Source organism: Agrobacterium sp. ST15.13.015 (genome assembly GCF_027871645.1).
Taxonomy (GTDB): Bacteria; Pseudomonadota; Alphaproteobacteria; order Rhizobiales; family Rhizobiaceae; genus Agrobacterium; species Agrobacterium leguminum.
Map to the genome: position 1 here is coordinate 53,392 of NZ_JAQAHF010000012.1, position 54,486 is coordinate 107,877.

Genomic DNA, 54,486 nt, shown 5'->3' on the forward strand with positions numbered 1-54,486 from the left:
GCTAAAACACCGCGTTTCGCAATCGCTTGCGAATCCAGCGGTGAGTGTGAGTGCGCGTTTACGCGCTTTCACCGAATTTTTCAAGCACTAAAAATGCAACGCCGCCAGGCTTTTTACCAAAAGTCCGGCGGCGGTGTTGTTCACACCGCCGCCAGTCAGAATTTCAAAGGTCGAAATTACTCGACGATCGAAGCGACGATGCCTGCGCCGACGGTACGGCCGCCTTCGCGGATAGCGAAGCGCAGCTTTTCTTCCATCGCGATCGGAACGATCAGCTCGACGTCAACGGTCACGTTGTCGCCAGGCATAACCATTTCCGTGCCTTCCGGAAGCGTAACGATGCCCGTTACGTCCGTCGTGCGGAAGTAGAACTGCGGACGGTAGTTCGTGAAGAACGGCGTATGACGGCCGCCTTCTTCCTTCGTCAGGATGTAGGCTTCAGCCTTGAACTTCTTGTGCGGCTTGACAGAACCCGGCTTGCACAGGATCTGACCACGCTCGACGCCGTCACGGTTAACACCGCGAACCAGTGCACCGATGTTGTCGCCGGCCTGGCCCTGGTCGAGCAGCTTGCGGAACATTTCAACGCCGGTAACCGTCGTCTTCGAGGTCGGACGAATGCCGACGATTTCGACTTCTTCGCCAACCTTGACGATACCGCGCTCAACGCGACCCGTCACAACCGTACCACGGCCGGAGATCGAGAACACGTCTTCGATCGGCATCAGGAACGGCTGGTCGATCGGACGCTCAGGCGTCGGGATGTAGGCGTCAACCGCAGCCATCAGCTCGCGGATCGCGTCTTCGCCGATCTTCTTGTCAGAATCTTCAAGAGCAGCAAGGGCCGAACCCTTGATGATCGGGATATCGTCGCCCGGGAAGTCGTAGGACGACAGAAGTTCGCGAACTTCAAGCTCAACGAGCTCGAGAAGCTCGGCGTCGTCAACCTGGTCGACCTTGTTGAGGAACACGACGATCGCCGGAACGCCAACCTGACGGGCAAGCAGGATGTGCTCGCGGGTCTGCGGCATCGGGCCGTCAGCGGCCGAGCAAACCAGGATCGCGCCGTCCATCTGGGCAGCACCGGTGATCATGTTCTTCACGTAGTCGGCGTGGCCGGGGCAGTCGACGTGCGCGTAGTGACGGGCAGGCGTTTCGTATTCAACGTGCGCCGTCGAAATCGTGATACCACGGGCCTTTTCTTCAGGCGCGGCGTCGATCTGGTCATACGCCTTGAATTCGCCGAAGAACTTCGTGATCGCTGCCGTCAGCGACGTCTTGCCATGGTCAACGTGACCGATCGTGCCAATGTTGACGTGCGGCTTATTGCGCTCAAACTTGCTCTTTGCCATTAGTGGCTCTCCATTCTTGTCCCTTGACGGGAATAATCTTCAAAATTCGGTGGGGCGTACCCCGATCACTTCTGACCGGAGTACTTAGCCTGGATTTCCTGCGCCACGTTCGACGGAACCGGCGAATAGTGGTCGAACGTCATCGAGTACTGTGCACGGCCCTGCGACATGGAGCGCAGGTTGTCGACGTACTTGAACATGTTCGCGAGCGGAACATGCGCGTTGATGACGACCGCGATACCACGGCTTTCCTGGCCCTGGATCTGACCACGACGGGAGTTCAGGTCGCCGATAACGTCACCGACATAGTCTTCCGGCGTTACGACTTCGACCTTCATCATCGGCTCGAGAAGCTGTGCGCCAGCCTTCTTGGCTGCTTCACGGAAGCAGGCACGCGATGCGATTTCGAAGGCGAGAACCGACGAGTCAACATCGTGGAATGCACCATCGACCAGCGTCGCCTTGACGCCGAGCATCGGGAAGCCAGCCAGCGGACCGGAAGACAGAACGCTTTCGATACCCTTCTGAACGCCCGGGATGTATTCCTTCGGAACTGCACCGCCGACGATCTTCGACTCGAACTTGAAGTCTTCGCCTTCGGGGTTCGGTTCGAAGATGATCTTCACGCGAGCGAACTGACCGGTACCACCGGACTGCTTCTTGTGCGTGTAGTCTTCTTCGTGCTGACGCGTGATGGTTTCGCGGTAGGCAACCTGCGGAGCGCCAACGGTTGCTTCAACCTTGAATTCGCGACGCATACGGTCAACGAGAATGTCGAGGTGAAGTTCGCCCATGCCCGCGATGATCGTCTGACCGGATTCTTCATCCGTCTTGACGCGGAACGAAGGATCTTCAGCAGCCAGACGGTTGAGCGCGAGGCCCATCTTTTCCTGGTCGCCCTTGGTCTTCGGCTCGATCGCGATCTGGATGACCGGCTCGGGGAATTCCATGCGCTCGAGGATAACCGGCTTCAGCGGATCGCAGAGCGTATCGCCAGTGGTGGTTTCCTTGAGGCCGGCCAGAGCAACGATGTCGCCGGCAAAGGCTTCTTCGATGTCTTCACGGCTGTTGGAGTGCATCTGCAGCATACGGCCGACGCGCTCGCGCTTGTCCTTGACCGTGTTGATGACGGACGTACCCTTTTCGAGCTTGCCCGAGTAGATGCGTGCGAAGGTCAGCGAACCGACGAAGGGGTCGTTCATGATCTTGAACGCGAGCATGGAAAGCGGCTCGCTGTCGTCGGCATGACGCTCGATTTCGGCTTCGGTCTTGAAGTCGATACCCTTGATCGCCGGAATGTCCAGCGGAGAAGGCAGGTAGTCGACAACGGCGTCGAGAAGCGGCTGAACGCCCTTGTTCTTGAACGCGGTACCGCAGAACATCGGGTGGAACTTCACGTCGATGGTGCCGCGGCGAACGAGCGCACGGATCTTGTCGTTGTCGGGCATGATGCCGTTCAGGTAGTCTTCCATCGCTTCTTCGTCGATCTCGACAACGGTCTCGATCAGCTTTTCGCGATATTCGTCAGCCTTGGCCTTCATGTCTTCCGGGATTTCGACGACGTCCCACTGAGCGCCGAGCGATTCGTCGCGCCAGATGAGTGCGTTCATCTCGATCAGGTCGATAACGCCCTTGAACTCGGCCTCAGCGCCGATCGGCAGCTGCATGACAACGGCGATGGCGCCGAGACGGGTCTTGATCATTTCTACCGAGCGGTAGAAGTCAGCACCGGTCTTGTCCATCTTGTTGCAGAAGATCATGCGCGGAACATGATACTTCTCAGCCTGGCGCCAGACGGTTTCCGTCTGCGGCTCAACACCGGCGTTGGCGTCGAGCAGCGCGATGGCGCCGTCGAGAACGCGCAGCGAACGCTCGACTTCAATGGTGAAGTCAACGTGGCCGGGGGTGTCGATGATGTTGAAGCGGCGCATCTTGCCGTCGCGACCCTTCCAGAAGGTCGTGGTGGCAGCGGAGGTGATGGTGATACCACGCTCCTGCTCCTGCTCCATCCAGTCCATCGTGGCAGCGCCATCGTGAACTTCGCCGATCTTGTGCGACTTACCGGTGTAATAAAGGATACGCTCGGTGGTCGTCGTCTTGCCGGCGTCGATATGCGCCATGATACCGAAATTGCGGTAGTCTTCGATTTTATATTCGCGAGCCATAATGGACTGCCTTTCGATATGCGACCGGTTAAGATTACCAGCGGTAATGCGAGAATGCGCGGTTGGCGTCGGCCATCTTGTGCGTGTCTTCGCGCTTCTTGACAGCGGAACCGCGGTTGTTCGCAGCGTCCATGAGTTCGCCGGAAAGGCGATCGACCATGGTCGTTTCGTTGCGCTTGCGGGCAGCCGTGATCAGCCAGCGGATAGCGAGGGCCTGACGGCGCTCGGGGCGAACGTCGACGGGAACCTGATACGTGGCACCACCAACGCGGCGCGAACGTACTTCAACGTGCGGAGCAACGTTGTCGAGGGCGGAGTGGAACACGCCGAGCGGCTCCTGCTTCGTCTTGCCCTGAACGACGTCGAACGCGCCGTAAACGATGCTTTCTGCGACCGACTTCTTGCCGTGAAGCATGATGGCGTTCATGAACTTGGTGACGACCAGATCGCCGAACTTCGGGTCCGGGTTGATCTCACGCTTTTCTGCACTATGGCGACGGGACATATTCTTTGTCTCTCAATGTTATTGACGCTAAACCACGCGGAGAACCTCGCGCAGCGCCGGAATTTGTTTAAACCCGAATTACTTCGGACGCTTCGCACCGTACTTGGAGCGGCGCTGCTTGCGGTTCTTGACGCCCTGGGTATCGAGAACACCGCGGATGATGTGGTAACGCACACCCGGCAAGTCCTTTACGCGGCCGCCGCGGATCATGACCACGGAGTGTTCCTGAAGGTTGTGACCTTCGCCCGGAATGTAGCCGATGACTTCGAAGCCGTTGGTGAGGCGGATCTTGGCAACCTTACGCAGAGCCGAGTTCGGCTTCTTCGGGGTCGTCGTGTAAACGCGGGTGCAAACACCACGCTTCTGCGGGTTTTCCTGAAGAGCAGGAACCTTGTTGCGCTTTACCTGTGCCTGGCGAGGCTTGCGGATCAGCTGGTTTACGGTAGGCATATAACCATCCCTTGCAAAAACTACTTTAGCCACCCTCACGGGTGGCGGCTATGCCGTTGCCGGCGACGATGCACGCATATATCCTCATGCGCAAAACGTGGCCCGATCCGTTTTCACGGATGGACCACCAAGAGCAGAGGACACCGGATGAGGCGTCTTGCGTGCAACATTCGTGTCTTCTACGTGCAATGGAGACCCGTTTGAGATGATGTTCGGGAAAAAGGTTACCGAACGGCCAGCACCCACAGAGGCTCCGATGGCGGGCGTACTACTGTTTTAGCCAGCTTTCGTCAAGGGTGAATCCACATTTTGCGCCGCCACCCATGGCCGCAAAGCCCACGTCCGGGCCATTTCCAACCCGCTTTAACATAAGTCGGCGCAGAAGGCAGCGATTTTGACCTCCGCGCTTTGGCTTTTCATAAAATCCGTCTATTGATTCCCCATGGCGGGTCGGAGCGGCTCCGCCATGGGTGGGACCGATTCCCTCGGCCCGCATCACAGCAACGACAGATCAAGGAACCGCGTCATGAGCACCCTCCCCGACAACGACAACGGACGCGACGAGCCGATGGTCTTCATCGTCATCGGCAAGGCCTATGAGACCGACAATTCCGACGGCATCGACATCCACGTCATCCTGCGGGCGCCGGACGACGATACCGCCGTACGCGAAACGCTGAACGCGCTTTCCGAGGAAGGCTTCATCGAAGCCGATCTCGACCAGATCGGCATGCTGACCGACATCCCGGACGAAGAGCCGCACGCCTCCGCCTATCAGGGCGCACTCGAAGGCGAAGTCGCCATCATCCGCTTCGCCTGAGGTTCAAGCCATGGCGGTCAGACGTGTCGTCGCCAATATAGCAACGCCGGAACCCGCGCGGGCTCAGGCGTTCTACGGTGACATTCTCGGCATGCCCGCCGCCATGGATCATGGCTGGATCGTCACCCATGCCAGCCCGCTCGAAGCGCGGGCTCAGGTGAGTTTTGCGCGCGAAGGTGGCTCCGGCACGGATGTGCCCGACCTCTCCATCGAGGTCGATGATTTCGACGAGGTCCACGCCCGAATCCTGACGGCCGAGCTGCCGATCGAATACGGCCCCGTAGTCGAGGCGTGGGGTGTACGACGCCTGTTCGTGCGCGACCCCTTCGGCAAACTCATCAATATATTAAGTCACTCATAGATTATATACTTTAAATACAGTAGTATTAATTCTTTATACATTGAATATCTAGCCGACATCAGCTTAAAATAGTTCCGACGCAAATTTTCGGTGGCGGGTTGGATACTATATCGTCGGCAGACATTATCGATGACATCTATGAAGCGGCGCTTTTTCCCGACCGCTGGATGCAGGTTCTGGTAGCTATCTGCCGTCATCTCAATTTCTGGGGCGGCGCGATTACCTGGGGCAAGGGAGAAGACCAAGTGTGGCTTCACACGCCGAGCTTTCAGGAGCTGATGAAGGACTTCGCGGCGGGCGGCTGGAACCACCGCAATGATCGCCTCAGCCGCATCGCCCGGGAAGGCCAATTCTCCTTCGCGCAGGATTTGGACGTCTTCAATCATGAGGAATGGGCCGAACTGCCGATCGTTCGTGACTTTCTTATGCCCCGCGGTTTGGGATACGGCGCGGCGACACAGGTTGCTCCACCCGGCCATCCGGAGATGACAGTGCTGTTTGAACGCAGGCTCGACGCCGGCACTATCACGCCCGAGACCATGGCAGCACTCGGCGGACTGAGGCCGCATATCGCCCGCAGCCTCACCCTCGCAACACAGCTGCAGCGTCAGAAGGCCGATGCGATGACACTTGGTCTCAACGCCATTGGCGCGCCGGCCGCAGTGCTGCAGACGAGCGGCCACATCATTTCGGCCAACGATCTGTTCCTGTCATTACAGAAATGCTTCTCCGCCCGCACGCGCGACAGAATCGCCATTGCCGATGAGAGAGTGAACCGGCTGCTTTACAAGGCACTCTCTGGGCAAGACGCCGGTTCCTTCCCTCTTCCCGCCAGCGAAGACGGCGCCTGCATTCTCCACCTCATACCGCTGCGCAAGAGCGCACTGGATTTCTCACCAAACGGTAACGCCATCGCGCTCGTATCGCAACCGACGGGCATAATTGCCGACGCAAACACATTGCTCAAGGGTCTCTACGATCTGACGAGGGGCGAAGCGCGGGTAGCGCTGGAAATCATGAAGGGGCTTTCGCTTCCGGCGGTGGCGAAGCAACTGAAAGTCTCGCACGAAACCGTGCGCAGCAACGCCAAGTCTATCTACGCGAAGACCGGCAGCACCGGCAAGGCCGACCTCGTTCGCCGGCTTTCCGTTCTCACTCGCTATAACATCCGCGGACAGGCCTAACCCATTTGCACGGATGGATTTCCGGGTTGACCGGCAAAGGGCAAGAAGCTTCCAAATTCCGCTCAAACAAAAAAACGCCCGGATTGCTCCGGGCGTTTTGTTCTGAACTTTGGCGAGGCTTCGCAAAGCCCCTGCCCTTCCCGCCTTATTCGGCGGCCGGAGCCTGGTCCGTCATGTCCTGCAGCATCTGGTTCGCAGAACCTGCACCGGTGCCCTTGCGGCGTTCCTCGAGAATGAGGTCGTCGCGCGAGGTGGCGATGCGGCGGATCTGCGTCATGGTGCCGCCGGTACCGGCCGGGATGAGGCGGCCGACGATGACGTTTTCCTTGAGGCCCTGCAGCGTGTCCGTCTTGCCGGCAATCGCAGCTTCCGTGAGAACCTTGGTGGTTTCCTGGAAGGATGCGGCCGAAATGAAGGACGGCGTCTGCAGCGAAGCCTTGGTGATGCCGAGCAGAACCGGCTCGCCATAGGCAGGCTTCTTGCCTTCTTCGATCAGGCGGTCGTTGTTGTCGTCAAGCTCGATGCGATCGACGTTGTCACCAACGATGTACTGGCTGTCGCCGGCATCGGTGATTTCAACCTTCTGCAGCATCTGGCGAACGATCACCTCGATGTGCTTGTCGTTGATCACAACGCCCTGCAGACGGTAGACTTCCTGGATTTCGTTCACGAGGTAGGAAGCCAGAGCCTCCACGCCCTTGATCGCCAGAATGTCGTGTGGTGCCGGGTTACCGTCGAGGATGTATTCACCCTTTTCGATATAGTCGCCTTCCTGAAGGTGGAAGGGCTTGCCCTTCGGGATCAGGTATTCGACCGGCTCGACGCCGTCTTCCGCAGGCTCGATCATCACGCGACGCTTGTTCTTGTAGTCGCGGCCGAGACGGATCGTACCATCGATCTCTGCGATGATGGCGTGGTCCTTCGGACGACGGGCTTCGAACAGTTCGGCAACGCGCGGCAGACCGCCGGTGATGTCCTTCGTCTTGGCGCTTTCCAGCGGCGAACGTGCAAGCACGTCACCCTGGGAGACCTTCGCACCCGGCTCGACCGACAGGATGGCGTCGACCGAGAGCTGGAAGCGGGCTTCGCCACCACGGGCAAGCTTCGCAACCGCACCGGAAGCGTCCTTGATGACGATCGCAGGCTTGAGGTCCGAACCGCGCGGCGTCGAACGCCAGTCGATAACCTGACGCTTGGTGATGCCGGTGGATTCGTCGGTGGCTTCCAGAACGGAGAGGCCGTCGACGAGGTCCTCGAAGTGAACGGTACCTTCCACTTCCGTCATCATCGGACGGGTGTAGGGGTCCCACTCTGCAAGACGCTGACCGCGCTTAACCTTGTCGCCGTCGTCAACGAAGATCTTCGAACCATAGGCAACGCGCTGCGAAGACCGCTCCTGGCCACGCTCATCGAGAATGGTGACGGCCATGTTACGGCCCATCGCGATGAGTGCGCCTTCGGAGTTGCGCAGGATGTTGCGGTTCTTGATCGCAATCGTGCCCTCGTAAGAGGCTTCCAGGAACGACTGGTCGACCACGTTCGCCGTACCGCCAAGGTGGAAGGTACGCATGGTAAGCTGCGTGCCCGGTTCACCGATGGACTGTGCGGCGATGACGCCGACGGCTTCGCCCATGTTGACAGGCGTACCGCGTGCAAGGTCACGACCGTAGCACACGCCGCAGACGCCGATCTGCACTTCGCAGGTCAGAGCCGAACGGATGCGGACGGACTGGATACCGGCCTTCTCGATGGCAGCCACGTCGGCTTCGTCGATCAACGTGCCGGCCTTGACGATGTTTTCGCCGGAAACCGGATGATCGATGTCGTCCAGAGCCGTACGGCCGAGGATACGTGCGCCGAGCGAGGCAACGACCTGACCGGCATCGACGATGGCGGTCATGGTGAGGCCCTTGTCGGTGCCGCAATCCTTGGAGTTGACGATGCAATCCTGCGCGACGTCGACGAGACGACGGGTCAGGTAACCCGAGTTCGCCGTCTTCAGGGCGGTGTCTGCGAGACCCTTACGGGCACCGTGGGTCGAGTTGAAGTACTCGTTAACGGTCAGGCCTTCCTTGAAGTTCGAGATGATCGGCGTCTCGATGATTTCACCCGACGGCTTCGCCATCAGGCCGCGCATGCCGCCCAGCTGACGCATCTGGTTCGGAGAACCACGAGCACCCGAATGCGACATCATGTAGATGGAGTTCATCGGCTTCTGGCGGCCCGTTTCCGGATCGAACTCGACAGCCTTGATGCGTGCCATCATTTCTTCGGCGACCTTTTCGGTAGCCTTGCCCCAGGCGTCGACAACCTTGTTGTACTTTTCGCCCTGGGTGATGAGACCATCATTATACTGCTGTTCGTATTCCTTCACGAGAGCTTCGGTGTCGCCGACGATCTTCACCTTGCTGTCCGGAATGACCATGTCGTCCTTGCCGAACGAAATGCCGGCGCGGCAGGCATGGGCAAAGCCGAGCTGCATGATGCGGTCGCAGAAGATGACCGTGTCTTTCTGGCCGCAATGACGGTAGACCGTGTCGATCATCTTGGAGATGTTCTTCTTGGTCATTTCCTGGTTGCAGACGTCGAAAGGCACGTTGACGTTCTTCGGCAGAAGTTCGCCAATCAGCATACGACCGGGGGTCGTCTCATGAATCTTCGAAACCGGCTTGCCATCGGCATCCACGGTCTTGAAGCGGCCGCGGATCTTGGCATGCAGCGTCACGACCTTGTTTTCAAGCGCGTGATGCAGCTCACCGATATCCGAGAAGGCCATGCCTTCGCCCGGCTCGTTCTGGTTCATGATCGACAGGTAATACAGGCCGAGAACCATGTCCTGCGAAGGAACGATGATCGGGTGGCCGTTTGCCGGATGCAGGATGTTGTTGGTCGACATCATCAGCACGCGCGCTTCCAGCTGGGCTTCCAGCGAGAGCGGAACGTGAACAGCCATCTGGTCACCGTCGAAGTCGGCGTTGAAGGCCGTGCAGACGAGCGGGTGCAGCTGGATGGCCTTGCCTTCGACCAGCATGGGTTCGAAAGCCTGGATACCCAGACGGTGCAGCGTCGGTGCGCGGTTCAGGAGAACCGGATGCTCGCGGATGACCTCGTCGAGGATATCCCAGACTTCCGGCTTTTCCTTTTCAACCAGCTTCTTGGCCTGCTTGACGGTCGAGGAGTAACCCTTGGCGTCGAGGCGGGCATAGATGAACGGCTTGAACAGTTCGAGCGCCATCTTCTTCGGCAGGCCGCACTGGTGCAGCTTGAGCTCCGGACCGGTCACAATAACCGAACGACCGGAATAGTCGACGCGCTTGCCGAGAAGGTTCTGGCGGAAGCGGCCCTGCTTGCCCTTGAGCATGTCGGAGAGCGACTTCAGCGGGCGCTTGTTGGCACCCGTGATGACACGGCCGCGACGGCCGTTGTCGAACAGCGCATCGACGGATTCCTGCAACATGCGCTTTTCGTTGCGGATGATGATACCCGGCGCACGAAGCTCGATCAGGCGCTTCAGACGGTTGTTACGGTTGATGACGCGGCGATAGAGATCGTTGAGGTCGGACGTCGCGAAACGGCCGCCATCCAGCGGAACCAGCGGGCGCAGGTCCGGCGGAATGACCGGAACGACCTTCATGATCATCCATTCCGGACGATTGCCGCTTTCCATGAAGTTCTCTACGATCTTCAGGCGCTTCATCAGCTTCTTCTGCTTCAGATCAGAAGTCGTTTCAGCAAGCTCGACGCGCAGGTCGCCGGCGATCTTTTCTAGGTTCATCGAAGCCAGCATCTCATAGATGGCTTCAGCGCCGATCATGGCGGTGAACTGGTCTTCGCCGAACTCGTCGACGGCGATCATGTACTCTTCTTCGGACAGAAGCTGGTTCTGCTTCAGCGAAGTGAGGCCCGGTTCGGTGACGATGTAGTTCTCGAAATAGAGAACGCGTTCGACATCCTTCAGCGTCATGTCGAGCAGGGTCGAGATACGCGAGGGAAGCGACTTCAGGAACCAGATATGGGCAACCGGCGCTGCGAGCTCGATATGGCCCATGCGCTCACGGCGAACGCGCGACAGCGTGACTTCGACGCCGCACTTTTCGCAGATGATGCCCTTGTACTTCATGCGCTTGTATTTGCCGCACAGGCACTCATAGTCCTTGATCGGTCCGAAGATGCGCGCGCAGAAGAGACCGTCGCGTTCCGGCTTGAACGTACGGTAGTTGATGGTTTCCGGCTTCTTGATCTCGCCGTAGGACCACGACAGGATTTTTTCCGGCGAAGCGATCGAAATCCGGATGGAATCGAAATGCTGCGCAGGCACCTGAGGATTGAAAAGATTCATGACCTCTTGGTTCATGCCTTGTCTCCTTGAGAGGCTAGCTGCTGCCCCTGTTTGCATCTGGACCGGCTTCTTCCCGGGTCACCGTCCAGAGCTCTAAATACGGATTAACCGCATAATGCGGCGAAAGTGTCCCGAACCGGCCAATACCGTTCGGGAAACCGGCAGGCGCCCTTGAAGGCGCCCGCCTCTATCGTCTTATTCCGCCGCGTCGGGCAGCTGGTCTTCGGGCTGGTTCTCGATCTTCGAGTTTTCCAGTTCGACCGAAAGACCGAGCGACCGCATTTCCTTGACGAGAACGTTGAAGCTCTCCGGAATACCGGCTTCGAAGGTGTCGTCGCCACGGACGATCGCTTCGTAAACCTTGGTGCGGCCCGCCACGTCGTCCGACTTGACGGTGAGCATTTCCTGCAGCGTGTAAGCCGCGCCGTATGCTTCCAGAGCCCAGACTTCCATTTCCCCGAAGCGCTGTCCGCCGAACTGCGCCTTGCCGCCCAGCGGCTGCTGGGTAACGAGCGAGTAAGGACCGATCGAGCGAGCGTGGATCTTGTCGTCGACAAGGTGGTTCAGCTTGATCATGTACATGTAGCCGACGGTGACCTTGCGGTCGAACGGCTCACCGGTACGACCGTCGTAAAGGACGGACTGACCGGATTCATGCAGACCTGCCTTCTTCAGCATCGCGGCAACGTCAGGCTCATGCGCACCGTCGAAAACCGGGGTCGCGATGGAAACACCGCGCTTGGCTTCTTCGGCAAGCTTGACCAGCGAGTCGTCATCGAAACGCTGAACCTCGTCATTGGCTTCAGACGCGTAGATTTCCGTCAACTCGCTGCGAAGCTCGCTGATGTCCATCGTCTTGCGATACTCTTCGAGCATCTCGCCGATCTTCTTGCCCATGCCTGCGCATGCCCATGCGAGGTGGGTTTCGAGGATCTGGCCGACGTTCATGCGCGAAGGCACGCCGAGCGGGTTCAAGCAGATGTCGACATGCGTGCCGTCTTCGAGGAACGGCATGTCCTCGACCGGAACGATACGCGAGACGACGCCCTTGTTACCGTGACGGCCGGCCATCTTGTCGCCCGGCTGGATCTTGCGCTTAACGGCAACGAAGACCTTGACCATCTTCATGACGCCCGGAGGCATTTCATCGCCGCGCTGGACCTTTTCGACCTTGTCCATGAAGCGCTGTTCAAGGCGCGACTTGGATTCGTCGTACTGGCCACGAAGCGCTTCCAGCTCGGACTGAGCCTTTTCGTCTTCGACTGCGAACATCCACCACTGCGAGCGGGGATATTCGGAAACGACGGCGTTGGAAAGCTCGACGCCCTTCTTGAAGCCCTTCGGACCGGCGATGGAAACGTGGCCACGCAGCATGTCGATCAGACGGCCGTAGACGTTACGGTCGAGGATCGCCTGCTCGTCGTCGCGGTCCTTCGCCAGACGCTCGATCTCTTCGCGCTCGATAGCCATCGCGCGCTCGTCCTTCTCCACACCGTGACGGTTGAAGACGCGGACTTCGACGACCGTACCGAACGTGCCCGGAGGCATGCGCATGGAGGTGTCGCGAACGTCGGAAGCCTTTTCACCGAAGATGGCGCGCAGAAGCTTTTCTTCCGGCGTCATCGGGCTTTCGCCCTTCGGCGTGATCTTGCCGACGAGGATGTCGCCCGGCTGAACTTCCGCACCGATGTAAACGATACCGGCTTCGTCGAGGTTCTTCAGCGCTTCTTCCGAAACGTTCGGAATGTCGCGCGTGATTTCTTCCGGACCGAGCTTCGTGTCGCGCGCCATCACTTCGAATTCTTCGATGTGGATGGAGGTGAACACGTCGTCGGAAACGATACGCTCCGACATCAGGATCGAGTCTTCGTAGTTGTAGCCGTTCCAAGGCATGAACGCGACGAGCGCGTTGCGGCCGAGAGCCAGATCGCCGAGGTCGGTCGACGGACCGTCCGCGATGATATCGCCCTTGGAGATGTTGTCGCCGACGGAAACCAGCGGGCGCTGGTTGACGCAGGTGTTCTGGTTCGAACGCTGGAACTTCTGCAGACGGTAGATGTCAACACCGGACTTGCCGGCATCGAGGTCTTCCGTGGCGCGGATAACGATACGGGTCGCATCCACCTGATCGACCACACCGCCACGACGGGCTGCAATGGCAGCGCCGGAGTCACGGGCGACGATCGGCTCCATGCCGGTACCGACGAACGGTGCCTCGGCGCGCAGAAGCGGAACGGCCTGACGCTGCATGTTCGAGCCCATGAGAGCGCGGTTGGCGTCGTCGTTTTCCAGGAACGGAATGAGAGCCGCTGCGACCGAAACGAGCTGCTTCGGCGAAACGTCCATCAGGTTGATGTTGTCACGCGGTGCGAGCATAACTTCGCCCGAGTGACGGCAGACGACGAACTCTTCCGAGAACGAACCGTCTTCATTGAGCGGCGCGTTGGCCTGCGCGACGTAATACTTGGCCTCTTCCATGGCGGAGAGGTAGATCACGTCGTTGGTCACCTTGCCGTCGACGATCTTGCGGTACGGGCTTTCGATGAAGCCGTACTTGTTGACGCGGGCGAAGGTTGCAAGCGAGTTGATCAGACCGATGTTCGGGCCTTCCGGCGTTTCGATCGGGCAAATACGGCCGTAATGGGTCGGGTGAACGTCGCGGACTTCGAAGCCGGCGCGCTCGCGGGTCAGACCACCCGGTCCAAGAGCCGAAAGACGGCGCTTGTGGGTGATTTCCGAAAGCGGGTTCACCTGGTCCATGAACTGCGACAGCTGCGAGGAACCGAAGAATTCGCGAACGGCGGCGGCTGCCGGCTTCGCGTTGATCAGGTCCTGCGGCATCACGGTGTCGATTTCGATCGAGGACATACGTTCCTTGATCGCACGTTCCATGCGCAGAAGGCCCAGACGATACTGGTTTTCCATCAGTTCGCCGACAGAACGGACACGGCGGTTGCCGAGGTTGTCGATGTCGTCGATTTCGCCCTTGCCGTCGCGCAGTTCGACCAGCATCTTGACGACGGCGAGGATGTCTTCCTTGCGCAGGGTGCGCACGGTGTCTTCCGCATCGAGGTCGAGGCGCATGTTCATCTTGACGCGACCAACGGCCGACAGATCGTAACGCTCTGCATCGAAGAACAGCGAGTTGAACATCGCTTCCGCCGATTCCATGGTCGGCGGCTCACCCGGACGCATGACGCGGTAGATGTCGAACAGGGCTTCCTGACGGTTCTCGTTCTTGTCGGCAGACAGCGTGTTGCGGATATAGGCGCCAACATTGACGTGGTCGATGTTGAGGACCGGAATCTCGTCGAAGCCGGACTGCAGGATGAGGCCGAGGGTCTTCTCGTCGATTTCGTCGCCGGCTTCGAGATAGATTTCACCCGTCTCGTAGTTGACGATGTCTTCGGCCAGATAGTTGCCGTAGAGGTCTTCGTCGGTCGCCTTCAGCGCCTTCAGGCCCTTCTCCGTCAGCTGACGGATCAGGCGCGGGGTCAGCTTCTTGCCACCTTCAACCACGACTTCGCCGGTATCGGCGTCGATCATGTCGGTGATGACCTTGGCGTTCTTCAGCGTCTCGGGCTGGAACGGAATGCGCCAGCCGTCGCCGTCGCGCTCATAGGAAGCCTTGGTGTAGAAGGTCGACAGAATGTCTTCGCCATCCATGCCAAGCGCCATCAGCAGCGAGGTCACGGGGATCTTGCGGCGACGGTCGATACGCGCATAGACGATGTCCTTGGCGTCAAACTCGATGTCGAGCCAGGAACCGCGATACGGGATGACGCGGGCAGCGAAGAGCAGCTTGCCGGAAGAATGGCTCTTGCCCTTGTCGTGATCGAAGAACACGCCCGGCGAACGGTGCATCTGCGAAACGATGACGCGCTCGGTGCCGTTGACGATGAACGTACCGTTATTGGTCATGAGCGGCATGTCGCCCATGTAGACGGACTGTTCCTTGATGTCCTTGATGGACTTCGCGCCCGTATCTTCATCGATATCGAACACGATGAGGCGCAGCGTCACTTTCAGCGGCGCAGCATAGGTCAGATCGCGCTGACGGCATTCCTCGACGTCGAACTTCGGCGCTTCGAATTCGTAGGACACGAATTCAAGCATGGAGGCGCCGGAAAAATCGGTGATCGGGAATACGGACTTGAATACCGCATTCAATCCCTCGTCGGGACGGCCACCCTTGGGCTCGTCAACCATGAGAAACTGGTCGTACGAAGCCTTCTGAACCTCGATGAGGTTCGGCATTTCCGCTACTTCTGGAATTTTGCCGAAAAACTTGCGTACGCGCCTGCGACCGTTAAACGAAAGGGTCTGAGCCATCGTCGCTCCTTTAAAATTGCATCCGGGCCTGCAACGGACGGGAACCGATGGCCAGTCGATCCCGTCAAGCAATGGGTATCATCAATCTCGTTCCACATCCCGGATCGATCAGGCCGGATTGCCTAGATGAGCCGGTTCGGAACCATTCTCTTGAAGAACCCATTACCCAAAAGCCATTTTCACGCGGCTTTTGGGTAATGAGTTTTAAAAACGATGACGACGGAAAGGGGCATGAAGCCCCTTCCCGCCAGCAATCGCAAGATTACTTAACGTCAACCTTGGCGCCTGCGTCCTCAAGCTTCTTCTTGAGATCAGCAGCTTCAGCCTTGGAAACGGCTTCCTTGACCGGCTTCGGAGCGCCTTCAACGAGGTCCTTGGCTTCCTTGAGGCCGAGGCCGGTGATGCCGCGAACTTCCTTGATGACGTTGATCTTGTTGGCGCCAGCGTCAACCAGGATAACGTCGAACTCGGTCTTTTCTTCTTCCGGAGCAGCAGCAGCAGCAGCGCCGCCAGCAGCAGCAACGGCTACCGGAGCAGCAGCGGAAACGCCCCATTTTTCTTCGAGAAGCTTGGACAGTTCTGCAGCTTCCAGAACGGTCAGCGAGGAGAGGTCTTCTACGATCTTTGCGAGATCAGCCATTTTGATAGTTCCTTTTGTTCAGTTCGAACCAGTTTGAATATTTACAGCGAAAAACCGCCTTAAGCGGCTTCGTCCTTCTTGGCGTAAGCCGAGAACACCCGTGCCAGCTGGCTTGCAGGTGCGGCGACAACCGTAGCGACGCGAGTTGCCGGGGCATTGAGAAGGCCCAGCAGCTTTGCGCGCAGCTCGTCCAGCGAAGGCAGGGTCGCAAGCGACTTGACTGCTTCGGCGTTGAGCGTGGTTGCACCCATGGCGCCACCGAGAACAACGACCTTGTCGTTGGTCTTGGCGAAATCCATGACGACTTTCGGAGCGATCATCGGGTCGACGCTGTATGCAATCAGCGTCTGGCCCTTGAAGAGATCTGTCATCCCTTCCGACTCCGTGCCCTGAAGAGCGATCTTGGCCAGGCGGTTCTTCGCGACCTTGACGGTGCCTCCGGCAGCGCGCATCTTCGAACGGAAGTCGTTCATCTGCGCAACGGTGACACCAGCATAGTGGGCCACGACAACCGAACCGGAAGCCTTGAAGACTTCGTTCAGCTCCGTGACGAATTCGCGTTTTTCCGCTCTTTCCACTGTCTGTCTCCAGTAGACGGGAACACAACATGTGAACCCGTCGGGTTTGCCTTTGCCCCAAGGGACCTTTTTACAAAGATCCCGAGCGACGCTCGAGGATCCTGTCCCCCGCTCTGTCGCCGCAAACGGCTTCAGGCACAGGCACACCAGGTTCGAACCGGACAGTCAGGCATCGTTTCGATGCCTCAAATCCAGCCTCACCCGTCTCATGCAGGTTGAATGATTAAGGCCAGGTCCCGAAAGACATGGCCACCCGCAATCTCGGACAGGAGTTCCGGGTTTCCCCGGAAATCTCCGGCTCCTGGGAGCCGGAAATTCTTTTATTCACACTTCCCTCGGGAAGCGCGAGAATTGATTAAGCCGTAACCGACGAAGGGTCGATCTTGACGCCCGGACCCATGGTCGAGGAAATCGCGACGCGCTTGACGTAGTTGCCCTTGGCACCGGTCGGCTTTGCCTTGATGACGGCATCGGCGAAAGCCTTGATGTTTTCTTCAAGAGCCTTGGCGTCGAACGAAGCCTTGCCAACGCCAGCGTGTACGATACCGGCCTTTTCGACGCGGAACTCGACAGCGCCGCCCTTGGACGCCTTGACGGCGCCGGCAACATCCATCGTCACCGTACCGACCTTCGGGTTCGGCATCATGCCACGCGGGCCGAGTACCTTGCCGAGACGGCCGACGAGCGGCATCATGTCCGGGGTCGCGATGCAACGATCGAAGTCGATCTTGCCGCCCTGAACGATTTCAACCAGTTCTTCTGCACCAACAACGTCAGCACCGGCAGCCGTGGCTTCATCAGCCTTGGCGCCACGGGCGAAGACGGCGACGCGAACGTCACGGCCGGTGCCGTTCGGCAGGTTGACAACGCCACGAACCATCTGGTCCGCATGGCGCGGGTCAACGCCGAGGTTCATCGAAACTTCAACGGTTTCGTCGAACTTGGCAACTGCACGTTCCTTGACCATCGAAATGGCGTCGGTGAGGACGTAGAGCTTGTTCGGATCCACGCCTTCGCGGATCTTCTGAATGCGCTTTGCTACCTTGGCCATGATCAACCTACCACTTCCAGGCCCATGGCGCGGGCGGAGCCCTCAACCATTGCCATTGCGCCTTCGATGTCGGCTGCGTTCAGATCCTTCATCTTGGCTTCAGCGATCGTCTTGACCTGAGCCTTGGTGATGGAGCCGACCTTGGCGCCCTTGCCAGGCGTCTTGGAACCGGAGGTAATCTTCGCTTCCTTCTTCAGCCAGTAGGTCATCGGCGGCTGCTTCATGACGAAAGTGAAGGACTTGTCCTGGTAATAGGTGATGACGACCGGGATCGGCATACCCTTTTCCATTTCCTGCGTGGCGGCATTGAACGCCTTGCAGAATTCCATGATGTTAATGCCACGCTGACCAAGTGCCGGACCGATCGGCGGGGACGGATTGGCCGCCCCGGCCTTTACCTGCAACTTGAGCTGGCCTGCAACTTTCTTAGCCATATCTCTCTGCCTTTCAATTCAAACCGGTTACCCGGCTTCTCTTAAGCCGGATTGCTCCGGCGGCTGCGGTTGCGTGGTGCGGCGCCCTGCCCCGGCTTAAAGAGCCAGTTAGCCTTCCACGCGCTTGGGGCTTCGCCCCGCCAATCAGACCTTCTCGACCTGATTGTATTCCAGCTCGACCGGCGTAGCGCGGCCGAAAATCGACACTTCCACCTTCAGGCGCGAACGCTCTTCGTCGACATCCTGAACCACGCCGTTAAACGACGCGAACGGACCGTCGGAAACGCGAACCTGCTCGCCGATCTCGAACGAAACCGAAGACTTCGGACGCTCGACACCTTCCTGAACCTGACCGAGGATACGCTCGGCTTCATAATCGGGAATCGGAACAGGCTTGCTGTCCGAACCGAGGAAACCGGTAACCTTCGGCGTGTTCTTGATGAGGTGATAGGCCTCATCCGTCAGGTTGGCGCGCACCAGCACGTAACCTGGAAAAAACTTGCGCTCGCTGTCGACCTTGCGGCCACGACGCACCTCAACCACCTTTTCGGTCGGCACGAGGATTTTCTCGAAAAGATGATCCAGACCCTTCTGACGGGCCTTTTCCTCGATCGACTCGGCGACCTTCTTTTCAAAATTCGAATATGCGTGAACGATATACCAGCGCGCTGCCATTTTTATTCTCCGTTCGATCCTTCCACCGGGCCTTTGACCGCGCCGTTACCGGCCTACGTTCAGCACCAGGCTGAGCAGCCAGCCGATGAGCTGATCCGCAGCAAAGAAGAACAGAGCCGCAAAAATGACCATCACCAGCACCATAGCCGTCGAAATCATGGTCTCGCGGCGCGACGGCCAAGTGATTTTTGACGCTTCGGCGCGAACCTGCTGCAGAAACGTAAACGGATTGGTTTTGGATGCCATTGACTGCCCACGCAATTACGGCGCGTAAAGCCGATACTGATCAGCCCCACGCACCGCGTGTCTGTTTTGACCCTACATAAACACCGATTCCCTTTTTAACAAGAGGAAATCGACATTCCGCGAAATTCGCCGGAAATCCGGCACCCATCTGCCATGCAGCGAGGACCCGCGCTTGCGAATGGAAAGTGGCAGGGGCAGAGGGGCTCGAACCCCCGACCTGCGGTTTTGGAGACCGCCGCTCTACCAACTGAGCTATACCCCTTGATCACCTGAACCAGCCGCGAAATCGCTTGGCCAATTCGGTATGCGCTCCTTTAAGGTGCAGGGAAAAGAATGGCAAGTGTGTTTTTTGTTTTTTCACATTGTCTGGCAAAATACCCCGGCATGCCCCTCCCACGGGGTACATCGTTCAATTCGCTGATCTTCCCCGCATTTCACAGGAACGCCCATGAGCATCTATCTCGTCCGTCACAGCCAGACCGAATTCAACGCCGTTCGCCGCTGGCAGGGTCAGGTCGATTCGCCTTTGACGGAACTGGGGCGGCAACAGGCGATGCGCATGGGCCGCAGGCTCGCCGCGCTGATCGAAACCGATGAAGTCCATATTTTCTCCAGCCCGCTCGGCAGGGCGAGGCAGACCTGCGAAATCGTCGCAGGCGAAATCGGCATGATCGACGGCATCACCCTCGATCCTGGCCTGATGGAGATCGGCTTGGGGGTATGGGACGGCATGACGGATTACGAGATCGATTATGAATATCCCGGCATGCGCGATGGGCTGGATCGATACGAGTGGTTCTTCCACGCGCCCGGCGGTGAGACATTCGAAAGAATGACAAGCCGGGTGGCCCGCAGCCTGGAGACCATTCAGCAGAGACAGGCGCGCGATGCGATCGTCATCTGCCACGGCATCACCAGCCGCCTGTTGCGCGGCGTCTATGCGAACCTTCCAAAGGAGGAAGCATTGCGCCTCGATGTGCCACAGGACGCATTCTTCCACCTCAAGGATGGCGACATCGTCCGCATCGACTGCTGAGCCCTTTCAGGCAATAAAAAACCCCGCCGTTTCCAGCGGGGTTTTCTTCAATCCCTTGCGGGTTTGAAATTACTCGACGATCGAAGCGACGATGCCTGCGCCGACGGTACGGCCGCCTTCGCGGATAGCGAAGCGCAGCTTTTCTTCCATCGCGATCGGAACGATCAGCTCGACGTCAACGGTGACGTTGTCGCCAGGCATAACCATTTCCGTGCCTTCCGGAAGCGTAACGATGCCCGTTACGTCCGTCGTGCGGAAGTAGAACTGCGGACGGTAGTTCGTGAAGAACGGCGTATGACGGCCGCCTTCTTCCTTCGTCAGGATGTAGGCTTCAGCCTTGAACTTCTTGTGCGGCTTGACAGAACCCGGCTTGCACAGGATCTGACCACGCTCGACGCCGTCACGGTTAACACCGCGAACCAGTGCACCGATGTTGTCGCCGGCCTGGCCCTGGTCGAGCAGCTTGCGGAACATTTCAACGCCGGTAACCGTCGTCTTCGAGGTCGGACGAATGCCGACGATTTCGACTTCTTCGCCAACCTTGACGATACCGCGCTCAACGCGACCCGTCACAACCGTACCACGGCCGGAGATCGAGAACACGTCTTCGATCGGCATCAGGAACGGCTGGTCGATCGGACGCTCAGGCGTCGGGATGTAGGCGTCAACCGCAGCCATCAGCTCGCGGATCGCGTCTTCGCCGATCTTCTTGTCCGAGTCTTCAAGAGCAGCAAGGGCCGAACCCTTGATGATCGGGATATCGTCGCCCGGGAAGTCGTAGGACGACAGAAGTTCGCGAACTTCAAGCTCAACGAGCTCGAGAAGCTCGGCGTCGTCAACCTGGTCGACCTTGTTGAGGAACACGACGATCGCCGGAACGCCAACCTGACGGGCAAGCAGGATGTGCTCGCGGGTCTGCGGCATCGGGCCGTCAGCGGCCGAGCAAACCAGGATCGCGCCGTCCATCTGGGCAGCACCGGTGATCATGTTCTTCACGTAGTCGGCGTGGCCGGGGCAGTCGACGTGCGCGTAGTGACGGGCAGGCGTTTCGTATTCAACGTGCGCCGTCGAAATCGTGATACCACGGGCCTTTTCTTCAGGCGCGGCGTCGATCTGGTCATACGCCTTGAATTCGCCGAAGAACTTCGTGATCGCTGCCGTCAGCGACGTCTTGCCATGGTCAACGTGACCGATCGTGCCAATGTTGACGTGCGGCTTATTGCGCTCAAACTTGCTCTTTGCCATGTGAATTGCTTCCTGTGAACGTGAAGTAGTTTCCCCGGCGTACCGGTTTGGTGTCGCCGTTTAAGGCTTTGTAAGCGAATGCGCAAGACTTAATTGTGAAAGCGCCTTCGCGCGCGCCCTAAGCGTGCCTTGAGGCCCGTATATGGTATCTGATTTGCGACATTCAAACCCTCGCAAAGGCGAAGCGGACATCGGCCCGACGAGCCCGTCCTCCCGACTGGCCGATCACTAAATAAGATATTTCTATCACAACTTCTTTACCTGCACCGGCATGATGGCTTAAGGACATGTCATCGCCGGGGGGAGACGGGCGACTGGAATCCGGCGCGAGCGCGCCATCCCAAGCCATATTTCGATCCGTCGCTTCCCTCGCGACCTCTCTATCCGTTTCAGGACCATCCCATGGAAATCTTCACAGCCGCCGGTTTCACGGCATTCTTACAGGTCATCGCAATCGACCTCGTGCTGGCGGGCGACAACGCCATCGTCATCGGCCTTGCCGCCGCCGGTCTGCCCGCTCACCTCCGCCGCAAGGCGATCCTGGTCGGCATCATCGCCGCCACGGTTCTGCGCATCGGCTTTGCCGCCGTCACCGTGCAGCTTCTCGCCATTGTCGGCCTGCAATTGTTCGGCGGCCTGCTGCTCGCCTGGGTGTGCTGGAAGATGTGGACGGAACTGCGTGAGGCCGCAGGCTCCATCGAAGACGAGGTGACGGACGAAGAGGCCGACCTGACGAAGGGTCACAAGACCTTCTTCCAGGCCGCAACCCAGATCGTCATCGCCGATGTTTCCATGTCGCTGGATAACGTCCTTGCCGTCGCCGGCGCCGCGCAGGAACATGTGACGGTGCTCATCATCGGCCTCGTCGTTTCGATTGCACTCATGGGTCTTGCCGCCAACTTCGTCGCCAAGCTGCTGCACCGCTATCGCTGGATTTCCTATCTCGGCCTGATGGTCATCATCTATGTCGCCCTCAACATGCTGTATCACGGCACGCTCGAGGTTCTGCCCTATCTCCAGCCCTATCTGAGCTGAAACGACCAGCAGACACGCTTCTCCACGAGGCCCGGAAACGCCAGTTTCCGGGCTTTTTTCATGGCCTGCGCCCATCAGGCCCCCTCACCCTCCTTGCCGTCGCAGGACAGGAAGAATCAATCGCCGCGCTTGCTGCAACATCGGGAGGAGGCAGGGAAATCGTGAATTTTCGCCGATGGATTCTGGCAATTGAGGTCAGCCACGGGCAAGCCTACGGAGCTAATCAATAAGTCATAATAATAAAAAGAAAGGTAAAGCTGCCAATGGCTTATGACTGGAGCGGCGGTCGTACCCGCCGCCTTCGCAGGGTGAGGCTCGGTGTTGTCGCCAGCTCTCTTATCCTGCTGGCGCTTATTGCGTCGCTCGTTCTTGGCTGAACGCGCCGCGCGCGCACTCCCACGCTGACCGGCGGCATGGCAAGGTTTTCAAAAAACCGCCCTGCCGCCGCTCCTTTGCGGGAACGAGCAGATGCTCAGGATTTCCTGGCCTCGACGCAATGAACCGGCTTTTTCATCTCCGGATCCGCCATCAGATCGTAAAGATCCGCCTCCTCGCCCTTCGACCACCAGACATAAATGCCGCCCTGATATTTGGCGCCTGACCCGGCAATGACATTTGCGGCAACGGTAACGCCGTCCTTCAGCCCCAGTCGCACGAGGCTGATCTCACCGGCATTGAAATAGACGGCCTCCACCTTGTCGGCGGCGCATTGGTAGACGGTCTCCACCTTTTCAACCGTCGTGTCATTCGGGAGCGGAATCACCAACTCTTCAGCCATGGCGCCGGTAGCGACCGACATGGAGAAAGCTGCAAGGCACGTCGCGGCAACGGATTTTTTCATGATGACCCTTTCCTGATCTCACCGAACTATAAGGTCACGCCAGCAGAGCCGAAATGGGGCGGCCGCCTCTTACCATATCAAATTTTCGGGAATATCGGCTTTGCAGGCATAAGGCGGCTTTATCGCCGCACAGGCCTCCGGCACTTTCATTCAGGCTGGCAAGCTGCGGCAAAACCTATCGAAACAGCCAATAAACGACGCCAAGGATCACCGTCCACATCAGCAGCGATATGGCCAGCACGGTGAGATAGTTTCGAAATCGTCTGGTCATCCGCCCACATTGCCGGCGAGCCGTCGTCGGACAGCCGCAGCCGTTGAATTGCTGGATGCGGATCAAGCCGCAGGGTCAAGTCTTTCTATCAAGAGACTGAATCGCAAGCCATTCGCAGATTTTACCCGCCCGAAAACGGGGTTGCCCCATGCGACACGTTTCCACCCTCCAAGGAATGGACTCATCCGCGATCAGGTCCTGATCGCGGACAGGAAGGGATATCCGCATCTGCCGGCGAATGACGGCAAGGAGAAAAGGGGCGAGGAGAAACGGTCGCGACCGAATCGACTCGCGCGTTATCCGAAACCGTGCCGGATAACGCGCTAACGCCAGAGGTAATCGGCCCCCGCCTGTCTCAGCTTTTCAGGGCCGTGTTGCACAGGCTCCAGTAGCCGCCGCCCTTCTGGATCCATTTCAGATCGCCGAGCGTGCCGTCATTCTTGTTCTTGTGATAGGAGTCGACACAGGTTTTCAGGCGCGCCTTTGCGGGCGTCTCGCTTGAGTATTTCTTATCGACAGCACTCGGGAAAGCGACGCCCTTCGGGGCCTTTGTCGTCGCTTTTTCGGGTTCTTTTTCGGTGGTGGCCGCGACCTGCTTGTCGTCGGCCGCATCCTCGGCTGCCGCCTCGCTGCCGCAGAACTTGGCGCGATAGTCGTTCCACTTGACGTCCTTGGCCGACCCATCGGCTTTCGCCGCCTGATATTTCACGCTGCACTCCTTCATGGTGAGTGCGGCTGCGGGGGAGACAAACGCCGCCGATGCCAGCAGCGCAAAGGATGAGAGAATGACAACCCTGTTAAACATTGAAGACTCCCGTTTGCATGATTGCCGGCCGACTATCTGACCGGATTTTCCGCTTGTCAACGAGCAGTGCGAAAGGACGGAGAAGCGAAGCAGGCGGGAATGGAACTTGCTCACCGGACACATCATTTTCCCGTTGAAGGCAGCATCGCACCGTCATCATGAAAGCCGCCGCAGGACCGAAAGCATCCCAATATTGCCGCTTCAACCGCCTCCCGCGCCCAGCCTGGAGAATCACGTGTTCGTGTGGCGTCAATCCTTCGCCGGAACGAATTTCCTAAGTTTTCGTTAGCATACCGAACGAATAACGAGGATTTATCGATGTTGAGGATGCCGAAGACCATCTCCGCGCTCGCTCTTGGCGTCGCGATATCTGCCGCTGCTGTCGTGCCCGCCCATGCGTTGAGCCTCATACAGCCGGCCTACGAAACACAGGCGCAGGCGCAGAATTCAAATCAGCGAGGCTACCCGGCGTCTGCCTTTGCGGCAGGGAAAGGCGAAGAAGCCACACCAAACGGCTACGCCCTGTCTCAAGCCGAGATCGACCATATAAAATGGTGTGCGGCGCGTTACACATCCTACCACCCCACCGACAACAGCTATATGGCGCCTGCCGGCACGCGGACGCAGTGCCGCTCACCCTATTGATTCGGTGAGGCCCGGGGGAACATCTCCAGCCCGGGCCGTTGCCGAAAAGATAAAATTTACCTTAAATTCGACTGATCTGAACCTTTTGCCCGGCGAACCGTTTGAACGCGTACCAACGGGGAAAACGCGATGTTCTGGAATCTGGAAAAGCTTGAGCAGGAGCGACTTGATCTGATCGAGGTCATCACGGCCCTGCGTCGCGTGGAGCGCCTGTCGAAAACGGATCGCACCTCGATCTTTGAGGAAATCACGGCGCATATGGGAAGGCTGAGCGAACTGGACGCGGAAAAACTGCGGATCCAGTCGGCGCTGGAGCCATTCTGAAGACGCGTTCTGCATGGCCGGAGCCCACAGACGCAGTCAGTCCTCATAACAGGGCGCTCAGGAAGAACGCTTCCTACAGCTGGAAAATGCCAGAAGACGGCCGCATGTTTCCGCCGAGGCTAAAGGCGCCAACCCGCTTGTGGCTGAGCTTGCGACAACCCACAGTCAGGTCAATCTCCTTGCGTCCTACGATGCGGAATCGGGCCGGATGCGTATCGTACCGGTCGCAACCGGCAAGACGGACGAAAAATCTTTAGAATTGTGGCTCGTCATGGATGGGGGGCAAGACCCGCTCGCTTGGCGTTTTCCAGCCGGGCACGAACGGCGACCTTATCATTCCCGCCGACATGCACGGCACCATAACGGATGGCACGACCTTCGCAATCAGCGTGGAGCCTTTCGGAGGCTCTCCGACCGGTCAGGCAACCGGCCCGTTCATCGCTATCGGCACGGCGCGGCATCTGTGAGTTTTCAAACCGGTTTAGCACCGCCAGAGAGAAGCTTCTGCGCCGCTCTCATTATTGGCGGTGGTAAAAGCGGAAAATCAATCCTGCCGCTTCTCATGCCATGTCATCGTAAAACGCGTTCCCTGCCTCAGTTCGGGATGCGTATGGGTCTGTTCGACACGTGCACCGATATTCTGCGCCATCGCCATGATCAGCTTGGTACCGAGGCCTGTGCCACGCGGAGTCGAATTTGACGGCACGCCGACGCCGTCATCCTCCACCAGCAGAACAAACTGTCCATTATCTTCGGAGAGTTTGACGCGAACCGTACCGGTCTGGTCAGGATAAGCATATTTCAGCGCATTGGTCAGAAGCTCGGTTATGATGACACCAAGCGCCACGGCATGATCCGCCTTGAGATCGATTTCGCAAAGCGAAGTCTCGACCGTGACGGAAGAAGAGCCGGGCACCGCCTGGAACAGGTCGCCGATGATGGAGGTTAGATAGGAACTCAAGGAGACCAGCCCGACATTGGCGGTATTGTAGAGGCTGCGGTGCACGCCGGCGATGGCCGAAATCCTGCTTTGCGTTTCCAGCAACGCGGTTTCCGCTTCCTGCGATTTCAGGGTGTTTATTTGCAAGCGGATCATGGCCGACACCAGCGATAGGCTGTTCGCGACACGATGGTTCATCTCCTTCACCATCATTTCCGCGTGTTCTTTGGCCTTTACCAGCAAACGATCGGCCTCTTCCTTGGTCTGGCGCAGGCGATGGTTTTCCAATGCCTGCTCGATTGCCGTGAGCAGAAGCGGAAAGAAGTCGTCCCCGACATTCTTGATGACGTAGTCGGCAGCACCCGCCTTGAGCGCGTCTATGGCGATCTGGGCCTCGTTGGACCCCGTCACATAGAGAACAGGAGCCCTTGCCGGTATCGTCTGGATCGCGGCAAGAAATTCCATGCCAGTTGCCGTCTGGAAATAGTGGTCGAGAACGACGACATCGAACTGCCCGTTTTGAAAAAGCTCGAGACCGGAAGCGACCGAGGTGGCGTGAACCACCTCCATACCGTGACGACCAAGAACGCGGCTCGAAAGCCGAGCCAAAGCCGGGTCGTCATCGACGTACAAAACGCGCAAAGCCATCATGCCTTCAAGGTATCTGAATTACGGAAAAGAACAGGCCGAGATTTTTGATGGCGTTGGCAAAGCCCTCATAGTCGACCGGCTTGGTTATATAAACATTCGCGCCAAGATCATAGCATTTCTGAATTTCAGTCTCATCGTCGGTCGTTGTCAAAACCACCACAGGCAAGCGGCGGGTATATTCATTGCTCTTGATCTGCTCGAGAATGTTAAGGCCCGACATATCCGGAAGATTGAGATCGAGCAGGACGAGAAGATAGCGGTCCTTGCTGACAAGCCCATCCCGACTTTCGCCTAATATGAAATCCAGCGCCTTGGCGCCAAGCGTAAAAGGCACGATCTCGTTGTTCACGCCGGCACGCCGCACATTCTTCTCGATCAGCCGGGCATGGCCTTCGTCATCTTCGATCATCACGATCGTTACTTCCTGACCGGTCGCTTTCATTTTTCGCCTTCCTTGGTGACTCGTCTGAGATCGCTCGGCATCAGCAGGATGAATGTACTGCCCTCACCGAGTTTAGACTCGACTTTAATGTCACCTCCTAAATTTCTGATTAGCGAACGAACATGCGCGAGACCAATGCCCTCTCCCGGCTGGTCCTGACTGCCCGCCCGGCGAAAGAGCTCGAAAATCCGTTCAAGATCCTGTTCGCCGATACCGCGCCCGTTGTCGGCGACCTCGATACAAATCGCCCCCCGCCCGGCTGGATAGGCTCGTGCCGTCAGCCTCAGCGGACGGCCAGGCATCTGGTATTTCACCGCATTGTCGAAAAGATTTCCAAGAATCTGATCAAGGGATATTCGATCGGTCACGATCGTCAGCTTCGGCGTATCGACCTCAATCTCACCGCCATTGGCGTTGATCTGGTGACGCACCGTCTCAGACAGCGACGAAAGCAACATTTCGATATCAACCTTTTCCGGCTGTAGCTTTCGCTGGCCGTCGCGGGATATTTTAAGGATGGCGTTGATCAGCTGATCCATTTTGCGGGTAGACGAGCGAATGAAGCCGATAGCCTCTGGAATATCCTCTTCAACAGCCAGCCGCGCCTCACGGATAACATCTTCCGGCAGCGACTCGCCATCTGCGAGAACATAACGGCTCACCGGCTTCAGCGATGTATCGAATTCGGAGAGGAAGCCCATGATATTGACGAGCGGCGCGCGCAGGTCATGCGTTACGATATAGGCGAAGCGCTGAATTTCCTGATTGGCTCGCCGGAGATCGCGCGTTCTTTCCTCTACACGTTCTTCAAGATGACGATTGAGTTCATCGACATCCTCCCGCGACCTTGTCAGGGCGCGGATATAGGTGAAGACAAGGAAGATCGAACCACCCACCACAATGAGGATGGCGAGCGCACCGCCGACCGTCACCCACCGCAGCGTATTGGCAGCCCCCAGCTGATCCGCAACGATGATGCGCAAGCGATCATCTGTGTCCGATTGCAGGTCAGACAGAATACTCCTGATCTCGTTCATGAAGCGTTTGCCGTCATTATTGCGAACGACCTCAACCGCCTCCGTTATTCGGCCCGCACGCTGCAGATCTATGGTCTCGCGGGTCTCGGCCAACTTCGCGTCGATTGCCTGCCTCAGGCCCGAAAGAGACTGCTTGTATTGCTCGTCTTCCGTCAGAAGATCGAAAAGTCTTGACTGGCGTTGAGGCAAGCCACGCAGGGCTTCTTCATAAGGCAGAAGATAATCGCGATTATTGGTCAGCAGATATCCCCTCTGGCCGGTTTCGATGTCCTGCATCGTCGTCAGCACATCCAAAACAGCGGCACGGAAACGTCGGAGTTCCGCTGTTTCCTGGGAATAGCGGTTATTCACCTGCACAAGCCACAACGACATGGAGACCATGCCAATCAAAATCGCAACACCCACGGCAAGCATCAAAAGGCTTCGTTGGGCAAACGGTGAAAAACCAGTCACAGAAACACATTCCCGGTAGGCACGAATTGAGTTTGCAAACTAGAGTACGACGACATCACAGGCGACTGTTTTCTTTTTATTTATGGAAGGAACCAGTTGGGGACTTAGGGGTTTTGCAATGTTGATTGGCGGTGCCAGACTGAGTCCAAATGACGAAAATGCGGTAACAATGAGCTATAGTTTCCAGGGAAAACAAATCCTCGTGTTGGAGGACGACGCGCTTCTGGCGATGGATATGGAGGATTTCCTTTCCGATCTGGGAGTCAATGTCGTCGGGCCGGTTTCGCACATCGGTGCCGCCCTGGAGAAAATAAACGACACCGATCTGGATGGCGCCGTCATCGATCTCAATTTGCGGGGCGAATTGTCCTTACCCGTCATTGAAGAGCTCAAGGCGGCAAACATCCCCTTCATCATCTGCAGCGGATATGCGGAGATACCCGGGGTCCGCGCGCAGCTCGACGGGCTGACGGTCGTCTCCAAACCCTGCGATTTCGACAATCTGTCGCGTGTTCTGGCGAACGAGTTTTCACTGACCAACTAAGTGCGGGGCCAATCTCGGTCTGATGCCCCACTCGGCTTCTTTTCGTCTGGCGACTTAGTTCAGGGGAAAAATGACCTGATATCGCAAGCCGTCGCGATCATAGCGAATTTCGCTTTCCGCCTGCAATTCGTATTGCACACCCCTTGTTATCAGGGTTGTTCCAAATCCGGTCTCCTGCGGCACGGAAACAGGCGGGCCGCCACTTTCCTGCCACCGCAGGTCGATGCAGTCATGGCCGTCTCCGTTCAGAATCTTTCTCCAGACAACCTCGACCTTTCCGTTTGCGCCGGAAAGAGAACCGTATTTCTGGGCATTTGTGGCTAGCTCGTGCAGGATCATCCCCAGCGCCAGCGCCGATTTCGGCGACACCTGTACGTCATCCGGACCGTCGAGCTCGATCCTGCTCGCAAAGGTATTATGCGGCTCGATCGCCCGCGTCACGACATCCCTCAGATTCGTCTCACCCCAATTACTCTGAAAAAGCAGCGCATGGCTCTCCGCAAGGGCACTCACGCGGGCCACCAGCCGTTCTTGGTAATCCTTGATGGAGGTGCTGCCTTTGGCCGTTCTGCGAATGATTGAAACGACCATCGCCATCGTGTTCTTGACGCGATGGCTGAGCTCACGAACGAGCAGCTCCTTGTGCAGCTCCGCCCGCTTTCGCTCCTGTTTCTCCCGGGCTTCCGCCAGCGCGCGCTCGACAGCGGATGGCAGTCTCATAAGCCGCTGCTTGAGAACATAATCCGTCGCCCCGCGCCGGAATGCATCGATCGCCGCGTCCTCGCCTAAGACACCGGACACGAAAATGAACGGCGTATCGGGTTTTCTCGCCATAACGACATCGAGCGCCGACATGCCATCGAAGTCCGGCAAGGAGAAATCCGCGAGAATGATATCGAACTGCTGTTTTTCCAACGCCTCAATGAACGATGCCTTGCCGACGGCTCTCGTTACCGCAGGTGGCGGCGAAAGGCGTGAAAGCTGTTCTTCGATCAGTTCGGCATCCACAGAACTGTCTTCCAGGAGAAGAAGTCTGCTTGCCTCCATTCGCGACACCGCCTCATCCGCCATTGCGATGTGCACCCGGTGGCGGTTCGTTCAGGAGAGCCCAGAAGACGCCAAGATCCTGTATCGCCTTGAAGAACTGGTTGAATTCCACAGGCTTGACGACAAACGCGTTCACGCCGAGTTCGTAGCTCCTAACGAGATCCTGTTCTTCTCGCGAAGACGTCAGCATGACGACCGGAATGTGCCGCAAGTGATCGCTGCCCTTGACCGTCTGCAACACCTCAAGCCCATCCACTTTCGGCAGTTTGAGGTCGAGAAGAACTACCGCCGGATCACCAGCCGAGCGGTTATGATAGCTACCGGTTACATTTAGATAGTCGAGTGCCTCGGTGCCATCGCGTGCCACCACCACCTCATTCGCCAATTGGCATTTTTCAAGAGCGGTCAGCGTTAGTTCCAGATCGCGTGGATTGTCTTCCACCAGCAGAATGGGTCTGAGTTCAGGCAATTTTTTCCTCTTCAACTTTCATAACCGGCAATGTGAAGAAGAACGTGGCTCCCTCACCGACAGTTCCCTCGGCACCGACCGAACCGTGATGGCGTTCGACAATTCGTCGCACCAGCGCCAGTCCAATGCCCGTTCCCTCGAAATCCTCTACCCGCTGCAACCTTTGGAACACACCAAAAAGCTTGCTGTAATAGGCCATATCGAAGCCAACACCATTGTCTTCGACCGAATAAGTGACGTCATCCTCGGTTTCAACCGCCGAAATGGTGATGATCGACACCGGCTCCCGAGACGAATATTTGATGGCATTTTCGATGAGATTGTACCAGACCTGCCGCAGCAGGGTCGCATCCCCGAATATCACCGGTAACTCTCCGATGCGCCACTCGATCTGGCGATCCGCAACGGCGGGCGCCAGAGAGCGACGAACTTCGCTCACCACCTTCTGCATATCCACCGGTTTCAGGGTGAGTTGCGTGCGGCCAAGCTGTGAAAAATTCAGGAGATCATCCACCAGCCTGCCGGCACCCAGCGCCGCCTCTGATATCATCTGCAGATAATGCAGGGATTTCTCGTCCAGAACATTGCTGCGCTCCCGCAGTAACTGCGCAAACCCGACAATATGACGGAACGGGGCACGCAGGTCGTGCGAAACGGAATAGGAAAATGCCTCCAACTCTTTGTTGGTCCGCTGCAATTCCCGCGTCAGATCCGCCATCTCCTCGGCCTTGCGCAGGACAATGCCGATGATCGCGCTGCGAAGCTCCCTCGCCGCCGCAAGCTCGGCCTCCGACCAGGGAGATGACGTATTGCGCAATTGCTCCTTCCAGATTTCAAAGGACTTGCGCGGATGAATGCGCCCGCTCTCCTGCACCGTCTTGTGCGGATCACCGCCCCAGCGCACCGTTTTTATGACTTCCGGCCGAAACCAGATAAGCCAACTGCCGTGCAATTCCGAAACCCGCATCGCAATAATTCCGCTTGCGGCGGCAGCATAGGCCTCAGCGGCAGCGTAATCGCCGGCCAGATTGTCGGTCGCAAAAACATCCACAACGTCCTTCTCTGCGAACCATAAGACAAGCTCTTCAACTTGCTGCCGTGACGGCGTTCTGCCGACAAGCTCATAGCCGTCGCCAAGGACGAGTGCAGCGCCGTCCGCTCCCACCTGTTTCAGCAGGTCGTTTTTTTCGTCATCACCCGCAAGCAGTCCATCAACCCATTTTTCGGCGGCGGCCATGCCTTTCAAGAGACGCGCCTGAATTTGGCCAAGCTCCACCCGGCGGAATGCATCCTGGGAACTCTGCTCGGCCGCGATCCGCATAGACAGGAGCTGTGCCGCAAAATCACAGGCTTCACGGACGGCAAAGGATGCCGAATGGGGTGTCGGATGGTGGCAGGCGATCAAGCCCCACAGAGTGCCATTAACGATGACAGACACGGACATCGAAGCGGCCGTGCCCATATTGCGCATATATTCGAGATGAACCGGCGACACGCTGCGAAGCTGCGAAAAGCTCATATCGAGCACCGCTCCCGTTTCCGCATTGACCGGCGGTCTGATCGGGACAGGCTTATAATCGACATCGGGAATCATTCGCAGGCGATTGATGGTGTAGAGCTGCCGCGCCTGCGGCGGGATATCGCCCGCCGGAAAGCGAAGTCCGAGATAAGACGGCAAAGTCCCGCTTCCGGCTTCCGCCACGACATGGCCGCTCCAGTCCAGTCCGAAATCATAAATCAAGGTACGATCATAACCGCTGATCGAGGACACCAATTGCGCGGTCCGCGAAAGAGCGTCCTCCAGCGACGGCGCGCTGTTCAGATATTGCGCCAGATTGGTAAGTTCGCCCATCAGCTTTTCAGCCGACTCGCCCTCTCTTGCCTTTTCCACCTCGAGAATAACCAAAGTCCCTGATCGATGCGCCGAAACATCGAGTTTCTTTTCGGCCCACGCATATCGGAAGTTGCTCTCTTCGGAGGAATACCAGACGGAGAGTGCGGAGATGAAAGGCAAGATTTTTTCGGTGACGACGACCCCGATTGGCAGGGCCACACCAATATAGTCGGCAAGATTATCGCTCGCCTGCACCAGGGAAAATTCCCGCGCGGACAGAGCCAGAAGGGCCCCATGTTCCTGAATAGCACCGGGAATGTGGATGGGCTCGGCGCCGCAACTATCCAGTTTCGGCGTATTTGAACTCATAACTTTCTCCAGCCGCTCTCTTTGCAAGAACGTTCAACCTGCTCAAAAGATGCCGCCAACCTATTGATTATTGCGAAGATGTAAACGCTCGTTTTGGCAAGAGGTTGAAATGGCCCCCATATGACGTCAATGCGATTCATGGTTGGCAGAACCGTGACGGTGAAAAGCTCGCGTGCCGGACCATCCCGCAGAAATAGGCGCTACACGCGCACGGCAAAGCGAATGGAAGCCAGCGATTGAGGAAATTTATCGATTTTTTCAGGGGTAGCTGGAGCGGGTAGCGGGAATCGAACCCGCGTATTCAGCTTGGAAGGCTGCTGCTCTACCATTGAGCTATACCCGCGGTGGTGATTTCGATCCGTGCAGAATGGTGGAGGGAGTTGGATTTGAACCAACGTAGGCGTAGCCAACGGATTTACAGTCCGTCCCCTTTAACCACTCGGGCATCCCTCCAGCTTTCTGCTAGGATCGAGCGACCAAGCTCTTCAGATTTCGCTGCGGCGAAGCGCCGTTGCGTCGTCTGTGGCGCGTATATGACGGCCTCATTCGTTTCTGTCAACACGCCCTTTCACGAATTTTCGGGAAAAAATTCAAACCTCTTTACGGCCCTGTGGATTATCGCGGGGGCTGGTGCGCGCCTCCCGGCGGAGATATAAGGCGCTATGAGCAAAGACGATCCCAAGAACAAATCCACCCGCGACACGCACTATGCCAACCTGCGCCGCGCCGTGCGCGACGCCAAGCGCGAGCGCGGCGAAATTCCGACCCCGCAACAGCCGAAGCGCAAGAACCGCGGCGCGGACGACTGGAAGCCGCCGCAGCTTGCGCCCGATCAGGTGCATCTTTACGGCCTGCATACCGTGCGTGCCGCACTCGCCAATCCCGAACGGCAGATCGTCAAGCTCTCCGTCACCCAGAACGCCTTTGCGCGGCTGGATATCGGCGAGGCCGATGCCCAGCCCTTCCCGGTCGAGATGGTTTCCCCTCAGGATATCGACCGTGTGCTCGGCCCTGAGGCCATCCACCAGGGCGTGATGCTGGAAACCCGGCCGTTGCCGGTCAAGCGTCTGGGCGCGCTGAAGGACAGCCCGCTCATTCTCGTGCTCGATCAGGTCACCGATCCGCACAATGTCGGCGCCATCATGCGCTCGGCGGTCGCCTTCAACGCCGGCGCCGTCATTACCACCATGCGCCACAGCCCGACCGAGTCGGGCGTGCTGGCGAAATCGGCTTCCGGTGCGCTGGAGCTCATTCCCTATATCCAGATCACCAATCTGGCCGATGCGCTCGGCGAGTTGCACAAGCTCGGCTTCTTCTCCGTCGGTCTGGATTCGGAAGGCCCCGCCCCCATCGAGCAGACCTTCAGCGGTGAAAAAATCGCTCTGGTGCTGGGCGCCGAAGGCAAGGGCCTGCGCCAGAAAACGCGCGAAACCGTCTCGGCGCTCGCCCGTCTCGATATGCCCGGCGAGATCAAATCGCTCAACGTTTCGAATGCGGCAGCCATCGCCCTTTATGCAACGCAGCAATTTCTGGGCAAAGCGTCGTCCTGACGCTTCGCCTTCCTTGCGAAATCGCAAAGCGCAACGCATGCTGCGCTTTTTCGCAAGGAGCAAATTTCAACATGACCGAGCAGACCATCAAACCGACCGGCGAGCTGACGCTCAGAACGCTTGCCATGCCGGCCGACGCCAATCCGGCCGGCGATATTTTCGGGGGCTGGGTCATGTCGCAGATGGACTTGGCGAGCGGCATCCGTGCAGCAGAGCGTTCCCGCTGTCGCGTCGTCACCGCGGCGGTCAAGGAAATGGCCTTCGAGTTGCCGGTGAAGATCGGCGACACGCTGTCCATCTATACCGACATCGCCCGCGTTGGCCGCACCTCCATCACGCTGACGGTGGAAGCCTGGGCGCAGCGGTCGCGTTATGACAAGCTGGAAAAAGTCACCGCCGGAACCTTCATCATGGTGGCGATGGACGAAAACGGACAACCCACGCCCATTCCGGCAGCGGAATAAGCGCGCTGCGGCGCTGGGCGCCAGCGCCGCTCTCCATTTAAGCGGCATATATAACAACAAGCAGCATCGGCATCCCACGCCTTGCCGGGATCGTTATTGCCCCTCCCTTCCCGTCATTGTGTCGCGGTGACATTTCGCCGCAAATATGACATTCCGATTGCATGGGATTTATTCGCAGGATCATGCAGGACAGAAGTTCGGCTGGCGCCATCGCCATGCTGGCGGTTCTGCTTTTCCTTTTGCAGGGCCTTGCCAACGGCCTGACCAGCGGCAACATGGCGATGGCCGCGCTGGCAGCGGATGAGATCATCTGTTCCAGCCATATGCCGGAAGGCGGCTCCGGCAAACAGAACCCTGCCGGCAAGATCGCCGACGACTGTTGCGGCACGCTCTGCCGTCTGGCTTCGGCCACAGCCGCCGCTCTTCCGGTTATTCCCGTCGAGCGCGCGGACAATATTCTCCCTGCGGTCGAAGTCACCTTCCTGAACATCGACGCGGCGTTGCCGCCATCGCCGCCCAATCTGGAATCGCGCCCACGCGCACCCCCCTCCGCTCCGCGACGCTAGAACACTCTCCGGCCTCCCGGAAAATCAATTCTCTTGCGGAGACATTCATGTCCGTTACGACCTCTTTCGAGGGCGAGCGTGCGCCTGCGCATTCCTCGTCCGCAAATCTTTACCGCGCCGTATGGCGCTGGCATTTCTACGCCGGTCTGCTCGTCCTGCCCTTCATGATATCGCTCGCCGTCACCGGTGCGCTTTATCTCTTCCGGGACGAGTTCGACAATCTCATCCATTCAGACCTAAAGCGGATCGAAGTGGTGCAAAATGCGCCGAAAGCGCTGCCGTCCGAGATCGTGAGTGCAGCACTCGCGGCCGTTCCCGGCGCAGCCGTGAAATATACCACCCCCGCCGATCCGGGCGCGTCGGCGGAAATCACCGTCAATACGACGGATGGAAAGCGGGCCGTCTACGTCAATCCCTACACTGCTGAGGTTGCGGGCTCCCTTCGCGATCGCGGCACCGTCATGTGGACTATCCGCTATCTCCACAGCCTGAAATATTTCGGCACCTATGCCCGCTATCTGATCGAAATCGCCGCCGGCTGGTCCATCCTTCTTGTCGCCACCGGCATCTATCTCTGGTGGCCGCGAAAACAGACCGGCGGTGTCGTGACCGTGCGCGGCACGCCGAAAAAGCGGGTGTTCTGGCGCGATACCCATGCTGTCACCGGCATTTTCGTCGGCTTTTTCATCGTTTTCCTTGCGGTCACCGGAATGCCCTGGTCAGGCGTCTGGGGTGCGAAGGTCAATGAATGGGCGAATGGCAGCAACTTCGGATATCCAGCAGGCATTCGCACCGATGTTCCGATGTCGGGCGAACATCTCGACCACGTGGCGAAGACAAGCTGGTCACTGGAGCAGGCGAAAATACCGGAATCCACCCATTCCGCCGAAGACCAGCCAATCGGGATCGACGAGGCGATAGCACGTTTCGACGCGCTCGGTCTTGCCGCCGGTTACGCTGTCTCCCTTCCGGGAAAACCGACGGGCGTTTATAGCGGCTCCGTCTATCCCGACGATCTGGCGCAGCAACGGGTCGTCCATCTCGATCAATATAGCGGCGAGCCGCTGATCGATATGAGCTACGCCGATTACGGCCCGCTCGGCAAGGCGCTGGAATGGGGCATCAACGTGCATCTGGGCCAGCAATATGGCCTTGCCAACCAGATCGTGCTTCTAGCGGCCTGTATCGGCATTGTGCTGCTTGCAGTGTCTGCCGGCATCATGTGGTGGAAACGCCGTCCGAAAGGGTCACTCGGCGTGCCGCCCCTCCCGCAGGAAAAACGCGTCCTGCACGGTCTGCTCGCCATACTCGCCATCGGCGGCATCATTTTCCCGCTGGTGGGCGCGAGCCTGCTGGCCATGCTGGCGCTGGATCTGATCGTACAGTCGCGCCAGAAACGACGCGCAATCTGAAAATGAAAACAGCCGGGCGAAAATCCCGGCTGTTCCCTTGTTATCGGCAATGCGACGGCAACGGCCTTCAGAACATCGTATTGTTGTTCGCCGCCTTTTCCGGCACCTCCTGGATCACGTCCCAGTGCTCGGTGATCTTGCCGTCGGTAACCCGGAAGATATCGACGATGGCCCTGCCGCGATCGCCTTCATTTTCCGTCGAATGGATGTGCAGATAGACCAGATCGCCATCCGTGGCGCTACGCACGATCAGCGCTTTCGACTGCGGGTTTTCCTTGAAGTGGCCGGTGAAATAATCCACGAACGGCTTCTTGCCATCCGGCACCATGGGGTTGTGCTGCTTGTAGCTGTCGACGAGGACGGCGGCGCCCTTGTCAACCTCATGCTTGTTGAAGACCGTATCGTAGAACTCGATCACCAGTTTGCGGTTGGCTTCTTCCTGCGCGAAGTCCCGTGCTGCGGTTTGCGCCAGAACGGGCGCTGCCATCAAGGCGGGCACGAGAGCGAATGCGGCGATGGCAAGACGGCGTGTTACGAAATTCATGGGTGTTACCTCTCAATAACCGACGGTGAAACGCTGGCGGGAATGCTGCGGCTTCTCGATTTCATCGACAAGCGCGATGGCATAGTCTTCGAAGGAAATGCGGCTGCCCTCATCGTTGCTGAGGAGATTATCCTTGCCGATGCGGAATTTGCCCGTTCTTTCGCCCGGCACGAACTCGGCGGATGGCGACACGAAGGTCCAGTCGAGCTGCTTTTCCTGTTTCAGCCGGTCCAGGAACTCCGCGCCCTTGGTCGCTTCAGCCTTGTAGGCGGCCGGAAAATCCGGCAGGTCGACCACACGCTGGCCCGGCGCAATTTCAAGGCTGCCGGCGCCGCCGACGACGAGATAGCGCTGAACGCCGGAGGCGCGCACGGCCTCGATCAGCGTTGCCGGATCGCTGGCGGTGAAATGCACCGAACTGATCACGGCATCGTGACCCTTCAGCAGTTCCGAAAGCCCTGCCTGATCGAAAACATCGCCCTTCTTTGCCACCACATTCGGCAGGCTGGCGATCTTTTCGGGATTGCGGACAATTGCCGTCACCTGATGTCCCCGGTCGGAAAGTTCCTTCAGAATACGGGACCCGGCATTGCCGGAAGCGCCGATGAGCGCGATTTTAGCCATGGCTTCTTTCCTCTTGTCACTATCGTTACCGGTCTAGATTATAGACCGCGAAGAAGAGCTATGGTATCGCAGCCATAGCCGCAAGAAGTCAGCGGCGGCTGATCTGGTCACATGGCGATGACCTGCAAGGGTAAAAGGGCAAGGGGTAAAGAACATGGCGGATACGCAGACGAAAGAGGTTTTTGCCTTCGACCAGCCCTGCCCCATCCGCGATGTGCTCGACCGTATCGGCGATCAATGGAGCCTTTTGGTTCTGGAAGCCCTGCAGGGCGGCGTGCTGCGCTTCAACGAGCTGAACCGCAGGATCGACGATATTTCCAAGCAGATGTTGTCCCGCACGCTGAAACGGCTGGAAGAGGATGGCTTCATCCGCCGCACGCTTTATGCCGAGGTGCCGCCGCGCGTTGAATATGAGCTGACCAATCTCGGCCGCTCGTTTCTGGTGCCGATGCAATTGCTGGTGCAATGGGCTGACGAGAACCACGTTCGCATCTGCAAGGCCCGTCTGCAATATTCTGAAAATGACAATCGCAGCTGACCGGAAGCAGGCCGTGTCTAGCCCAGCCGGTAGACCTTGCAGACCAGCCCTTCCGGTTGGCGATAGGTCGTAAATCCCATCGCGTCGTAATAGCTTTGGCCGAGCATGTTGTCCGCACCGATACTGGCATCGATATTCTGAATACCCCGCGCCTCCGCCGCCCTGCGCGTTGCCGCGAAGAGGGCGGATCCCACACCTCTTCGTGCCGCCTGCGGGCTGACATGGGTGCCGATGATGCCCCAGCCTTCCGCCACGCCATAGGGATTGTCCGTGCGCGCATAACGCAGCGACTGGAAGCCCAGTATACGCCCGTCATCGTCCTCGGCGACCGAGCATTCGATACGGTCGGCGTGCTGGAGGTAATTCTCCAGCACGGCCGTAATGTCCGTCGGCGCTTTTCGGAGGCCGGCCGAGAATATCTCATTCTGAACCGCCGCCATTCCCGTTGCATCGTCAACTGTCGCAGGCCGTATTTTCATCGATACATCACCTCATATCCGTTGCGACTGGTTCCGGGCCGGCAAGCGCCGGGTATTTATTCCTTTTCAGGAGCGGAAAATGAAGGACGCACCGAAAGCGATCAGCGCGAAACCGATCACGTGGTTGATAGTGATGCTTTCCTTCAGCCAGAAGATCGAAAACAGCGCGAAAACCGCGAGCGTGATGACTTCCTGGATGGTCTTGAGCTGCGCGGTCGAATAGACCTCCGAACCGATGCGGTTGGCGGGAACGGCAAGCAGATATTCGAAGAAGGCGATGCCCCAGCTGGCGACAATCGCCAGGAAGAGCGCGCTGCCCTTGTGCTTGAGATGGCCATACCAGGCGAAGGTCATGAAAACATTGGAGGCGATGAGCATCAGGACAGGCCAGATATGGGCAGGGCTGATTGAGAACGGCATGATGGGTCCTGGAAAAAAGGGAGGGATGTCATGAAATGCGGCAGGAGAAGGCAGTCAGAAGGAAACCCTCATTCCGCCCGTATAGATTTGCTCTAGCGCATCCGCCCGAAAACCGAAATCGATTTCCGAAGGATTTGAACAAAGCTGTCTTCAGCCGCTACGCAACGCATCCGGCCGAATTTTGTTCCGCACGCTTCGTTTCCTTTTTGTACTCATTTTTTCACCGCATCCCCTTCCCTTTATGCGTGACTCCCTCCATATTTCGCCTATGGCCAGATCACCGAAAAACTCCACCTCCTCGCCCTCGGGCTTCGAGGAAGCTCCGCAATCGTCCTTCGAAGGCGCGCCGCTCAGCGGCAGCGTCGCCGATTGGGTGAAGCAGCTCGAGGCGGAAGCGGAGGCTTCCTCCGTGGAAACCCAGCGCGAAATCGCCTCGAAGGCGGGCAAGCACCGCAAGAAAATCGAGATCGAAGCGCGCAAGGAGGCCCAGAAAGCCCCCCCGAAGACGGCCAAGAACACCACGGCCTCCAAGACCGCACGCGGCGTTTCCATCGGCGCCTCGAGCGATCCGAAAACCCGCGCCGCCGCCGGTCTCAATCCGGTCGCCGGCATGGACGTATCGCTGGAGGATGCCGCCAACCTCGCGCCGGGCGCTGTCACCGCCACGGTGGACGCGCTGTCGAAGCTGATCGAAAGCGGCAATCCGCTGTTCAAGGACGGCAAGCTGTGGACGCCGCACCGCCCGGCCCGCCCGCCGAAATCGGAAGGCGGCGTCGCCATCCGCATGGCTTCGGACTACAAGCCCGCCGGCGACCAGCCGACGGCCATTGCCGACCTCGTCGAAGGCATCAATTCGGGCGAGCGCAGCCAGGTGCTGCTCGGCGTCACCGGCTCGGGCAAGACCTTCACCATGGCCAAGGTGATCGAGGCGACGCAGCGCCCGGCTGTCATCCTCGCGCCCAACAAGACGCTGGCCGCGCAGCTCTATTCGGAGTTCAAGAACTTCTTCCCCGACAATGCGGTGGAATATTTCGTCTCCTACTACGATTATTACCAGCCGGAAGCCTATGTGCCGCGCTCCGACACCTTCATCGAGAAGGAGTCCTCGATCAACGAACAGATCGACCGGATGCGCCACTCCGCCACCCGCTCGCTGCTGGAACGCGACGACTGCATCATCGTCGCCTCGGTTTCGTGCATCTACGGTATCGGTTCGGTCGAGACCTATACGGCCATGACCTTCCAGATGCAGGTGGGTGACCGGTTGGACCAGCGCCAGCTTCTGGCCGACCTCGTGGCCCAGCAATACAAACGCCGCGACATGGATTTCCAGCGCGGCTCGTTCCGCGTGCGCGGCGATACCATCGAAATCTTCCCCGCCCACCTTGAGGATGCCGCCTGGCGCATATCGATGTTCGGCGACGAGATCGATTCCATCACCGAATTCGACCCCTTGACGGGCCAGAAGACCGGTGACCTGCAATCGGTGAAAATTTACGCCAATTCGCACTATGTGACCCCACGCCCGACGCTGAACGGCGCGATCAAGTCGATCAAGGAAGAATTGAAGGGCCGCCTCGCCGAACTGGAAAAGGCCGGGCGTCTGCTGGAAGCCCAGCGGCTGGAGCAGCGTACCCGCTACGATATCGAGATGCTGGAAGCGACCGGCTCCTGCGCCGGCATCGAGAACTATTCGCGTTATCTCACCGGCCGCAATCCCGGCGAGCCGCCGCCGACTTTGTTCGAATATATCCCTGATAATGCCCTGCTGTTCATCGACGAAAGCCACGTCTCCGTCAGCCAGATCGGCGGCATGTATCGCGGCGACTTCAGGCGCAAGGCGACGCTGGCCGAATATGGCTTCCGCCTGCCCTCCTGCATGGACAACCGCCCGCTGCGCTTCGAGGAATGGGATGCGATGCGCCCGCTCACCGTCGCGGTTTCGGCAACCCCCGGCTCATGGGAGATGGAACAGTCCGGCGGCGTCTTTGCCGAACAAGTCATCCGCCCGACCGGCCTCATCGATCCGCCGGTGGAAGTGCGCTCCGCCCGCAGCCAGGTCGACGATGTTCTCGGCGAAATCCGCGAAACCGCCGCCAAGGGTTATCGCACGCTCTGCACCGTGTTGACCAAACGCATGGCCGAGGACCTGACCGAATATCTGCATGAACAGGGCGTCCGCGTCCGTTACATGCACTCGGATATCGACACGCTGGAGCGCATCGAGATCATCCGCGACCTGCGCCTCGGCGCTTTCGACGTGCTTGTCGGCATCAACCTGCTGCGTGAAGGCCTCGACATTCCCGAATGCGGTTTCGTCGCCATCCTCGATGCCGACAAGGAAGGCTTCCTGCGCTCGGAAACCTCGCTGATCCAGACCATCGGCCGTGCCGCCCGTAACGTCGACGGCAAGGTCATCCTCTACGCCGACAATATCACCGGCTCGATGAAGCGGGCGATGGAGGAAACCTCCCGCCGCCGCGAAAAGCAGATGGCCTATAATGCCGAACACGGCATCACGCCGGAATCGGTCAAGGCGAAGATCTCCGACATTCTTGATTCTGTTTATGAGCGCGATCACGTAAGGGCCGATATTTCTGGCGTTTCCGGCAAGGGCTTCGCCGATGGCGGCCATCTCGTCGGCAACAATCTTCAGGCCCATCTCAACGCGCTGGAAAAATCCATGCGCGACGCCGCAGCCGATCTCGACTTCGAAAAGGCCGCCCGCCTGCGCGACGAAATCAAACGCCTCAAGGCCGCCGAACTGGCGACCATGGACGACCCGATGGCCAAGGAAGAGGCCCGCGCCATCGAAGGCGGCGGAAAAAACAACAGACGCAGCCACTTGTCGATCTCCCCACCGGAGGGCGAGACATCCGGCGGGACGGAGACGGGTGCCGCAGCGAACGAAAGCGGCAAATCCCTCTTCGCCAAACCCTCGCTGGATGAAATGGGCCCCGGCTCGGATGCGGGAAAACCGCTGTTCCGCAGGAACACACTGGACGAGATGACAGTGGGCAGGACCGAAAAACCCGTGCGCGGCGCGGTGCCCGACAAGCCCCAGACAGAACCCGGCAAACGGTTCTCACCGTTGCTGGAGGGCCAACCGGAGCGCGCCACGGACGATCCCCGACCGCTGGTTCGTGGCAAGATCGGCGCGGGTTCCTATGAGGACGCCGGCGAGCAGAAGCGCAAGAGCCGAACCAAGGGCAAGACGGGCCGGCCGGGGCGGTGACGCACGCGCCCGCGATATTCGATGCCAGCAGGCATATGTATTGCGAAACACATGACCGGAGCACCCGCGCGCTCCGGCAGCGGCGATCAGCTTTCGCACTGCCTGATCCGCGCTGCGACCTGATCCGGACCAAAAACTTTCACCAAGTCGGCATCCAGGGCCATGGCAATGTAGTCATCATTTTCCGCCGACTTGATGTAGGTAGAGAAATAGATCGGACCGGTCGGGAGGACCCCCGCGACACAGGCGCGCAATATCTCGATCTCCGTGCTTCCCCTGATGCGTTGACCCTTGATGCGGGAACGGCGCACGTTGATATGGTCTGGAAATGGCAGCAGGGAGCGACCGCATGTATCGAAAAAATCTGGCGGCATTCTGCCTCCTCGTCACCTACACTCCGGCCTTTGCCGGACAGATCGAGGATGCGACCTTCCATAGTCCCGCCCTGAACGCGCCGCTCCCCGTCAACATCTATCGCCCGGACGGCGTGCCGCCGGGAAACGGCTGGCCGGTGCTTTACCTCCTGCACGGCCACGATGGCGACCAGAACAGCTGGCGCGATCTCGGCAATATCGAAAAGACGCTCGATACGCTCATCGCTGCCGGCGCCATCCGCCCGCTGGTTGTCGTCATGCCCGGCGTCAAGAACAGCTGGTATGTGGATTCCGCCGCTGTCGGCGGCCCCGGCGATTACGAAACGGCCCTGACCGGCGATCTGCGCCACCAGATCGAGAAAACGCTGCCGGTGCGGAAAGATCGGCAAGGCCGCGCCATCGCCGGCCTCTCCATGGGCGGTTTCGGCGCCCTGCATCTCGCCTATGGCCATGAAGACCTCTATGACGCAGTGGCCAGTCTGTCGGGCGCCATCTGGCAGAATGTCCCCGCCTCCGATCTCGACAAGACGCCGGCCGAACTCAAGCTCATTCAGGACAGCGCCTTTTTCCACCGGGTCGACCGCACCACCGTCACCAGCGGCATCGTGCTTCCCTCAACCGGGGACCATTTCTCCGGAGCCTTCGGCACACCTTTCGATGCAAGGCTCTTCAACGAAAAGAACGTATTCACCCTCGTTGCACAGCATGTGGCCGAAAGCCAGGATTTGCCTGCCACCTATCTGACCGTCGGCGACGATGACGGCTTCTTTCTCTGGCGCGGCGCCATCGCCCTGCACGAGACGCTGCAAGCCGACAAACGCAAATCCGAGCTGCGAGTGACCGACGGCGATCACGTCTGGTCGGTGTGGAAGGTCTCGATTATCGACGCGCTGAAGTTCATCGATGGGGAATGGGACAAGGCTGCCGACAAAGCCAAGGATTGAGGCGTGGGCCTCTTTCTCGTCGCCGGATAGGTCCATTACTTTCCGGCCCGCTTTTTCCCGCTCTTCCCCACCGCGTTCAACGCCACCGCTGCCCGGATCAGCGCCGCCAGCGCCTCCTCATCCACGACATCCCCCTCGTGAAAATCAATCGCCCGCCGTGTGTTTCCCTCCAGACTTGAATTGAACAGGCCTGCCGGGTCCTCCAGCGAGGCTCCTTTGGCGAATGTCATCTTCACCGCGTTCTTGTAGGTTTCGCCGGTGCAGAGGATGCCCGCATGCGACCAGACCGGCACGCCGCGCCATTTCACCTCTTCCACCACCTCCGGATCGGCCTTCCTGATCACCGCGCGAATATGCGCGAGCGTCTCACCGCGCCAGTCGCCGAGTTCCGCGATCTTCCGGTCGATGAAGTCCGATGGTGCGGTCTCCCCTGCATCTTTCGCCACCATGTTTTTCGCCATGACATCCTCCCGATTTCGACGCACGCCTGATCCTTTTTTTCAGCATAGACGAAATTTTCCTGTCCTCCCATGAGGAACCAAATCCGCCTCCCATCGTTTCCTCCCCGAACGCAACGTTCAGCATACAAAGGGAAGAAACATCATGAAAATCAAGGTCATCGCTCTCGCTGCCGCAGCAGCGCTCTCCTCTTCCGTGGCTTTTGCCCAGACGGCCACTACTGCCCCTGCTGCCGGCGCGGACGCCACTTTGTCCGGCCCCGGCATTACCATGGGCACCAAGGCCAGCGGCCCGCTGAAGTTCGTTAATGTCCAGAAGACCGACCTCACCGCCTCCCAGCTCGATGGCATGGACATCTATAACGCCCAGAACGAAAACATCGGTGAAATCGAAGATGTCGTCATCGGTGACGGCAAGTCCGTGATCGGCCTTGTGGCCAGCGTCGGCGGCTTCCTCGGCATCGATAAGAGCTATGTGGTGCTCGACCCGGCTTCCGTTGCGGTCCACAACGACAACGGCACCTGGAAGGCCTATGTCGACACCACCAAGGAAGCGCTTCAGAACGCTCCGAAGCTCGATTACGACAAGCTGGACGACTGATTACCCCTGCAGTCTCCAAGCTTGTCCCCCCGCGCCCTGTCGCGGGGGTTTTCATATGTGGCGACCTATCGGAAAACCCGGCACTCCCCGCCGGAGGGCCCTTGCCTGAGGGCGCGGCTCTCGCCTATCTTCGGCGCGCAAATAACCAAGGATCGCTGCGTGCCCGCCAATAGCCTCTTTTCCTTTGCCATCCGCACCGCCATCACGCTCGGCGCCCTGCCGCTATCAGCGCAGGCGGCCGACTGGAAACCGGCCGAGCAGATAAAAACCTATGCCATCAGCGGTAATACGGGCGGTGCGCTTTATCAATCGATCGGCGAGCGCGGCCCGACCGCCGGCGTGCAGGCCATTGCCCACACCACCTTCAAGCTGACATGGCGGCGGGATTACCGTTCGCAGCCGGATGGCGCCTGCGTGCTGGCCACCGCAAGGCCCAATCTCACCATCATCTACACCTGGCCGAAAGCGCCCGCCAATCTGCCGCCCGCAGTCGCCGCCAGCTGGAGGACCTTCATTTCCGGCGTGGAAACCCACGAACGCGTCCATGGTGACCATATTCTCGACATGGTGAAAAAGATCGAAGCCTTCAGCATCGGGCTGAGGGCGGAGAACGATCCCAAATGCCAGAAGGTGCGCGCCGTTCTGCAACAGCGTCTGGGTGAGCTTTCCAACGAGCAGCGCCAGCGCGGCCGCGATTTCGACCGGGACGAGCTTTCCCCCGGCGGGCGGGTGCATCAGCTCATCCTCGCCCTCGTCAACGGCCCCTGAACGGCCGCCTATTCCGCCGCCTCGCCTTTCAGCAAGGGCTCGGCCAGCGTCACGCTTTCCAGCTCGTAGGAATAACCTTCGAGCATCGTATAGGCCTGTTCGATTGCCTCGATCTGGGCTTCGGCATTACGGATGGCTTCGGCGATGGACTGGCTGCGGGCGCGCAGCATCGAACTCAGCACATCGGTTTCCGGCTTGCGGCCGAGACGGTCCATATGTTTGCGAACCCGGGTGCGGTGCCGTTCCAGCTCGAGAATATGGAAACGGCTTTTCAGAATATCGTCGGTCAGCTTGCGGCGCATGGCGGCCACGGGGTCGAAACTGCCGGGTTCGCGTTCGTCCAGAATGAATTCATTCACCAGCGTTTCCAGCATCAGCAGGCCCTTGAGGTCCTTGGCGTCGGCAAGCTGCGGATCGTAGCCGGTATCGTCGAATACCTTGCGGCGCACCGGATCCTTCAGCAGCTCATAGGCCGTCTGCAGGCGCGCGAATTGCTCGGCATCGCCGCCGCTGTCGGGATGCGCGGCCTTGGCCACCTTGCGGTAGGCCGACTTGATCGCCGCCTCGTCGGCATCGCGCTCCACGCCAAGCAAAACATAGGGATCAATCACAAAAACACCTTCAAACGCAAACTGTTACCCGCATGCCCAACACCGCTCCCGTCTGGCACGCGGGCGGATCATAGGCCAATTCCGCCCGGCGCGGCACCCCGCCCCGGCGGTTAAACCGGCAAAGCCCACACAAAGCCTCGCCGCGCGCCACATCAAAACGGGCGGAAAAGCCCTTGATGCCGAAATTTGTCGGGCCCAAGGCGACTATAATGACAGGCGGGACAAAATTGTGGAAAGCGGCGGCAAAACATGCCGCACGGTTTCGCACCGCGCCTGCCGCAGCCGGCGGGAAAATACCGCAGGAAGAAGCGTAACCGGCGCGTTTTCAGGAGGTTATGGTGGAAAGACGCCAACGGGTGTAAGCTTGGCCTTTGGATTAGAAGGGAGGATGATCCGATGCCGCAAACGATTACCCAGACCGTCACGGACTATGTCCATGCCATGGCCTATGCGGATGAGAGCCTGATGCGTGACGTTTTCGACCCGCGCGCCAGCATCGTCGGAACCTTCGAAGGCCAAATCGAATGGCTGTCACTGGAGGACTTTGTCGACCAGATGCGCAAAAGCGAACGCGGCCTCCCCGATCACGATCCCGCTTTTGAAATCATGGGCATCGACAAGGAAGGCGACAGCGCCTCGGTGAAGCTGACGACCCGTTTCGACGGTATGGATTTTTACGAATATCTGTCCCTGCTGGAACGCGACGGCAACTGGTCTATCGTGCACAAGCTCTATCACATAAAGCCGTAGGCGATCATCGAAACCGCCGCCCCGCATTATGCGCTTGCGCGTTCCACTCGCAGGGCCGTCCCGCGATCCGGTTATTTTGCCGCTGAAAGAACTAGAACAGGTCGCTGTAGATCGCTGTTATCCAGAGCGCGTTAAAGAAGAGCCAGATAACACCGAGCCACATGATTTTGCGGCTGCTATCGGTTCTCATCGCCACAATCGCGATAAGCAGACCGCCGACTATCCTTGCCAGATACCATGGCCCGAGCTGTTCGAAATGTTCCCTGCCCTTGATGTAGGTGTCCACCAGATCGAAGACGAACGAGGCGGCAAACAGGGCAAAGAACGCATGTCGCCTGCGCACGAAAAAACTTTCCCGTTCGGACAGCTCCTGAATGTGATCGGGATAAAGCAGCGTCGACATCAAAAAGAACAGCGACGTGTAGACCAGAACGAAAATGTAAATCCAGAAATTCCAGTTGTGGATCAGCCGCAGCGCAAATTCCCACCACCAGAAATGGACAGCTCCCAGAAGCAGGGCAATCGACCAGACGATCTGCGCATGCATACGGTCGGTTTTCTGCGGCTCCTGCAACCTTCTGGAAAGTCCGGACAACACCCTGGTAATGGCCAGGCCGAGGATGAGGCTTACCAATATCCGCAAATGACCATATGCATCCATTGAAAGCGCCCGCTGTTGCTCAACTTATCTGCCGAACAATATGCTTAAACCTTGGGGCTTTACAACTCTGGCGGATGCCCCGCCCTTCCCGATCTCGCCTTCTAGTGGGCTAAACCGGCTTCCCGATGCGAGAGTTTCCCGGGCTGGCAGGCCGAAGCCGGTCACTCCAGTTTCATCAGGGCTCAACCTCCGGGCCAAGGCAGACGCAAAGCGTCACCCGTCACACGGTTCATTCAACCAAATAGATTTCAGGATTAAGCGATTGATTTTACTGGTGCCCCCGGCAGGGTTCGAACCCGCGACCCCCTGATTACAAATCCCGTCGCACTTCGAATGATTTCAGGTGGGTGGCACCCAATGGGCTGTAAAATGAAGCCCAAAAACACCCAATGTTTCCAGTTATGTCAACATCGAATTGTAAAATGAAATCCACAGAAACCGGCCTCTGTGGATAAGCCGTTGACTCCCCCCCGCCTATCCCATAATCAGCACCAGCGCTGGGCGGCGCGCATCACAACATCAAGGGAAAACGAAACTCTGTCACAGGAGGGAAAGCCCGTGTGCGATGATGAGAAATACCAGCCGAAGCTCAGATGGGAATTGATGTGGCCTGATCTGGTCTGCCCGCACACCGGCGGCCTCGTGCAGATGTATACCGCGAAGGTCGCTGGGAGGCAGGCAGCAGCAATCAGGAAGGAGGTGGCGGGACCGCAGGCTGGAATATGGGAATGGTCTGGATGCTACGCCTATCACTTCAATCGCGTTGAGTGCGGCCTGAGGGACAGAGGCGCAGAGAGGACAGCGCGATTGGCCGTGCAGAAAGCGGAAGAATATTTCTTCTCACTGATGGCATCCCCTCGCCGGCCTCCGGTACCGGTCAAAATCAACAATGAATGGGACCCAGATAATGAGCGACCAGACCAATAAGGCCGGCGACGGCATCCACGAGAACCACTGGTGCGAGCATCCGGGCTGTAAGCAGTGGGGCGGGTTCGGCTTCAGCCGGTCGAAAGCCGAGAAATCATCCTGGCACTGCTGGGAGCACTACCCGCAAAGGGATATGTTTAAGGCGTCAGCCGCCGGGTGAGGATTTCTCACGCTCCATGCGGTCTACCCGCTGGCGAAGGTCTAGGATCACGTCTCTGGCGCCATACACGCTCGTCTGATCCTGCTTCAGCTCATCAATCTGGCGCTGCTGATCGGAATCCGTATTCGCTTGGCTCGTCCACACCCGCTCAAGCTCGGCGCGCGGAACCTGGGCCTCCCTCACCTCTTTGACGGACGATTCCATCCGGGCTCTATCCTCTGCGCCTCGCGCGGTGCGCCATTCCATTTCCTTCTGCGTCACCATCTTATCGACAACAGCCGTGATCGCTGACTGTGCCGTTTCGGCGTTCTTCGCAACGATCAGGTCAAGCCGATCCTGCCCTTTGCTGAGGCTGTTGTAAAAGAACGCCCCGCCGGTCGCGAGGACAGTAAAGCACACGCCGGCCGCAGCCCAGATAACCGGCCACTGGGTCTTGCTTGAGTTCCGAAGCTCATTCGACAATTGCGAAATGCTGGTGTTGATCGTCTGGAACCCGGTGTTCATGTTGGACCGGAGATCGACAATATCCTTGCCCTGGTTCTCAACACGCTCGGATAATCGGGCATACTGAGCCATCGGATCGAAGCCGTTGCTGCTCATATCTTGGTTTCCTGCCATTATCCCAGCCTGCATGCGAGTAAAAGAAAGCCCCCGGCCATAGGTCGAGGGAGAGTGTTAGGCGAGCAGCGCCGCAATTTTGGTTCTGAGTTGCGCTGTATCTGAAGCCGCCAGAACCGTGTGCCCCGATTGAGCGGGGTTAGTCGAAAACGTCAAATGGGAAGCATCGCCGCTAATGAGCACATCGGAGTTTCCAGAACCGTTGGTCGCGCCGACATAGCCTGTCCCCGTGATCGGTGCGCCGCCGGCCTTCGTCGTTCTTGGAACGGTGATAATGCCGACGTCATTGTAAGTCGCAGCTTCAGCAAACAGTTCGGTTTCCATAGTCGATAGCCAAGCGCTTGCGCCACTCCAGTAGGAGCCTAGAATAACAATCAACGCCTGTGGGTGGGCTGCGCGGGCCTTCTCAACCGAAGCGCGGAAGTTGGCACGGACGCCCGCCGAATTTCCTACCCACGGATCATTCTGAGACAGGCACAGGAAAATGATGTCCCACGCTTCATCTGCCAACGAATAATCCATCGATTGCAGGATGTTGTTACGGTTGTTCGAGCCGCCACGCGTGAGAAATCCCGTCCCGCCGATGGCCGCATTTTCGCACGCAGCACCCAGCATGAGCGCTATCTGGTTTGACAGGCCCATCGGAGACCAGAAATAATTCTCCCCGGCGGTATTGGCCCCGTGGGAATAGGCCTCAACCTGGCTGTCTCCGTAGAAGATGGCTTTGAGCGGGCGTGGATCAGCAGCGGCGATGGTATAGCCCGCCTCGACCGAGATATTGAGCAACGGGCCGTTACCCGACTGCAACTCAAGCTCAATGGTCCGCATCGCGGATGAGCCGAAAGAAATCTTTGTGTATGTCTCAACCGCACCTGCCGCGCCGACGGTCGGCTTGAACCCAGCGCGGCTAACGTAACGCCCGTCAACAATGAGATAATACCTCAGGTCGGCAGTCGTGTTGGGAATTTGAAACTCGACGTTGGGTGATGCTGTCTTTATGCCGAGACGATAAGGGGCCGTTCCTTCACCCACGTTCGGCAGGTTTGGCGTGTATGCCGTTGCACCAAGGCCGTTCAAATCGCCAGCGGATGGCATCAGGTTAGGCCCCGCCACATAAAGGCGGTTCTGTCCGGCGCCAGAGTTGCGAACATACTTGCGCCCAGGCGACACAAGCATCTGTGCCGGGTTAAGCCCGTAGTTAGCCCGCACGGTCAGCGCTGCATCGTGGGTTGTCGCGAAAGTCAAAGTGGGCGGCGACGACATATCGGCAAGCTCGATAGGGTTGTTGCCATTATACGCCGTCGCAGCAGCTTGCACTTTTTCTATAGTCGCTTTCAGTCGCGGGTTGATGCCCCCGACCCTACCAGCCAACCCGAGAGACAGGCCAAGTCCAAGACCGATCATTGTGCAATCCTCTTGTTATAGTCGTCTGCCCATGCTTGGCAGTCCTTGGCCAGCTGGTCGCGATTGTCGGCGGCGACGTTCCAGCGCCACGAATGGATCACCCACGGCTCATCGCGTAGCTTCACGCGTTCCATCAGGGCGGTGCAGGCGGCAGGGAGAACGAGAACCGGCTGACGTGCGGCAGTCTCGCCTTTGACGATAGATGCAGCTTTCAGCCGCTCCTTGTCTGTCTGGCATCCAGTCAGCGCAATTGAGGCGATAAGGATTAGCGCTCGGATAGCCATTTCTTGTCGCTTTCGTTGGGGCGGGAAAGGGTAGCGTCCTTGGCGGCTTCTTCGGCCAGCCGTTCAACCTGCGCCTCTGCTGCCTGTTTCGCCTTGGTGGCCTCGTCAGCACGTTTCGTGGCTGCGGCAAGCGATTGGTTAGCCGCCTCACGTAGCTCGCGCTCCTTATTAAGCTGTGCCTGAAGCGCGTCACGTTCCGACTGCTGCACGTAACCGGCCAGCGCCTGCCGCCGCACAGCAGGGTTGTCGATCGTCTCATTGTAGAGGTGAGCGAGCGCAAGCATCGCCAGCGCTCCGACCGCCATGTAAATGTAGCTGAGGACGCTCATAGGCCAGATACACACAGTTCGGCTTCTCCAAGCCGCTGCGCGTCTCCCATTTCACGACGAACCACAAGACCGCGCACAATCTGGCCGCCTGCCCGGTTGAATGCAGTCTGCGCTTCACATGCTGCGCGCCACTGTCCACCTTCGATGCGAGCCTTGGCCGTTGATCGGCACCAAGCGCCAACGCCGAAGTTGTAGGCGCCGGAGATCATGGATGCACGCACGCTGATGGGTGCGTTGCGTAGGTTCGGTGAGCACTTGATGATGGGCTGCTGAAAATCGCTGTAAACGCGACGGATCAGCATGTCCTTGCACTCTGCCGGCGTCCGCGTCATTCCCGGCTTAATGCCCTTCGTTTCGCCGTAGCAGATGTCCCAAATTTTGGCGAACGGGTCCCAGTGGGATTTGAGAACCAGTCCCTCCCAAGGCATGATCAGCTTTTCGCTGGCAAGGATAACAGCCGGGTCCATCTTGGTGTCGGGCGTGTAACGATCATAGACCGCATAGCTGCCGGCCGAGATACCAGCCAGCACCGCTGCAATCGCTGCCTTAGCGCGCTTTGTCGGCGCTATCTTGTTGATCGGCATCAAGGCCTCCTTGGGAGATAATTCGGAACAGGGGAGCGAGAACGAGAACTGCGACCGGAACCCACCACGGCAGGTAATCCGCGACGTAGGGGACGGCGTTCTCAGCGATCTGGAGAGCCGTCGCGATGTAGACAGCCCAAAGGGATGAGGCGCGCAGAAGCACGCGCCGCCAGTTGCGGATGAGCATGGGGATGTCCTGATTGTGGGCGTGGGAGCCAGGTTACGCCGTGACGGCTTCCGCCCACATGGCGTCAACCTGCTCTTCGGTCAGACCGAGAGCGGCAGCGATAAGCAACAGCGTCGGATGATTGCGGTTGAACGTGCTGGCGTCTGCCCATTCGATCTTGGCTTCTTCCTTGGCCAAACCGTTTGGCATCGAGGCGATAGCCGCCTCAACTGAAGATAAGGAAATGCCGCTCCTTACGAGCGTCAGGCGCAGCTGACGCCGGGTGATCGGCGGCAACTCGTTTTGTGGGTTGAGGAAAGAGAGGACTTCCGGGTTATCTTCTTCCAGAAGCTCCTCCGCTATCCCTTCCTGGAACAGGGCATAAAGGCCGCAAACGTGGCCGGCGGCGTCTCTTTGAACAAAGAATGACATTTCGACCCCCCTTTTGTGATTAAATCGTGTAACCCCAACAGTCGATGATCATCATCTTGTTGGCTTCGTTGGGACAGGTACTTTGCAAGGCGTAGAAGAAATCTCGGCGCCCCGTTGCGATCGGCATTCGCACGTCTTGCGCGATGACATCCAAGCCCATCCCATTGATAACCCATTCTTGCGTTTTTGCTCGGTCCAGCACGCGCGACAAGTTCCATCTGCTCGGCATAACGCGAAGCGAAACGCAGCCAGTGCCTGACGCTGGGAACGACGTAAACCCGCGTTCGACAGTAAGAATTAAGCTTTTGGCCGTGGACGGGACCAGCCCCGGATATAGCGTGTCGATATTAAGACTGCCGCTGCCGTCCGCGACGTTTACAGCGTTGATCATGTTTCTCGGCATGAAATCCACGCCGTCGTCAAACCAAATTTCACTCATGCAGATTACCCCCGTTGCAATAGCGGCCCTTATTAGACAATCTTGGATTGAATTCAATATTGCTGATGTTGTATTTTCGGCTCAGAATTTTTTAGGTTCGCCCCCGTGGGTCAATCCATCCTCTGGTGATCAAGTCATTGGAGAACAGCGAGCCGCCAATGATCGAGACTCCGAACTGAATCTGCGCGGATGTGTTCGTGAATATTCCGCCACTGATGTAGACGTTCCCGATTTCTTGGTTGGCAACCGTAGTGACATACGTCCCCAAGGCCCCGCCAGCATTTGCAAACTGTGTCTGGATGTTGCCGACTGCATTTTGCGCTTGCGTGGAGAGCAAGATGGGCTGGACAACGACTCCGGTTGGAACCGTCAATGCAAGGAGAGTTGACGCTTGCGCCGCAGTGGATGATCTGTTGTTAATACCGACATTGAGAATGAAGGTATCGCCGTTCTGTGTAAAACCTAGAATGGTGCCGCCTGACCGGATGATTGAGCCAATGCGACGTTTGCGATCATAATTCGCGGGCATCGTTGGCGCCGTTGCGGAGAGTGAGAACAGCGCATCGACAACGCCAGTATCAGAGCGCTGGATGAGCCAGATGTGATAGGTGTTGTTGCCGATTGAACCGGTATCGAGGCCGCCGTTACCAGTGCCGACCGCCCATGCCGCGTCTAGGCGCTTTGTGAGGGAAGAGGCGAGAATCATCAATACGGGGTTCGTCTCGGTGCTTGCAGCCTCACCAGCAGCAATATCAATGTCGTTCACGGGGTCTGAAACGCTGTTAGAGAGCGTCAACCCGTAGATATGCCCTTTGAGTGCAGCACTGACATTGTTGCGGACTTGCGCTTGTTGGGCTGCCGTCAATGTTTGGGCGACATAGGCTACGAGCGAAAAGTCAGATCTCATAGCCTCGATTGAAATAGCTCCTGTACCGCCCGCCGTGATTGGCAATGGGTCATTGAGAAGCGCGTAGATATCGTCTATCGTGCTGTTATATTTTGCCGACTCCACGGTTGTATTAGG

57 protein-coding genes, 3 tRNA genes and 1 pseudogene (1 of these 61 only partly in view) are annotated in these 54,486 nt (G+C 58.4%); 20 read left to right on the forward strand and 41 right to left on the reverse strand.

Going from position 1 to position 54,486, the window contains the following annotated elements; genetic code table 11:
* Positions 1 to 176 precede the first annotated feature (176 nt).
* The 4 genes from tuf (PIB16_RS18750) to rpsL all read right to left on the reverse strand — a co-directional run bounded on the left by tuf (PIB16_RS18750) (position 177) and on the right by rpsL (position 4,472).
* Complete coding sequence (tuf, locus tag PIB16_RS18750; protein WP_003525183.1) at positions 177 to 1,352, reverse strand: elongation factor Tu; 1,176 nt, start codon at positions 1,350 to 1,352, stop codon at positions 177 to 179.
* Positions 1,353 to 1,417: 65 nt separating this feature from the next.
* On the reverse strand, positions 1,418 to 3,517 hold the full coding sequence (gene fusA / locus PIB16_RS18755) for an elongation factor G (protein WP_065655891.1): 2,100 nt from the start codon (positions 3,515 to 3,517) through the stop codon (positions 1,418 to 1,420).
* A gap of 34 nt (positions 3,518 to 3,551) precedes the next feature.
* Complete coding sequence (gene rpsG / locus PIB16_RS18760; protein WP_003507761.1) at positions 3,552 to 4,022, reverse strand: 30S ribosomal protein S7; 471 nt, start codon at positions 4,020 to 4,022, stop codon at positions 3,552 to 3,554.
* A gap of 78 nt (positions 4,023 to 4,100) precedes the next feature.
* A complete protein-coding gene (gene rpsL / locus PIB16_RS18765; RefSeq protein WP_003507760.1) occupies positions 4,101 to 4,472 on the reverse strand; it encodes a 30S ribosomal protein S12 in 372 nt (123 codons plus the stop codon).
* Positions 4,473 to 4,998: 526 nt separating this feature from the next.
* On the opposite strand from rpsL, the gene PIB16_RS18770 reads away from it, so the two are divergent.
* The 3 genes from PIB16_RS18770 (at position 4,999) to PIB16_RS18780 (ending at position 6,837) form a co-directional block, all read left to right on the forward strand.
* Positions 4,999 to 5,292: a transcriptional regulator gene (locus PIB16_RS18770; RefSeq protein ID WP_271046158.1), complete on the forward strand. Its 294-nt coding sequence runs from the start codon at positions 4,999 to 5,001 to the stop codon at positions 5,290 to 5,292.
* A gap of 10 nt (positions 5,293 to 5,302) precedes the next feature.
* On the forward strand, positions 5,303 to 5,653 hold the full coding sequence (locus tag PIB16_RS18775) for a VOC family protein (RefSeq protein ID WP_080856523.1): 351 nt from the start codon (positions 5,303 to 5,305) through the stop codon (positions 5,651 to 5,653).
* Positions 5,654 to 5,751: 98 nt separating this feature from the next.
* Entirely contained in the window at positions 5,752 to 6,837 is a 1,086-nt protein-coding gene (locus PIB16_RS18780) for a helix-turn-helix transcriptional regulator (protein WP_271046159.1), read from the forward strand.
* A gap of 145 nt (positions 6,838 to 6,982) precedes the next feature.
* Here PIB16_RS18780 and rpoC read toward each other — a convergent pair whose 3' ends face one another.
* The 9 genes from rpoC to PIB16_RS18825 form a co-directional block, all read right to left on the reverse strand.
* Positions 6,983 to 11,191, reverse strand: a complete 4,209-nt coding sequence (gene rpoC / locus PIB16_RS18785) for a DNA-directed RNA polymerase subunit beta' (protein ID WP_065655887.1) — start codon at positions 11,189 to 11,191, stop codon at positions 6,983 to 6,985.
* A gap of 180 nt (positions 11,192 to 11,371) precedes the next feature.
* Positions 11,372 to 15,508: a DNA-directed RNA polymerase subunit beta gene (gene rpoB / locus PIB16_RS18790; protein WP_003523727.1), complete on the reverse strand. Its 4,137-nt coding sequence runs from the start codon at positions 15,506 to 15,508 to the stop codon at positions 11,372 to 11,374.
* Between the two features lie 262 nt (positions 15,509 to 15,770).
* A complete protein-coding gene (gene rplL, locus PIB16_RS18795) occupies positions 15,771 to 16,148 on the reverse strand; it encodes a 50S ribosomal protein L7/L12 (protein WP_004442635.1) in 378 nt (125 codons plus the stop codon).
* 59 nt (positions 16,149 to 16,207) lie between these two features.
* Positions 16,208 to 16,726, reverse strand: a complete 519-nt coding sequence (gene rplJ / locus PIB16_RS18800; RefSeq protein ID WP_003523725.1) for a 50S ribosomal protein L10 — start codon at positions 16,724 to 16,726, stop codon at positions 16,208 to 16,210.
* 355 nt (positions 16,727 to 17,081) lie between these two features.
* A complete protein-coding gene (rplA, locus tag PIB16_RS18805; RefSeq protein WP_003523724.1) occupies positions 17,082 to 17,777 on the reverse strand; it encodes a 50S ribosomal protein L1 in 696 nt (231 codons plus the stop codon).
* A 2-nt stretch (positions 17,778 to 17,779) separates the two neighbouring features.
* Complete coding sequence (gene rplK, locus PIB16_RS18810) at positions 17,780 to 18,211, reverse strand: 50S ribosomal protein L11 (protein ID WP_003523723.1); 432 nt, start codon at positions 18,209 to 18,211, stop codon at positions 17,780 to 17,782.
* A gap of 144 nt (positions 18,212 to 18,355) precedes the next feature.
* Entirely contained in the window at positions 18,356 to 18,886 is a 531-nt protein-coding gene (gene nusG, locus PIB16_RS18815) for a transcription termination/antitermination protein NusG (RefSeq protein ID WP_003523721.1), read from the reverse strand.
* Positions 18,887 to 18,931: 45 nt separating this feature from the next.
* Entirely contained in the window at positions 18,932 to 19,132 is a 201-nt protein-coding gene (gene secE, locus PIB16_RS18820; protein WP_003523719.1) for a preprotein translocase subunit SecE, read from the reverse strand.
* A 186-nt stretch (positions 19,133 to 19,318) separates the two neighbouring features.
* Positions 19,319 to 19,394, reverse strand: a tRNA-Trp gene (locus tag PIB16_RS18825).
* Positions 19,395 to 19,580: 186 nt separating this feature from the next.
* Here PIB16_RS18825 and PIB16_RS18830 point away from each other — a divergent pair.
* On the forward strand, positions 19,581 to 20,168 hold the full coding sequence (locus PIB16_RS18830; protein WP_271046160.1) for a histidine phosphatase family protein: 588 nt from the start codon (positions 19,581 to 19,583) through the stop codon (positions 20,166 to 20,168).
* A gap of 69 nt (positions 20,169 to 20,237) precedes the next feature.
* On the opposite strand, the gene tuf (PIB16_RS18835) is transcribed toward PIB16_RS18830, so the two are convergent.
* A complete protein-coding gene (gene tuf / locus PIB16_RS18835) occupies positions 20,238 to 21,413 on the reverse strand; it encodes an elongation factor Tu (protein ID WP_003525183.1) in 1,176 nt (391 codons plus the stop codon).
* A 402-nt stretch (positions 21,414 to 21,815) separates the two neighbouring features.
* Between tuf (PIB16_RS18835) and PIB16_RS18840 the strand changes: the two genes are divergently transcribed.
* A complete protein-coding gene (locus tag PIB16_RS18840; protein ID WP_003522456.1) occupies positions 21,816 to 22,448 on the forward strand; it encodes a TerC family protein in 633 nt (210 codons plus the stop codon).
* Positions 22,449 to 22,920: 472 nt separating this feature from the next.
* Here PIB16_RS18840 and PIB16_RS18845 read toward each other — a convergent pair whose 3' ends face one another.
* Both PIB16_RS18845 and PIB16_RS18850 read right to left on the reverse strand, forming a co-directional pair.
* Positions 22,921 to 23,289, reverse strand: a complete 369-nt coding sequence (locus PIB16_RS18845; RefSeq protein ID WP_142845319.1) for an MliC family protein — start codon at positions 23,287 to 23,289, stop codon at positions 22,921 to 22,923.
* A 626-nt stretch (positions 23,290 to 23,915) separates the two neighbouring features.
* Positions 23,916 to 24,365 carry a hypothetical protein gene (locus PIB16_RS18850; RefSeq protein ID WP_065655883.1) on the reverse strand — a complete coding sequence of 150 codons (450 nt, stop codon included), beginning with the start codon at positions 24,363 to 24,365 and terminating at the stop codon, positions 23,916 to 23,918.
* 318 nt (positions 24,366 to 24,683) lie between these two features.
* Here PIB16_RS18850 and PIB16_RS18855 point away from each other — a divergent pair, with 318 nt between their 5' ends.
* The 3 genes and pseudogenes from PIB16_RS18855 to PIB16_RS18865 all read left to right on the forward strand — a co-directional run.
* The gene (locus PIB16_RS18855; protein ID WP_271046161.1) at positions 24,684 to 25,010 is read left to right on the forward strand and encodes a BA14K family protein; all 327 of its coding nucleotides are present in this window, start codon (positions 24,684 to 24,686) and stop codon (positions 25,008 to 25,010) included.
* Between the two features lie 129 nt (positions 25,011 to 25,139).
* Positions 25,140 to 25,334 (forward strand): hypothetical protein, encoded by a 195-nt coding sequence (locus PIB16_RS18860; RefSeq protein WP_271046162.1) that lies wholly within the window; start codon positions 25,140 to 25,142, stop codon positions 25,332 to 25,334.
* 121 nt (positions 25,335 to 25,455) lie between these two features.
* A pseudogene (locus tag PIB16_RS18865) lies at positions 25,456 to 25,801 on the forward strand (anti-sigma factor); the annotation flags it as partial.
* Positions 25,802 to 25,878: 77 nt separating this feature from the next.
* On the opposite strand, the gene PIB16_RS18870 reads toward PIB16_RS18865, so the two are convergent.
* The 3 genes from PIB16_RS18870 to PIB16_RS18880 are packed head-to-tail and all read right to left on the reverse strand — an operon-like array spanning position 25,879 to position 28,818.
* Positions 25,879 to 26,925, reverse strand: a complete 1,047-nt coding sequence (locus PIB16_RS18870; RefSeq protein WP_065655881.1) for a sensor histidine kinase — start codon at positions 26,923 to 26,925, stop codon at positions 25,879 to 25,881.
* 4 nt (positions 26,926 to 26,929) lie between these two features.
* A complete protein-coding gene (locus tag PIB16_RS18875; RefSeq protein WP_006316407.1) occupies positions 26,930 to 27,367 on the reverse strand; it encodes a response regulator in 438 nt (145 codons plus the stop codon).
* A complete protein-coding gene (locus PIB16_RS18880) occupies positions 27,364 to 28,818 on the reverse strand; it encodes a sensor histidine kinase (RefSeq protein ID WP_078051905.1) in 1,455 nt (484 codons plus the stop codon). Before PIB16_RS18880 ends, PIB16_RS18875 begins: the two co-directional genes overlap by 4 nt.
* Before the next feature lie 208 nt (positions 28,819 to 29,026).
* Between PIB16_RS18880 and PIB16_RS18885 the strand changes: the two genes are divergently transcribed.
* Positions 29,027 to 29,401 carry a response regulator gene (locus PIB16_RS18885; protein WP_271046163.1) on the forward strand — a complete coding sequence of 125 codons (375 nt, stop codon included), beginning with the start codon at positions 29,027 to 29,029 and terminating at the stop codon, positions 29,399 to 29,401.
* 54 nt (positions 29,402 to 29,455) lie between these two features.
* On the opposite strand, the gene PIB16_RS18890 is transcribed toward PIB16_RS18885, so the two are convergent.
* From PIB16_RS18890 to PIB16_RS18910, 5 genes are all read right to left on the reverse strand, one after another.
* Positions 29,456 to 30,448 (reverse strand): sensor histidine kinase, encoded by a 993-nt coding sequence (locus tag PIB16_RS18890; RefSeq protein ID WP_271046164.1) that lies wholly within the window; start codon positions 30,446 to 30,448, stop codon positions 29,456 to 29,458.
* 13 nt (positions 30,449 to 30,461) lie between these two features.
* Positions 30,462 to 30,917: a response regulator gene (locus tag PIB16_RS18895; RefSeq protein WP_065655878.1), complete on the reverse strand. Its 456-nt coding sequence runs from the start codon at positions 30,915 to 30,917 to the stop codon at positions 30,462 to 30,464.
* Positions 30,910 to 33,120, reverse strand: coding sequence for a sensor histidine kinase (locus PIB16_RS18900; protein ID WP_271046165.1), 2,211 nt, complete (start codon positions 33,118 to 33,120; stop codon positions 30,910 to 30,912). Before PIB16_RS18900 ends, PIB16_RS18895 begins: the two co-directional genes overlap by 8 nt.
* A gap of 269 nt (positions 33,121 to 33,389) precedes the next feature.
* Positions 33,390 to 33,463 (reverse strand) — tRNA-Gly (locus PIB16_RS18905).
* Positions 33,464 to 33,488: 25 nt separating this feature from the next.
* Positions 33,489 to 33,573, reverse strand: a tRNA-Tyr gene (locus PIB16_RS18910).
* A gap of 209 nt (positions 33,574 to 33,782) precedes the next feature.
* On the opposite strand from PIB16_RS18910, the gene rlmB reads away from it, so the two are divergent.
* From rlmB to PIB16_RS18930, 4 genes are all read left to right on the forward strand, one after another.
* Entirely contained in the window at positions 33,783 to 34,670 is an 888-nt protein-coding gene (gene rlmB / locus PIB16_RS18915) for a 23S rRNA (guanosine(2251)-2'-O)-methyltransferase RlmB (protein ID WP_003522448.1), read from the forward strand.
* Positions 34,671 to 34,741: 71 nt separating this feature from the next.
* Positions 34,742 to 35,134: an acyl-CoA thioesterase gene (locus PIB16_RS18920; protein ID WP_063949081.1), complete on the forward strand. Its 393-nt coding sequence runs from the start codon at positions 34,742 to 34,744 to the stop codon at positions 35,132 to 35,134.
* A gap of 161 nt (positions 35,135 to 35,295) precedes the next feature.
* Positions 35,296 to 35,700, forward strand: a complete 405-nt coding sequence (locus PIB16_RS18925; RefSeq protein WP_125145633.1) for a DUF2946 family protein — start codon at positions 35,296 to 35,298, stop codon at positions 35,698 to 35,700.
* A gap of 47 nt (positions 35,701 to 35,747) precedes the next feature.
* Positions 35,748 to 37,112 (forward strand): PepSY-associated TM helix domain-containing protein, encoded by a 1,365-nt coding sequence (locus PIB16_RS18930; protein ID WP_271046166.1) that lies wholly within the window; start codon positions 35,748 to 35,750, stop codon positions 37,110 to 37,112.
* Positions 37,113 to 37,179: 67 nt separating this feature from the next.
* Here the strand turns inward: PIB16_RS18930 and PIB16_RS18935 are convergent, their stop codons facing one another.
* Complete coding sequence (locus PIB16_RS18935; protein WP_271046167.1) at positions 37,180 to 37,656, reverse strand: nuclear transport factor 2 family protein; 477 nt, start codon at positions 37,654 to 37,656, stop codon at positions 37,180 to 37,182.
* 12 nt (positions 37,657 to 37,668) lie between these two features.
* Positions 37,669 to 38,280, reverse strand: a complete 612-nt coding sequence (locus PIB16_RS18940) for an NAD(P)-dependent oxidoreductase (protein ID WP_271046168.1) — start codon at positions 38,278 to 38,280, stop codon at positions 37,669 to 37,671.
* A 154-nt stretch (positions 38,281 to 38,434) separates the two neighbouring features.
* Between PIB16_RS18940 and PIB16_RS18945 the strand changes: the two genes are divergently transcribed.
* Entirely contained in the window at positions 38,435 to 38,818 is a 384-nt protein-coding gene (locus PIB16_RS18945; RefSeq protein WP_003522442.1) for a winged helix-turn-helix transcriptional regulator, read from the forward strand.
* Positions 38,819 to 38,835: 17 nt separating this feature from the next.
* Here the strand turns inward: PIB16_RS18945 and PIB16_RS18950 are convergent, their stop codons facing one another.
* Together PIB16_RS18950 and PIB16_RS18955 are read right to left on the reverse strand one after the other, a co-directional pair.
* Positions 38,836 to 39,258: a GNAT family N-acetyltransferase gene (locus tag PIB16_RS18950; protein ID WP_080856533.1), complete on the reverse strand. Its 423-nt coding sequence runs from the start codon at positions 39,256 to 39,258 to the stop codon at positions 38,836 to 38,838.
* 105 nt (positions 39,259 to 39,363) lie between these two features.
* The gene (locus PIB16_RS18955) at positions 39,364 to 39,717 is read right to left on the reverse strand and encodes a DMT family protein (protein ID WP_271046169.1); all 354 of its coding nucleotides are present in this window, start codon (positions 39,715 to 39,717) and stop codon (positions 39,364 to 39,366) included.
* A gap of 268 nt (positions 39,718 to 39,985) precedes the next feature.
* Between PIB16_RS18955 and uvrB the strand changes: the two genes are divergently transcribed.
* On the forward strand, positions 39,986 to 42,952 hold the full coding sequence (gene uvrB, locus PIB16_RS18960) for an excinuclease ABC subunit UvrB (RefSeq protein WP_080856534.1): 2,967 nt from the start codon (positions 39,986 to 39,988) through the stop codon (positions 42,950 to 42,952).
* Positions 42,953 to 43,038: 86 nt separating this feature from the next.
* Here uvrB and PIB16_RS18965 read toward each other — a convergent pair whose 3' ends face one another.
* The gene (locus tag PIB16_RS18965; RefSeq protein ID WP_236780872.1) at positions 43,039 to 43,326 is read right to left on the reverse strand and encodes a hypothetical protein; all 288 of its coding nucleotides are present in this window, start codon (positions 43,324 to 43,326) and stop codon (positions 43,039 to 43,041) included.
* On the opposite strand from PIB16_RS18965, the gene PIB16_RS18970 reads away from it, so the two are divergent.
* A complete protein-coding gene (locus PIB16_RS18970) occupies positions 43,302 to 44,270 on the forward strand; it encodes an alpha/beta hydrolase (RefSeq protein ID WP_271046170.1) in 969 nt (322 codons plus the stop codon). The two genes, PIB16_RS18965 and PIB16_RS18970, sit on opposite strands and share 25 nt — an antisense overlap.
* Positions 44,271 to 44,305: 35 nt before the next feature.
* Here the strand turns inward: PIB16_RS18970 and PIB16_RS18975 are convergent, their stop codons facing one another.
* The gene (locus tag PIB16_RS18975; protein WP_271046171.1) at positions 44,306 to 44,731 is read right to left on the reverse strand and encodes a DUF1801 domain-containing protein; all 426 of its coding nucleotides are present in this window, start codon (positions 44,729 to 44,731) and stop codon (positions 44,306 to 44,308) included.
* Between the two features lie 142 nt (positions 44,732 to 44,873).
* Between PIB16_RS18975 and PIB16_RS18980 the strand changes: the two genes are divergently transcribed.
* Positions 44,874 to 45,329 (forward strand): PRC-barrel domain-containing protein, encoded by a 456-nt coding sequence (locus tag PIB16_RS18980; RefSeq protein ID WP_003522438.1) that lies wholly within the window; start codon positions 44,874 to 44,876, stop codon positions 45,327 to 45,329.
* A gap of 159 nt (positions 45,330 to 45,488) precedes the next feature.
* Entirely contained in the window at positions 45,489 to 46,097 is a 609-nt protein-coding gene (locus tag PIB16_RS18985; protein WP_271046172.1) for a DUF922 domain-containing Zn-dependent protease, read from the forward strand.
* Between the two features lie 8 nt (positions 46,098 to 46,105).
* On the opposite strand, the gene PIB16_RS18990 is transcribed toward PIB16_RS18985, so the two are convergent.
* Positions 46,106 to 46,708: a J domain-containing protein gene (locus PIB16_RS18990; protein ID WP_003522436.1), complete on the reverse strand. Its 603-nt coding sequence runs from the start codon at positions 46,706 to 46,708 to the stop codon at positions 46,106 to 46,108.
* A 396-nt stretch (positions 46,709 to 47,104) separates the two neighbouring features.
* Here PIB16_RS18990 and PIB16_RS18995 point away from each other — a divergent pair, with 396 nt between their 5' ends.
* Complete coding sequence (locus PIB16_RS18995; RefSeq protein ID WP_271046173.1) at positions 47,105 to 47,458, forward strand: nuclear transport factor 2 family protein; 354 nt, start codon at positions 47,105 to 47,107, stop codon at positions 47,456 to 47,458.
* A 91-nt stretch (positions 47,459 to 47,549) separates the two neighbouring features.
* On the opposite strand, the gene PIB16_RS19000 is transcribed toward PIB16_RS18995, so the two are convergent.
* Positions 47,550 to 48,119, reverse strand: coding sequence for a hypothetical protein (locus PIB16_RS19000; RefSeq protein ID WP_065655864.1), 570 nt, complete (start codon positions 48,117 to 48,119; stop codon positions 47,550 to 47,552).
* Positions 48,120 to 49,026: 907 nt separating this feature from the next.
* Here PIB16_RS19000 and PIB16_RS19005 point away from each other — a divergent pair.
* Complete coding sequence (locus PIB16_RS19005) at positions 49,027 to 49,206, forward strand: hypothetical protein (protein WP_174039391.1); 180 nt, start codon at positions 49,027 to 49,029, stop codon at positions 49,204 to 49,206.
* Here PIB16_RS19005 and PIB16_RS19010 read toward each other — a convergent pair.
* The 9 genes from PIB16_RS19010 to PIB16_RS19050 all read right to left on the reverse strand — a co-directional run.
* Positions 49,192 to 49,806: a hypothetical protein gene (locus PIB16_RS19010; RefSeq protein ID WP_271046174.1), complete on the reverse strand. Its 615-nt coding sequence runs from the start codon at positions 49,804 to 49,806 to the stop codon at positions 49,192 to 49,194. The two genes, PIB16_RS19005 and PIB16_RS19010, sit on opposite strands and share 15 nt — an antisense overlap.
* 75 nt (positions 49,807 to 49,881) lie before the next feature.
* Positions 49,882 to 51,228, reverse strand: coding sequence for an SGNH/GDSL hydrolase family protein (locus PIB16_RS19015; RefSeq protein WP_271046175.1), 1,347 nt, complete (start codon positions 51,226 to 51,228; stop codon positions 49,882 to 49,884).
* On the reverse strand, positions 51,225 to 51,512 hold the full coding sequence (locus tag PIB16_RS19020) for a hypothetical protein (RefSeq protein ID WP_271046176.1): 288 nt from the start codon (positions 51,510 to 51,512) through the stop codon (positions 51,225 to 51,227). Before PIB16_RS19020 ends, PIB16_RS19015 begins: the two co-directional genes overlap by 4 nt.
* Entirely contained in the window at positions 51,494 to 51,856 is a 363-nt protein-coding gene (locus PIB16_RS19025) for a hypothetical protein (RefSeq protein WP_271046177.1), read from the reverse strand. The genes PIB16_RS19020 and PIB16_RS19025 overlap by 19 nt, the downstream gene beginning before the upstream one ends.
* Positions 51,838 to 52,425, reverse strand: coding sequence for a lysozyme (locus PIB16_RS19030; protein ID WP_271046178.1), 588 nt, complete (start codon positions 52,423 to 52,425; stop codon positions 51,838 to 51,840). Before PIB16_RS19030 ends, PIB16_RS19025 begins: the two co-directional genes overlap by 19 nt.
* Positions 52,388 to 52,612 (reverse strand): DUF7940 domain-containing protein, encoded by a 225-nt coding sequence (locus PIB16_RS19035; RefSeq protein WP_271046179.1) that lies wholly within the window; start codon positions 52,610 to 52,612, stop codon positions 52,388 to 52,390. Before PIB16_RS19035 ends, PIB16_RS19030 begins: the two co-directional genes overlap by 38 nt.
* A 33-nt stretch (positions 52,613 to 52,645) precedes the next feature.
* A complete protein-coding gene (locus PIB16_RS19040) occupies positions 52,646 to 53,023 on the reverse strand; it encodes a hypothetical protein (protein ID WP_271046180.1) in 378 nt (125 codons plus the stop codon).
* 19 nt (positions 53,024 to 53,042) lie between these two features.
* Entirely contained in the window at positions 53,043 to 53,462 is a 420-nt protein-coding gene (locus tag PIB16_RS19045) for a hypothetical protein (protein WP_271046181.1), read from the reverse strand.
* Positions 53,463 to 53,553: 91 nt separating this feature from the next.
* On the reverse strand, positions 53,554 to 54,486 hold the 3' portion of the coding sequence (locus PIB16_RS19050) for a hypothetical protein (RefSeq protein ID WP_271046182.1). It continues 54 nt past the right edge of the window; 933 of the gene's 987 nt are visible here — the last part of the coding sequence; the start codon falls outside the window, past its right edge; it ends in the stop codon at positions 53,554 to 53,556.

What these genes read in the sequence shown, in the direction of transcription:
- PIB16_RS19010 (WP_271046174.1), bottom strand. Translation starts at nt 49,806, where the DNA reads ATGAGCAGCAACGGCTTCGATCCGATGGCTCAGTATGCCCGATTATCC.
- PIB16_RS18940 (WP_271046168.1), bottom strand. Translation starts at nt 38,280, where the DNA reads ATGGCTAAAATCGCGCTCATCGGCGCTTCCGGCAATGCCGGGTCCCGT.
- PIB16_RS18975 (WP_271046171.1), bottom strand. Translation starts at nt 44,731, where the DNA reads ATGGCGAAAAACATGGTGGCGAAAGATGCAGGGGAGACCGCACCATCG.
- PIB16_RS19000 (WP_065655864.1), bottom strand. Translation starts at nt 48,119, where the DNA reads ATGGATGCATATGGTCATTTGCGGATATTGGTAAGCCTCATCCTCGGC.
- PIB16_RS18955 (WP_271046169.1), bottom strand. Translation starts at nt 39,717, where the DNA reads ATGCCGTTCTCAATCAGCCCTGCCCATATCTGGCCTGTCCTGATGCTC.
- PIB16_RS18930 (WP_271046166.1), top strand. Translation starts at nt 35,748, where the DNA reads ATGTCCGTTACGACCTCTTTCGAGGGCGAGCGTGCGCCTGCGCATTCC.
- PIB16_RS19015 (WP_271046175.1), bottom strand. Translation starts at nt 51,228, where the DNA reads ATGATCGGTCTTGGACTTGGCCTGTCTCTCGGGTTGGCTGGTAGGGTC.
- PIB16_RS18880 (WP_078051905.1), bottom strand. Translation starts at nt 28,818, where the DNA reads ATGCTTGCCGTGGGTGTTGCGATTTTGATTGGCATGGTCTCCATGTCG.
- PIB16_RS18925 (WP_125145633.1), top strand. Translation starts at nt 35,296, where the DNA reads ATGGGATTTATTCGCAGGATCATGCAGGACAGAAGTTCGGCTGGCGCC.
- PIB16_RS18775 (WP_080856523.1), top strand. Translation starts at nt 5,303, where the DNA reads ATGGCGGTCAGACGTGTCGTCGCCAATATAGCAACGCCGGAACCCGCG.
- tuf (WP_003525183.1), bottom strand. Translation starts at nt 21,413, where the DNA reads ATGGCAAAGAGCAAGTTTGAGCGCAATAAGCCGCACGTCAACATTGGC.
- PIB16_RS19035 (WP_271046179.1), bottom strand. Translation starts at nt 52,612, where the DNA reads ATGCTCATCCGCAACTGGCGGCGCGTGCTTCTGCGCGCCTCATCCCTT.
- PIB16_RS18935 (WP_271046167.1), bottom strand. Translation starts at nt 37,656, where the DNA reads ATGAATTTCGTAACACGCCGTCTTGCCATCGCCGCATTCGCTCTCGTG.
- rplK (WP_003523723.1), bottom strand. Translation starts at nt 18,211, where the DNA reads ATGGCTAAGAAAGTTGCAGGCCAGCTCAAGTTGCAGGTAAAGGCCGGG.
- PIB16_RS18860 (WP_271046162.1), top strand. Translation starts at nt 25,140, where the DNA reads ATGTTCTGGAATCTGGAAAAGCTTGAGCAGGAGCGACTTGATCTGATC.
- tuf (WP_003525183.1), bottom strand. Translation starts at nt 1,352, where the DNA reads ATGGCAAAGAGCAAGTTTGAGCGCAATAAGCCGCACGTCAACATTGGC.
- PIB16_RS19045 (WP_271046181.1), bottom strand. Translation starts at nt 53,462, where the DNA reads ATGAGTGAAATTTGGTTTGACGACGGCGTGGATTTCATGCCGAGAAAC.
- PIB16_RS18890 (WP_271046164.1), bottom strand. Translation starts at nt 30,448, where the DNA reads ATGGAGGCAAGCAGACTTCTTCTCCTGGAAGACAGTTCTGTGGATGCC.
- PIB16_RS18965 (WP_236780872.1), bottom strand. Translation starts at nt 43,326, where the DNA reads ATGCCGCCAGATTTTTTCGATACATGCGGTCGCTCCCTGCTGCCATTT.
- PIB16_RS19020 (WP_271046176.1), bottom strand. Translation starts at nt 51,512, where the DNA reads ATGGCTATCCGAGCGCTAATCCTTATCGCCTCAATTGCGCTGACTGGA.
- PIB16_RS18855 (WP_271046161.1), top strand. Translation starts at nt 24,684, where the DNA reads ATGTTGAGGATGCCGAAGACCATCTCCGCGCTCGCTCTTGGCGTCGCG.
- rpsL (WP_003507760.1), bottom strand. Translation starts at nt 4,472, where the DNA reads ATGCCTACCGTAAACCAGCTGATCCGCAAGCCTCGCCAGGCACAGGTA.
- PIB16_RS18870 (WP_065655881.1), bottom strand. Translation starts at nt 26,925, where the DNA reads ATGATGGCTTTGCGCGTTTTGTACGTCGATGACGACCCGGCTTTGGCT.
- PIB16_RS18845 (WP_142845319.1), bottom strand. Translation starts at nt 23,289, where the DNA reads ATGAAAAAATCCGTTGCCGCGACGTGCCTTGCAGCTTTCTCCATGTCG.
- PIB16_RS18995 (WP_271046173.1), top strand. Translation starts at nt 47,105, where the DNA reads ATGCCGCAAACGATTACCCAGACCGTCACGGACTATGTCCATGCCATG.
- PIB16_RS19040 (WP_271046180.1), bottom strand. Translation starts at nt 53,023, where the DNA reads ATGTCATTCTTTGTTCAAAGAGACGCCGCCGGCCACGTTTGCGGCCTT.
- rpoB (WP_003523727.1), bottom strand. Translation starts at nt 15,508, where the DNA reads ATGGCTCAGACCCTTTCGTTTAACGGTCGCAGGCGCGTACGCAAGTTT.
- PIB16_RS18920 (WP_063949081.1), top strand. Translation starts at nt 34,742, where the DNA reads ATGACCGAGCAGACCATCAAACCGACCGGCGAGCTGACGCTCAGAACG.
- PIB16_RS18900 (WP_271046165.1), bottom strand. Translation starts at nt 33,120, where the DNA reads ATGAGTTCAAATACGCCGAAACTGGATAGTTGCGGCGCCGAGCCCATC.
- rplA (WP_003523724.1), bottom strand. Translation starts at nt 17,777, where the DNA reads ATGGCCAAGGTAGCAAAGCGCATTCAGAAGATCCGCGAAGGCGTGGAT.
- uvrB (WP_080856534.1), top strand. Translation starts at nt 39,986, where the DNA reads ATGGCCAGATCACCGAAAAACTCCACCTCCTCGCCCTCGGGCTTCGAG.
- rpoC (WP_065655887.1), bottom strand. Translation starts at nt 11,191, where the DNA reads ATGAACCAAGAGGTCATGAATCTTTTCAATCCTCAGGTGCCTGCGCAG.
- PIB16_RS18885 (WP_271046163.1), top strand. Translation starts at nt 29,027, where the DNA reads ATGAGCTATAGTTTCCAGGGAAAACAAATCCTCGTGTTGGAGGACGAC.
- rplL (WP_004442635.1), bottom strand. Translation starts at nt 16,148, where the DNA reads ATGGCTGATCTCGCAAAGATCGTAGAAGACCTCTCCTCGCTGACCGTT.
- PIB16_RS19030 (WP_271046178.1), bottom strand. Translation starts at nt 52,425, where the DNA reads ATGCCGATCAACAAGATAGCGCCGACAAAGCGCGCTAAGGCAGCGATT.
- PIB16_RS18945 (WP_003522442.1), top strand. Translation starts at nt 38,435, where the DNA reads ATGGCGGATACGCAGACGAAAGAGGTTTTTGCCTTCGACCAGCCCTGC.
- PIB16_RS18875 (WP_006316407.1), bottom strand. Translation starts at nt 27,367, where the DNA reads ATGAAAGCGACCGGTCAGGAAGTAACGATCGTGATGATCGAAGATGAC.
- PIB16_RS18850 (WP_065655883.1), bottom strand. Translation starts at nt 24,365, where the DNA reads ATGTTTAACAGGGTTGTCATTCTCTCATCCTTTGCGCTGCTGGCATCG.
- nusG (WP_003523721.1), bottom strand. Translation starts at nt 18,886, where the DNA reads ATGGCAGCGCGCTGGTATATCGTTCACGCATATTCGAATTTTGAAAAG.
- PIB16_RS18970 (WP_271046170.1), top strand. Translation starts at nt 43,302, where the DNA reads ATGTATCGAAAAAATCTGGCGGCATTCTGCCTCCTCGTCACCTACACT.
- PIB16_RS18950 (WP_080856533.1), bottom strand. Translation starts at nt 39,258, where the DNA reads ATGGCGGCGGTTCAGAATGAGATATTCTCGGCCGGCCTCCGAAAAGCG.
- PIB16_RS18830 (WP_271046160.1), top strand. Translation starts at nt 19,581, where the DNA reads ATGAGCATCTATCTCGTCCGTCACAGCCAGACCGAATTCAACGCCGTT.
- PIB16_RS18980 (WP_003522438.1), top strand. Translation starts at nt 44,874, where the DNA reads ATGAAAATCAAGGTCATCGCTCTCGCTGCCGCAGCAGCGCTCTCCTCT.
- PIB16_RS19005 (WP_174039391.1), top strand. Translation starts at nt 49,027, where the DNA reads ATGAGCGACCAGACCAATAAGGCCGGCGACGGCATCCACGAGAACCAC.
- PIB16_RS18840 (WP_003522456.1), top strand. Translation starts at nt 21,816, where the DNA reads ATGGAAATCTTCACAGCCGCCGGTTTCACGGCATTCTTACAGGTCATC.
- secE (WP_003523719.1), bottom strand. Translation starts at nt 19,132, where the DNA reads ATGGCATCCAAAACCAATCCGTTTACGTTTCTGCAGCAGGTTCGCGCC.
- fusA (WP_065655891.1), bottom strand. Translation starts at nt 3,517, where the DNA reads ATGGCTCGCGAATATAAAATCGAAGACTACCGCAATTTCGGTATCATG.
- rpsG (WP_003507761.1), bottom strand. Translation starts at nt 4,022, where the DNA reads ATGTCCCGTCGCCATAGTGCAGAAAAGCGTGAGATCAACCCGGACCCG.
- PIB16_RS18770 (WP_271046158.1), top strand. Translation starts at nt 4,999, where the DNA reads ATGAGCACCCTCCCCGACAACGACAACGGACGCGACGAGCCGATGGTC.
- rlmB (WP_003522448.1), top strand. Translation starts at nt 33,783, where the DNA reads ATGAGCAAAGACGATCCCAAGAACAAATCCACCCGCGACACGCACTAT.